Below are 55,426 nucleotides of genomic sequence, written 5' to 3'. Positions count from 1 at the left end.
CCGAGCTCGTCACCAACGCCGTGGTGCACACCGGGCGTTCGGCGGTGCTGCGGCTGGTGCTGCCGGCCGCGGTGGCCGAGGAGGCCAAGGGGACCGTCGTCCGCCTCGAGGTGGACGACGCCAGTGAGCGGGCCCCGGTGCCCCGGTGCCCCGGCGGGGAGGCGACGGGCGGCCGGGGCCTCGCCCTCGTGGACGGCCTCGCCGACCGCTGGGGCTGGAGCCGCGAGGGCACCGGCAAGCGCATCTGGTGCGAGCTGGACCGCGCCCCCGGGGGCGCCCCGCCCGCCTGCGGGAGGGGCGACGGCGCGGTGCCGTACGAGGGGCTCGCCTTCGAAGCCGTATGACGGCCGGGGCACGGCCCCGCGACGGCCGTGCGCCGGGGCGTGCTTCCGTGCGCGTCCTCGGCGAAACGGTGCACAAGTGAGGAACCCCCACGTGCCGGTTGACGGATCGTGACCGTTTCCTCACGCTTGTAGCCACGATTCGCCGCGAGGGGACGACGAGGGCTCGGTGACGGAGGGCCCTCGACGAGTGTGGGTCGTGTCGGCGGCGGTTCCCTCGGGGGCGACGGGAGCCGGGCGGGAGCGCCGGAGTCGGGTGGCGGCGCGCGATGCCGTGCTCGGGGCGGTCAGCGCCGCGCCGCCGGCCGACGAGGACTCATCCTCCACAGGCTGTGGACAACTCCGCGCGGAAGGTCCGCCGGTACCCGGTCGGGGTGACCCCGAGCACCGCCTGCAGATGCTGCCGCATCGACTGGGCCGTGCCGAACCCCGCGTCCCGGGCGACCTGGTCGACCGACAGGGCGGTGGACTCCAGCAGGTGCCGGGCCCGTTCCACCCGCTGCCGGGTGAGCCACTGGCCGGGGCTGACCCCGACCTCCTCGCGGAAGCGGCGGGTGAAGGTGCGGACCGACATCGACTCCTGGGCGGCCATGTCCCGCAACTGGATCGGCTCGTGCAGGCGTCCGAGCGCCCAGGCGCGGGCCCGCGTCGTGGACGACTGCTGCGGATCGGGCACCGGCCGCTCGATGAACTGCGCCTGCCCGCCGTCCCGGTGGGGCGGTACGACGGTGCGGCGGGCCACTTCGTTGGCGACGGCGGTGCCGTGGTCGCGGCGCACGATGTGCACGCACAGGTCGATCCCGGCCGCGACCCCGGCCGAGGTGAGCACGTCCCCGTCGTCCACGAACAGCACGTCGGCGTCGACCCGCACCTTCGGGAACAGCCGCTGGAAGTGCTCGGCCGAGGCCCAGTGCGTGGTCGCCGGGCGGCCGTCCAGGTATCCGGCGGCGGCCAGCACGAAGCCGCCCGTGCAGATCGCGACGAGCCGGGTGCCGGGCCGTACGAAGGCCAGCGCGGCGGCCAGCTCCCCGGTCAGCACGCCCTGGTCGTACACCGGGCCCAGCTCGTAGGAGGCCGGGACGACGACCGTGTCCGCGGTGGCCAGCGCCTCGGGGCCGTTCTCGACCATGATCGCGAAGTCCGCGTCCGTGTCGACGGGGCCCGGCGGCCGGACCGAGCAGGTGATCACCTCGTACAGCGGACGCCGCCGCTCGTCGCGGGCGAGGCCGAAGATGCGCGGCGCGATGCCAAGTTCGAAGGGGAGCAGGCCGTCGAGGGCGAGCACGACGACGCGGTGCGGGCGCGGGGAGGTGTCGGTGCGCTCGGAGGTCATGGCCCGATCCTAGCGAACGCTGTCCTCCGGGCCACTCGCCCGGGCGTCGGCCCCTGCGCAGACTCGACGACGTGACCCAGACAACCGACGCCACCGCAGTGTCCGAGGACCGGCGGGCGCCGGCCCCCCGCCGTCGGCGCGTGCACCGCGCCTGGTGGGTCGCCGGCGTCACCTTCGTGACGATCATCGGGGCCGCCGCCTTCCGCTCCCTGCCCGGCATCCTCATCGACCCGCTCCACCAGGAGTTCGGCTGGTCGCGCGGCACGATCGGCGCCGCCGTCTCCGTCAACCTCGCCCTCTACGGGCTGACCGCGCCCTTCGCCGCCGCGCTGATGGACCGCTTCGGCATCCGGCGGGTCGTCGCCGTCGCCCTGATGGTGATCGCGCTCGGCTCCGGCCTGACCGTGTGGATGAACTCCGCCTGGCAGCTCATCCTGTGCTGGGGCCTGCTGGTCGGCCTCGGCTCCGGCTCGATGGCCCTGGCCTTCGCCGCCACCGTCACCAACCGCTGGTTCACCGAGCGGCGCGGCCTGGTCACCGGCGTCCTCACCGCCGCCTCCGCCTCCGGTCAGCTGATCTTCCTGCCGCTGCTGTCCTGGATCGTCGAGACGTACGACTGGCGCCCGGCGGCCGTCACCGTCGCCCTCGCCGCCCTGGCCGTCGTCCCCTTCGTCTGGCTCCTCCTGCACGACCACCCGGCCGACCTCGGTCAGAAGCCGTACGGCGCCCAGGAGTTCGTGCCCAAGCCCGCCCCCGTCCGGGGCGCCGCCCGCCGCACCCTGACGGTCCTGTTCTCCGCCCTGCGCACCGGCCCCTTCTGGCTCCTGGCCGGCACCTTCGCGATCTGCGGCGCCTCCACCAACGGCCTGATCCAGACCCACTTCGTGCCCGCCGCCCACGACCACGGCATGCCGCTGACGGCCGCCGCCTCGCTGCTCGCCGTCATCGGGGTGTTCGACGTGGCCGGCACGATCGCCTCCGGCTGGTTCACCGACCGCTTCGAGGCGCGCCGCCTGCTGGCCGTGTACTACGCCCTGCGCGGCGTCTCGCTCCTCTTCCTCCCCATGCTGCTCGCGCCGAGCGTCCACCCGCCGATGGTCTTCTTCATCGTCTTCTACGGCCTCGACTGGGTCGCCACCGTCCCGCCGACCCTCGCCCTGTGCCGCGAGCACTACGGCGAGGACAGCGCGATCGTCTTCGGCTGGGTGCTCGCCTCCCACCAGGTGGGCGCCGCCCTCGTCGCCTTCCTCGGCGGCGTGGCCCGCGACCGCTTCGGCTCGTACGACGTGGTGTGGATCGCCTCCGGGGCGCTGTGCGCGGCGGCGGCGCTGATGGCGCTGGTGATCCGGCGGGCGCCGGCCGCGAGGGCGGCACTGTCATGAGCGGGTCGTAGGCTGCGGGGACGGGGCGGGGGAGGGCCGGGACACCCGGTGGCCGGCAGGACGACGCAGGGAACCGCGCGATCGCGCTGTGCGCGGGACAGGCGCCGCTGGTGTGGCCGGCCGGTGGTTCACCATGGTGGCGGGCGGGGACGACTACGGCTACGGGGGCGGCGGCTCACCGGGAACCGGCGCGGTGCGCACGGGAGTTCGCTGCGGCTCTCGCCGGGCGGCCGGGCCGAGCTGACCCGCCTGCCGGCCCACGGCGGCGTCGACGAGGAGGGCGACTTCGCCCTGTGCGACGGAACCGGCACGTGGACCTGCGAACAGGGCGGCGACTTCCCGGACACCGACCGCGACGGCGTCCTCGTGCGCCCCGGCGGCGGGTGCGGCCAGGAGACGTACTGGACGGTCGGCGGCACCGAGCAGGACCCCGAACTCTTCGTGCTCTTCGGCGACCCGGACGCCGGTGACCTGCGCATCCTCACCCGTGACTAGCCCGGCAGCCGCGACACCCTCCCCGCCTGCCTCTTCGCCACCGCCCCCGCGATCCGCCCGGCGTCGATCGCCAGCTCCCGCAGCATCCCGCTGATCGGATTGGTGAACCCGGTGAAGTACAGGCCGGGCGCGCCGGCCGGGGAGCGGCCCCCGTGGGCGACCGGGCGCCCGGTGCCGTCCAGGACGCCGAGGTGGCCCACCAGTCCCTCCAGACCCCGCCGGTACCCCGTGGCCGCGATCACCGCGTCCGGGGCGATGCGGCTGCCGTCGGCGAGGACCGCCTTGCCGTCCTCGAAGGCGTCCACGGCGGCCACGACCTCCACCCGGCCGGCGCGGACCGCGTCGATCAGGCCGACGTCCTGCACCGGGATCGCGCCCTGGGCGGCGCGGGTGAGCAGGCCGGCCTCCGGGCGGGGCAGGCCGTGGGCGGACAGGTCGGGCGTGCTGATCCTGGCCAGCGGGCGGGCCAGCCGGTCGGCGAGCGGGGCCGGCAGGCGCCGGACCAGGACGCCGCTGTACTGCGCGGCCCACCCCGCCGTCGAGCGCCGGACGATGTGCGGCGGCGTGCGCACCGCGAGCCGCACCCGGGCGGCCCCGCCCTCCACCAGGTCGACGGCGATCTCGGCGCCCGTGTTGCCCACCCCGACCACCAGGACGTCCCGGCCGGCGTACGGGGCGGGGGAGCGGTACTCGGCGGCGTGCCGCAACTCGCCGGTGTAGGTGTCCCGGCCCGGCCAGTCCGGGAGCCGCGGGGTGTGGTTGTGGCCGGTCGCCACCACCACCGCGGCGCCGGTCAGCTCCCGCCCCCCGGAGGCGTGCAGCAGCCAGCCGTCCCCGTCACGGGCGCGCTCGACGCGGAAGACCTCCACACCGGTGACGATCTCCAAGTGGTGGTGCTCGGCGTACTTCTCCAGGTAGCGCACCACGTCGTCGCGGGCCACCCAGCGCCCGAAGCGGCGCGGCATCGGCAGGCCGGGCAGCGCCGAGAGACGGCGGGTGGTGTGCAGCCGCAGCCGGTCGTAGTGGCGCCGCCAGGAGGAGCCGACGTGGTCGGCGCGCTCCAGCACCACGGCCCGCAGACCGCGGGCGCGCAGGGCGTGGGCGACGGCGAGACCGCCGGGACCGGCGCCTATGACGTACACGGGGCGGTCCGCGGGATGGGCGGGCCCTTGCGGTGCAGCGGACGCGGTGGAGTCGGCCATGCGGCGAGCGTAATCGCGCCCTCGCTTGATGGGTCTCGGTCAAGACCGGAATCGGTTGCGGATGGGTCACGACCGGTCCCGGTGGGCTTGAATGGCCGGATGGCCGATACACGCGTATACCCACTCGACCCCTCCCGCTCCCGTCCCGGGCTCCGTGGACACGGCCTGTGCCTGCGCGCCTGGGACGCCGGCTCGGACGCCGACGCCGAGGCGTGGCTGCGGGGCCACCTGGACCCCGACTTCCAGCGCTGGAACACGCCGCTCAAGCTGTGGACCGACCTCGCCGGGGCCCGCGAGTCGCTGCGCGGACGGGCCCGGGACGAGGCGGAGGGCAGGTCGGCGTCGTTCCGGATCACGGACGAGGCGAGCGGTACGACGCTGGGGCACATCGGCGTCGGCGAGATCAGCACGCGGATGAAGGTGGCCCGGATCGGCTACTGGGTGCTCCCCGAGGCCCGGGGCCGGGGCGTCGCCACCCGGGCGCTGCTGCTCGCCTCCCGCTGGGCCTACGCGGAACTCGGCCTGCACCGTCTGGAACTGGGCCACGCGCTGGGCCACGACGCCTCCTGCCGGGTCGCCGAACGCGCCGGCTACCGCGCCGAGGGGACCCTGCGCGGGGCGATGTTCGAGGCCGGCCGGCACGACGCGTTCCGGGACGTCCACCTGCACGCCCGCCTGGCGACGGACGAGGAGCCCACGCCGCCCGCCGCGCGGTGAGCGCGGTTCACGGCCACAGCAGCCGGCGGTCCCAGCCCTCCCGCGTCCGCCGGTAGGCCAGCCGTACGTGGCGCCGACGGGCCTCGCCCTGGAAGAACTCCACCTCGTCGGGGCGCAGCCGGTACAGCGTCCAGGACGGGACCGGCGCGTCCGGCTCCCGCTCGGCCCGCTCCCAGGCCGCCTCGGAGGCCCGGGCCAGCTCCTCCGCGGAGCCCAGCTCGGCGCTCTGCCGGCCGGTGAGGGCCGCGGCCAGCGCCCCGGTGGAGCGCGCGTGCAGGTCCTCCCGTGCCTCGTGGGCCGGGGCGACGGCGACCGGGCCGCGCAGCCGCACCTGGCGGCCCAGCACCGGCCAGTAGAAGACGAGCGCCGCGTACGGGCGGGCGGCGAGGTGGCGGCCCTTGCGGCTGTCGGCGTGGGTGGCGAAGGCCCAGCCGTCCGCGTCGGCGCCGTGCAGCATCACGACGCGGACGTCCGGCAGGCCCTCGGCGTCGGCCGTCGCCAGCGACACCGTGTGCGGCTCGCGTTCACCGGCCGCCGCCGCCTCGGCGAACCAGCGGGTGAACAGCTCCAGCGGGTCGCCGGGCGCGGCGTCCGGGTCGAGGGGCGGCAGCTCGGTGACGGCGGGGTCCCACACCCGCAGCGACCTCAGCAGCTCGTGAAGATCGGTTCCCATGCCCCCATGGTCCTGTGCCGCGCTCGTCCGGCGCTCGGTCCGCCCGGCGCTCACACCGAGCCGAGGTCGGAGGAGACCCAGTGCTCGGGCCGCATCCGCAGGAGGACCTGCTCGCCGTGCTCGGCCGAGGCGAAGGCGACGTAGCCCTCGACCTTCTCGGCCGGGAGGTAGCGCGCGGACATCTCCCGCAGGTGCCTCTCGGTCCCGGTGACCGTCTCGACGACCGGTCCCTCCACCGACACGTAGCGGATGGTGGGCTCCAGCCGGTCGACCATCAGGGAGAACCGGCCCGCCCTGGAGATCAGTTCGTTCTTGCGGCTGTCGCGGCCGGTCAGGACCCACACCGTGCCGCCGGGCTCGTACTGGTACCAGATCGGCACGGTCAGCGGGGCGCGGCCCGCTCCCGCGTCGACCGCGAGCGCGGCGATGTGCGGCTCGGCCAGGAACGTCTCACGCTCTTCGCGGGTCAGGGCCACGACGGTCTCCTCCAGCGGATGCGGGTACGGGTGCTGCTCTCAACGACGGCCGGACGGGCTGCTGTTCCCGTCCGGGGCCACCGGTGGCCGAACTGCGAGGCGCTGGACACGGTGCCGGCGCGGCCGGAGGGCCGGGGCACGGTCGCCGAGTTCGGGCGGGCGGCCGGCGGGGCGGCGAAGGGGGCCGCGGGTGCGGCGGAATGCCGGAGTGCGAGGGCGGCGACGCGGCGGAACGGAGATGACAGGCTGCCGCGCGGTTCCTACTTGGAGGGCTTCTTGCCGGTGATGCCGAGATACGTCAACAGAGCGAGATGCGGCTTGAGTTCGGCCTGTTTCACGCCCCAGGAGGAGAACGACTTCTGGTGCGAGGCGGCCGCGGCGAGCATGACGACGAGTGACCCGGCGATCGCCGCGGGGTTCACGTCCTTGTCGACCTTGCCCTTTGCCTGGAGATCCGCGACGGAATCCGTGAGGGAGGAATTCACCGAATTCAGGATCTTCATGCGGATTTTGGCGAACCGCTTGTCGCCCTCCGCCGCACCGAGATCCACAACGCGCAGAATCGCGTCGTTCTTCCGCCAGAACTCCAGGAATCCGTCGACGAGTTCCTGTGCCGTCTGCCAGCCCGCCTTGCCGACCCACGAGCGGCCCGCGGTCAGCTCGCCGAGCGAGGAACTCTCCGCGGCCATGCGTTCGGCGATCTCCAGGACGGCGCCTTCGACGTCCGGAAAGTACTGGTAGAAGGTCGCGGGCGAGGTGCCCGCCCGGCGGGCGACATCGATGACTTTGACATCGCGATAGGGGGAGGAGCTGAGCATTTCGCTGAGGCAGTCGAGCAGTTTCTGCCGGGTCGCCTGCCCACGTCGGCCGGCCACGCGGCCGTCGACGGTACGCACTTGTCCTGTCATGCCGTCAGCTTACCGACGGGCGATCCGAGCGCGATTCGGCCGACTGCAAATGGGGTGCGGGAGCGAAGGAAGGCGGGTGCGCCCGGTCTGCGGGGCGCGGTCGGCACGGTTACTTTGACGGCATGGCCGAAAACGGGGCATTCGAGAAGAGGACGTCTCAGTCGTCGGATTCGGCGGACGGCGCGCCCGCCCGCCGGGAGGGCGACCCCTGCTGGGTGGACGCACAGCTCTCCGACGTCGAGGCGGGCAAGCGTTTCTACGGCGAGCTGTTCGGCTGGACCTTCCAGGACCCGGAGGAGCCGGAGGCGGAGGGGGAGTCCGTACGGGCGTGCCTGGACGGCGAGCCGGTCGCCGCGCTGGTCCGCAAGACGGACGGCCGGATGCCCACCGTGTGGTCCGTGTACTTCCACACCCCGGACGCCGCCGCCCTGGCCGCGCGGATCCGGGCGGGCGGCGGGCAGCTCGTCACCCCGCCCCATCCGGTCGGCGGCCTGGGCACCGCCGCCCTCGCCGCCGACCCCGACGGCGCGGTCTTCGGGCTCTGGCAGCCGGGCCGCCGTACCGGCTTCGCACGCCGGCGCGCACCGGGCGCCTTCGCCTGGGCCGAGCTGTACACCCGGGACACCGAGGCCGCCAACGCCTTCTACGGCGACCTCTTCCGCGACGCGCTCTTCGGCCCGGACGCCTCCCCCGACTTCGGGCGCGCCCGGGTCTCGGACGTCTTCCCCGCCGAGATGCCGCCGCACTTCCTCGTCCACTTCCGGGTCGAGGACGTGGCCGCCGGAATCGCGGCGGTGGCCCGGCTCGGCGGACGGGTGCGCGTCCCGCCCTTCGAGACGTCGTACGGGCGGGTGGCCGTGGTCTCCGACGGGCAGGGGGCGTCCTTCGCGCTGCTGCAGCGCTGACGGGGCCGGAGCGGCGCGGACGGCGGGTGTCGCGACCCCCACCGTTTGCCCGTAATCGGGCAGGACACCCCGATTGTCGCCAGGTTCGCCACCAGCGCTTCGGACAGGAAGAATCGGGGTGCGTGGCGCCACGGAGGTGCGGTGGTGAGACGCTGCACTTCGGTCGCGCACATATGTGGGTGGCGCGGCCCGTACGGGGAGGTGGCAGGCAAGTGGTGGATCAGCTGACGCAGCACGATCCGCGGCGGATCGGGCCGTTCGAGGTGCTGGGGCGGCTGGGCGCCGGCGGCATGGGGCTGGTCTATCTCGCGCGCTCGGCGTCCGGGCGGCGCGTGGCGATCAAGACGGTGCGCACGGAACTGGCCGAGGACCAGCTCTTCCGGGTCCGCTTCACCCGCGAGGTGGAGGCGGCCCGCGCGGTCTCCGGCTTCTACACGGCGGCCGTGGTCGACGCCGACCCGCGCGCCGCGGTGCCCTGGCTGGCCACGGCCTACGTGCCCGCACCCTCCCTCGAGGAGATAGTGAACGAGTGCGGGCCGCTGCCGGCCCAGGCGGTGCGCTGGCTGGCGGCGGGCGTCGCGGAGGCCCTCCAGTCGATCCACGGCGCGGGCCTGGTCCACCGCGACCTGAAGCCCTCCAACGTCCTCGTCGTCGAGGACGGCCCCCGCGTGATCGACTTCGGTATCGCATCCGGTGTCTCGAACACCCGTCTGACCATGACGAACGTCGCTGTCGGCACCCCCGCCTACATGTCCCCGGAGCAGGCGAAGGACTCCCGCAGCGTCACCGGCGCCAGCGACGTGTTCTCGCTCGGCTCCATGCTGGTCTTCGCGGCCACCGGGCACCCGCCCTTCCACGGCGCCAACCCGGTCGAGACGGTCTTCATGCTGCTGCGCGAGGGTCCCGACCTGGAGGGCCTGCCCGACGAGCTGCGCCCGCTCATCGAGTCCTGCATGCAGATGGAGGCCACCGCCCGCCCCAACCCGGCCGACCTCCAGGCCCAGCTCGCCCCGCACCTCTTCGGCTCCGGGTCCGACGACAGCGGTACGGCCTCGGCGTGGCTGCCCGAGCGGGCCGTGAGCCTGATCGAGGGCCGCCGGGGCGGCCGTCCCGCGGTCAGACCCGCCACCACGGGCGGCGGCCGCGGCGGCGGGCCGTCCGGCGCCCGGGCCCCCGTCCAGGCACCCCCGCTGCCGCCCCCGCCCGCGCACGATCCCGTCGTACCGGCGCCGCCCGCGCACGGCCCGGCCGTGCCCGCCCCCGACGGCGGGCCGGTCCGGCTGCCCGGCGCGCCGGTGCCCATCGGCCCCGGGCCGCGCGTCGCCGACATGCGCGCCGCCGCCGTCGCCGCGCCCCCGCCGGAGTCCGCCCTCGCCGCGTCCTGGTCCCGCCCGCGCCCCGGCGTCAACGGTGCCGAGCCCGCCGTACCGGCCCCGGCGCCCGCGCCGGCCCCCTCCCCGGAGGCCTCGCCGGCCGGATGGCGGCCCTGGCGGTTCCGCATGTCCAACGACGTCTGGGGCACGCCCCGGGTCGCCGAGGAACTGGTCTACGTCACCTCCTTCGAGGTGCACGCCCTGGACGTGGGCACCGGACGGCGCCGGTTCAAGACCCGGGACGTCGCCTGGTCGATGGCGGTCGCGGACGGCCGCGTGCACGCCTCCGACGGGCCCACCCTCTTCGCCCTCGACGCCCGCGAGGGCGCCGACCTGTGGCGCGTGCAGACGGACGCCTGGGTGTACTCGCTGCAGGCCGACCGCGGCACCGTCCTCACCGCCACGCGCGGCGGCGGCGTCCAGGCCTGGGAGGCCTCGGCCGGCCAGAAGCTGTGGGAGATCACCGGCGCCCAGACCGACTTCGAGTCCCCCGAGGCCGGGGCCGCCCTCCACGACGGCACGGCGTACGTCTGGCAGGACGCCCGCCTGCGCGCCCTGGACGCCCGCACCGGCGACGAGAGATGGTCGTACCCGATCGGCGACGCGGCCTCCTGCGGCGGGGTCCCGGTCCGCCTCACCCAGGCGCCCGACGGCTACGTCTACGTCGCGGCCGGCACCCGGGTCCTGGCCCTGGAGGTCGCCTCGGGCCACGTCCGCTGGCACTTCGAGGCCCCGGCGGTCTTCCTGGCCCCGCCCGCCTTCGTGCCGGGCCCGGCTGTCACCGGCGGCGGCGTCTACCTCGCGGACTACCTGGGCACCGTCTACGCCCTCGACGCCACCGACGGCCGCGACCGCTGGCGGATCGCGACCGAGGCCCGCTCCTCGACCGACCCGGTCCTGGTCGCCGCCGGCCACGTCCACGTGGGCAGCGGCAAGGGCCTGTACACGCTGGACGCGGTCACCGGCACCCCCAAGTGGCGCTTCCAGGCGGGCGGCGACATCGTGGGCGCCCCCGCGGTCGCCGAGGGCCGCATCCACTTCGGCTCGACGGACCACCTGCTCTACACGCTGAAGGCCGACGACGGCCGCCTGCGCTGGAAGCTCGCCACCGGCGGCGAGATCACCGGTTCCCCGGTCGTCCGCGACGGCATCGTGTACGCGTGCAGCAAGGACCGCTGCGTGTACGCGCTGGACGCGGAGAAGGGCACGGGGACGGCCCGTACGACGTGAGGGGCCGTGCCCGAGCGGTGACGTGTCCGTGACATGCGGGCCCTAGCGTGATCGTCATGACGACACGGGGGCGCGCACTCAGGTACACGGCGATCTCGGCACTGGTGGTCCTCAGCCTGACCGGCTTCTCGACCGGCCGCCACGGCCACGGTCACGGGGGCGACGGGGGCGGCGGCTGCAGCAGTTCCGGCCAGGACCACGACACGTCGTCGTCCACGTCGGGCGGCGGCGACGCCTACAAGGACGACGACGACACCTACGGCGGCGGAGGCAGCGGCTACCACGACCACGACGACGACACCCACGACGACGGCACGGGGGGCACCGGCGGCACCGACGCCGTCGAGGCCGCCACCGTGACCCTCGTCAGCTGTGCCGGGGAGGGCGAGCCGTGGGCCACCGTCGAGGTCACCAACCCGAACGCCGGCGAGTACACGTTCCCCGTCACGGTCCTCTTCAAGGACGCGAACGGCACGACACTCACCGAAGGCTCCGAGGAGGTCACCGTCCCGGCGGAGGGGGTGACCGCGGTCCGCGTCCCCTACGACGGCTCGGCCGACCCGGACCACTGCGAACTGGAGCATTCCGTGACGGCTCCGCTGTGACCTCGGCGGACACCGGCCCGCGCATCGACGCCCGGCTGGTCGGGCGGCTGGTCGACGCCAGTTCCCGCAGTGGTCCGCCCTCGCGCTGAGCGGGGGCGCGGCTGGGCCCTGGCCAGCGGCCCGAACGCCCACGTCGCGTACGCCGCCGCCGACCCCCGGGGCGCCGCGCAGACCACCCGGCAGATCACCCAGGCACTCCTCGGCCGACGCCGGACACACGTGGGCCGCGGCGGCTCCCCTCCGCGCCGCCGCGGCCCGTCCCCGTGCGGAGGAAGGTCTACTTGCCGTCGCCGTCCCGGTCCAGGGCGGGCGGGGCCGGCATGTGGTTGTCCATCGTGGTGATCGTGTCCTTCGCCGGCTCGCTCGGCATGTGGTTGTCGAGCGTCGTGACGGGCTCCTCCGTCGCCGGCGGCGCGGGCATGTGGTTGTCCTGCGGTGTGGCGTCCGCGTCCTTCATCTTGTCGCTCATGGACTTCGCTCCTCATGGGTCGTGACGAGGTAGCAACGCCCGTCCGACGGCTCCCCCGTGGGCCGCCGGACGGGCGTGCGGAGCCGCACACTAACGGGTGGGCTCGGTTCGTCATCCGTCTGCCCCCCGACGCGACGGTCTGACGGAGATGACAGTGCCAGGCGCGGATAAACGAACGCTGAACGCCCCCGGCCGCGCCGGACCGGGACCCGGGTCAGCGCGCCGCGGTGCGGGCCAGCAGCGCGCGTACCTCGCCGGCCTCCTGGGCGTCGTGCTGCTCGTAGAGGCTCAGCGCCTCGCGCCAGCACGCTCGCGCGCGGTCCGCCTGGCCCAGGGCCGACAGGGCCCGCCCCAGCAGGGCCAGGACGCTGCCGCGCATCCGGTCGCCCCCGATGCACCCGAGGGCGAGCGCCTGCTCGGCGTACTGGGCCGCGGCCGAGGGACGTCCGGCGTCCAGGTGCACCTCGGCGAGGCGGAAGTTGGTGGCCCCCTGCCACAGGCGCTGCCGGTGGTCGCCGAAGATGTCCAGCGCCTCGGCGAACTCGCCCAGCGCCTCCTCGTGGCGGCCCGCCCGGGTCAGCGCGACCCCCACGGCGAAGTGCCCGTTGGCCAGGCGCATGGTCCGGCCCAGCTCCGCGTAGACCGCGAGCCCCTGCCGGGCGATGTCCACGGCCGCCGCGACGTTGCCCATGCCGAGCTGGGCGCGGGAGAGGTTCGACAGCGCGGACGCCTCGCCCGCACGGTTGTCCGTCGTCCTGAAGCCCGTGATGGCCCGGTCGAAGAAGTCCTTGCCCTCGGCGAAGCGGCGCTGGTGCAGCCGGACCAGGCCCCGGTTGTTGGCCACCCAGCTCACGGCGGCCGAGTCGCCCACCGAACCGGCCAGCCGCATGGCCAGCCGCGCCTCCTCCTCCGCGTCCCGGATGCGGCCGGACACCAGGAGCACGTCGCTGAGGACGGTGCGGGCCCGGCCCTCGGCGCGGGTGTCCGCCGCGGCGGCGGTGGCCTCGCACATCGCCCTGGCCGTCGTCTCGTACTGGTGGGAGTTGGCCCCGGACTCCGTCAGGTCCTTGGCCGCCCACAGCAGGTCCACCGCCCGCCGCAGCCTCGACGTCCCGGCGGACTGCCGCACGCACGCCAGCAACGGGGCCGCCTCGGTGTACAGCCAGTCCAGCGCCGCCGAGCCCTCGGTGAACGCCAGCCCCGGGTACTCCGTCGGCTCCAGACCGTCCACCAGCCGGTCCCCGGGCCGCTCGATCGCGTACACCTGCGCCGCCGTGGCCAGGTAGAAGTCCAGCAGCCGCGACAGCGCCGCCGCCCGCTCGCCCGGGGGCTGCTCGTCGCGTTCCGCGCAGGCACGCGCGTAGAGGCGGACCAGGTCGTGGAAGCGGTAGCGGCCCGGCGCCGCCGATTCGAGCAGCGACGTGTCCACCAGGCACTCCAGGAGGTCCTCCGTGTCCTGCGCCGGGAGGTCCAGGACCGCCGCCGCGGCCGCGAGGGAGATGTCCGGGCCGTCGGCCAGGCCCAGCAGCCGGAAGGCACGGGCCTGGGCCGGTTCGAGCTGGCCGTAGCCCAGTTCGAAGGTGGCCTCGACCGCCAGGTCACCGGCCTGCAGCTCGTCCAGCCGGCGCCGCTCGTCGGCGAGCTTCGCGGCCAGCACCGACACGGTCCACGTACGGCGGGCCGCCAGCCGGGACGCGGCGATGCGGATCGCCAGCGGCAGGAAGCCGCACGCGCCGACCACGTCGAGCGCCGCCTCCCGCTCCGAGGCGACCCGCTCCTCGCCCACGATCCTCGTGAAGAGGGCCAGCGCCTCCTCGGGCGCCATCACGTCCAGGTCGACCAGGTGCGCCCCGGCCAGGTCCACCATCCGCACCCGCGCCGTCACCAGCGCGGCGCAGCCCTCCGTGCCCGGCAGCAGGGGCCGCACCTGCGCGGCGTCGCGGGCGTTGTCGAGGAGGACGAGGACACGGCGGCCGTCCAGGACCGAGCGGTACAGGGCGGCCCGCTCCTCCAGCGAGTCGGGGACGGCCGAGTCGGCGGTGCCCAGGGCGCGCAGGAAGGAGCCCAGCACCGTCTCCGGCTCGGCGGGCCGCGCTCCGGCGCCCTGGAGGTCGACGTAGAGCTGCCCGTCGGGGAAGGCGGCCCGCGCCTGGTGGGCGACGTGCACCGCGAGGGTGGTCTTGCCGACGCCGCCGATGCCGGCCAGGGCGGAGACGGCCATCACGCGGCCCGTCGCCGCGCCCTCGGACGCCGAGGACAGGACGTCGCTCAGCTCGCGGACGAAGGACGCGCGTCCGGTGAAGTCGGGGACGGAGGCCGGAAGCTGCGCCGGGCGCACCCTGGGCGTCACGGTCTGCTCGGCCGGTGCCGGGGGCTCGGCCAGCTCCGGGTCGGCCCGCAGGACGCGCTGCTGGAGTTCCTGGAGGCCGGGGCGGGGGTCGACGCCCAGCTCGTCGGCGAGCAGGCGGCGCGTGTCCGCGTAGACGGCGAGGGCCTCCGCCTGGCGGCCGCTGCGGTACAGGGCGAGCATCAGCAGCTCGCGCAGGCGTTCCCGCAGCGGGTGGGCCGCCGTGAGCGCCGTCAACTCCGAGACGGACTCGGCGTGGCAGCCCTGTTCGAGGTCCATGTCGAGGCGCGTCTCCAGGAGTTGGAGCCGCCATTCGCCCAGGCGGGCGCGCTGCGTGCCGGCGTACGGCCCCGGCACGCCGGCCAGTGCCTCGCCGTCCCACAGGGCCAGCGCGCGGCGCAGCAGGTCACGGGCGTGGCACAGGTCCCCGGAGCTCCTGGCCTTCTCGGCCTCGGCGGCCAGGTCCTGGGCCCGCGCCAGGTCCAACGCCCCCTCGGCCAGGCCCCGTACGGCGTACCCGCCCGACTCGCTGGCCAGCACGCCGGGATCGAGGACCTTGCGCAGCCGGGACGCGTACGTCCGTACCGCCGCCAGGGCCTGCGAGGGCGGCCGGTCGCCCCACAGGGCGTCGATCAGCTCGGCCGCGGTCGCCGTACGGCCCTCGCGCAGCAACAGGGCGGCCAGAAGGGCGCGTTGCTGGGGCGAGCCGGTGGCCAGCGCCTCCTCGCCCCGCCAGGCGCGCACCGGCCCGAGCACGCCGAAGCGAAGCGCGGCCGACCCGTCCGGTTCCGCCGGGTGTCCGGGACGCCGCTGCTGCGGAACCCGCGGTCCACCGTCCATGCCGTCCCCCTAGACATCCTGAGCAACCAGGCCAGTTTGCCTTGTGCATGGCGACCGCGTCAGCCGTGGGAGACGCCGATCACAGGTTCTCCATCAGCTTTTCGTCCCGGGCCCCTCCAGCTCCACCCGTACCGTCAGCAGACCCGTCCCCACGCCCATCGCCCGTACCGCGAGGCTGTTGTAGCGGGGGAGGCGGCGCAGACGGGCGAGCGGGTCGTCGTCGGGCAGGAGGTGGGCCGTGCCCGGGTACCAGCGGCCCCGCAGCCGGACCCGGACCCGCGGGTCGGCCTTGATGTTGCGCACGTACTGGGAGCGTTCGCCGAACTCCGACACCAGCCAGAAGGAGTCGCCGGTGCGGCGGCCGCCCACCGGGGTGCGGCGGGGCCGGCCGGAGACGCGGCCGGTGGTCTCCAGCAGGGTCTGGCCGGGCAGCCGCCGCACGAGTGCGTTCAGCCGCCGCTGGAAGGCCGTGACGGCGCGGTACTTGGTCTCGGAGTAGGACGAGGATGACATCGGTCGGTCACGCTCCTGTCTCGGTTGCCTCCATGGTCCCCGGAAAACCCCGCGGGGGAGGGGAGAACGGGGCCGGGAGGCGGGCGGTGGCGCGGGCGGGCCCCCGCCGTCGCTAGCGTCCCAGGAACACCGGGTTGGTGAACGCCGCCAGAGCCCCCGGCAGCGGGCCCGCCGCCGTCTCGTGCCGCACCTCCGCCCGGACGTAGGCCGCGTACGAGGCGGTGGTGCGCCACTCCACGGTGCCCGCGCCCGACACCGGCAGGGGGTCGCCGGTGAACAGCACGCCCTGGTCGGTGACGAACCGGACCGTGCAGCGCGGGGCGCCGGTGACCTCCAGGCGGACGGTGACCGGGGTGTCGCGGTCCACGCGCAGCCGCTCGCCGATGCCCGCGTGCTCGCCCCGGCCGCCGGACGCCGTGAGGGACAGGGCCACCTTCGCGGACTCGGCGACGTACGACCGCCCGGCCCGGATGCCCTCCTGGATCGCCTCCCGGGTCAGGTCGTCGGCGAGGACGACGGTCTGCGGGCGGCCGATCACGTCGGGGGAGCGGTGGGAGTCGCTGCTGCCCATCGCCGGGAGCCAGTCCCGCCCGCCGTCGCGCACCGAGGCGACCAGCATGCCGTCCCAGTCGGCCAGCGCCACCTCGTCGTCGGGCGTGTAGGCGCCGTTCCACACCTCGACCGCGTCGGCCTCGCCGAAGCCGAACTTCCAGTTGCAGCCGATGCAGGTGGCGTGCGGGTGGGCCGGGACGACCAGGCCGCCGGCGCGGCGGATCTGCCGGGCGAAGCGGCCGAAGCGGTTGTCGCGGGCCCGGTAGCGCCAGTCGACGAAGGTGCCGGGCTCGGTGCCGAGGGCGACGACGTGGCCGTTGCGGGTCGTCACCTCCTCGCCGAGCAGGATCAGCAGGTCGTCCCCGGCCAGACCGGCCCAGTGCGCGTGCGCCGAGTGCGTGTTGTGCTCCGAGGAGTTGATGAAGTCCAGGCCCGCCGCCCGCGCCAGCTCCGCGATCTCCGCGAGGGTGTAGCGGCCGTCGGAGTACTCGGAGTGGAGGTGGCAGTCGCCCCGGTACCAGGCGCGGCCCCGCCCCCGGGCCCGCTCCGGCGGGTACACGGGCCGCGGGACCGCGTCCTGCTCGCCGTAGGTCAGGGTGACCGTGATCTCGTACGACAGCCCCTGCGGCGCCACCGTGTACGGGCCGAGCGCGATGTGCCAGGTGCCCGGCCGCACCGGCCCCGGGACGTAGCCCGGGGTGGCGTCGTCCGCGCGGACGAAGAACTCGGTGCGCGCCCCGCCCGACCAGCCCCGGAAGCCCCGGCCGCCCAGGTCGGTGCCGCGCTCGTCGAAGAGGCCGATGTCGAGCGCGTTGCCCTGGGTGCCGGCCGGGACGGCGGGGCGGTCGTAGGTGTAGGCGACGTGGATCTCGCGCACGCCCCGGGGGACTTCGACCGGGAGATACACGAAGTCGGGGGCGCCGGGCGGCAGGGTGCCGCGCACGGTTCTGGTGCGCCGTTCCCGGGGTGCCGCCGAGGCGAAGCTCACGCTTCCCAAGGTAAGCGCGGCGGCGGCTCCCGTCACGAACACCGCGCGCCTGCCGATTCCGGTGGGGTCGTGCCCGTGGTCGTCCTCGCACATGCTGCTGCTCCCAGTGTCGTCAGTGACATGACGTCGGTGGTGCGGGGGTGGTGCGTGCAACCCTCGTATTGAGCCGTGAACTCCCGGGCAAGGAAAGGGGGTCGGCACATGGCGGCGGCAGGAAGCCGGCAGGGAGGGCCGGAAACCGCCCGGGGGGCGGCCGGGAGGGAACCCCCGCGCTGATCACGCCGCTCGTATGCTCGAAGGATGACGACTTCCGCGACCTCCGGAACCGGACCCGCCGACCCCGCCGGCCCCACCGAGAACTCCCTGCGTCGCGCCCTCAAACGCGCCCGGGACGGCGTCGCCCTCGACGTGGCGGAGGCCGCCGTGCTGCTCCAGGCGCGCGGCGAGCACCTCGACGCCCTCACGGCGTCCGCCGCCCGGGTCCGGGACGCGGGCCTGGAGGCCGCCGGACGGCCCGGCGTCATCACGTACTCCAAGAGCGTCTTCGTCCCGCTGACCCGGCTGTGCCGGGACAAGTGCCACTACTGCACCTTCGTCACCGTCCCCGGCAAGCTGCGCCGGGCGGGCCACGGCATGTTCATGTCGCCGGACGAGGTGCTCGACATCGCGCGCAAGGGCGCCGCCCTCGGCTGCAAGGAAGCCCTCATCACCCTCGGCGACAAGCCCGAGGAACGCTGGCCCGAGGCCCGGGAATGGCTGGACGCGCACGGGTACGACGACACGATCGCCTACGTCCGCGCCGTCTCGATCCGCATCCTGGAGGAGACGGGCCTCCTCCCGCACCTCAACCCCGGCGTCATGACCTGGACGGACTTCCAGCGCCTCAAGCCCGTCGCGCCGTCCATGGGCATGATGCTGGAGACCACCGCGACCCGCCTGTGGTCCGAGCCCGGCGGCCCGCACCACGGCTCCCCGGACAAGGAACCCGCCGTACGGCTGCGCGTCCTGGAGGACGCCGGGCGCTCGTCGGTCCCCTTCACCTCCGGCATCCTCATCGGCATCGGCGAGACCTACGAGGAGCGGGCCGAGTCCCTCTTCGCGCTGCGCCGCGTCTCCCGCGCCTACCACGGCATCCAGGAACTGATCATCCAGAACTTCCGCGCCAAGCCGGACACCGCGATGCGCGGCATGCCGGACGCGGAGCTGGACGAGCTGGTCGCCACGGTCGCCGTCGCCCGGCACATCATGGGCCCGTCCGCCTGCCTCCAGGCCCCGCCGAACCTGGTGGACGCGGAGTACGAGCGGCTGATCGGCGCGGGCATCGACGACTGGGGCGGCGTCTCCCCGCTCACCATCGACCACGTCAACCCCGAGCGCCCCTGGCCGCAGATCGACGAACTCGCCGCCACGTCCCGGGCGGCCGGCTTCGAGCTGCGCGAACGCCTCTGCGTCTACCCGGAGTTCGTGCGGCGCGGCGAGCCCTGGCTGGACCCGCGGCTGCGCCCGCACGTGGCCGCGCTCGCCGACCCGCAGACCGGTCTGGCGCGCGAGGACGCGGTGGTCGAGGGCCACGCCTGGCAGGAGCCGGACGAGGCGTTCACCGCGAGCGGCCGCACCGACCTGCACGCCACCATCGACACCGAGGGACGCACCTCGGACCGCCGCGACGACTTCGACGAGGTGTACGGCGACTGGGGCGCCCTGCGCGAGGCCGCCGCCCCCGGCATGGCCCCCGAGCGCATCGACACCGACGTGCGCGCCGCGCTGGCCACGGCGGCCGACGACCCGACGCGGCTGACGGACGCCGAGGCGCTCGCCCTGCTGCACGCCGACGGCCCGGCCCTGGACGCCCTGTGCGGCGTCGCGGACGACGTCCGCAAGAGCGTCGTCGGCGACGACGTGACGTACATCGTCACCCGCAACATCAACTTCACCAACGTCTGCTACACCGGCTGCCGCTTCTGCGCCTTCGCCCAGCGCCGCACCGACGCGGACGCCTACACGCTCTCCCTCGACCAGGTCGCCGACCGCGCCCAGCAGGCGTGGGAGGTGGGCGCGGTGGAGGTCTGCATGCAGGGCGGCATCCACCCGGACCTGCCCGGCACCGCGTACTTCGACATCGCCCAGGCGGTCAAGACCCGCGTCCCCGGCATGCACGTGCACGCCTTCTCGCCGATGGAGGTCGTCAACGGCGCGACCCGCACCGGCATGTCGATCCGCGAGTGGCTGACCGCCGCCAAGGAGGCGGGACTCGACTCGGTCCCCGGCACGGCGGCGGAGATCCTCGACGACGAGGTCCGCTGGATCCTGACCAAGGGCAAGCTGCCGGCGGCCACCTGGACCGAGGTGATCGAGACGGCGCACGACCTGGGCATCCGGTCCAGCTCGACGATGATGTACGGCCACGTCGACCAGCCCCGCCACTGGCTGGGCCACCTGCGCACCCTCGCCGGGATCCAGCAGCGCACGGGCGGCTTCACGGAGTTCGTGACGCTCCCCTTCATCCACACCAACGCGCCGGTCTACCTGGCGGGCATCGCCCGGCCCGGCCCCACCTTGCGGGACAACCGCGCGGTGACGGCGATGGCCCGGCTCCTCCTGCACCCGCACATCCCCAACATCCAGACGAGCTGGGTCAAACTGGGCACGGAGGGCGCGGCGGAGATGCTCCGCTCCGGCGCCAACGACCTGGGCGGCACCCTCATGGAGGAGACGATCTCCCGCATGGCGGGCTCGTCGTACGGGTCGTACAAGTCGGTCAAGGACCTGATCGCCGTCGCGGAAGCGGCGGGCCGCCCGGCCAAGCCGCGCACCACCCTGTACGGACCGGTCCCCGAGGAGCGGCAGCGGGCGGCGCGGGAGTCGGACGGGCACCTGCCGAAGCTGCTGCCGGTCCTGGACCGGTGAGGCGCGGGCGCGCGCTTCGGGAGCGCGGCGGGCGCGCAGTACGATGATCGGGCCCCCGGTGTGTCGGGGTTCTCGTAGCTGAGGAGATGCGTGCCCGTGCCAGCCCGACTTCCCTCCTGGGCGTGGGTCTCCGGCCTGACCGTGGGGGCGATCGCGGCGGTGACCGTCCTGGCCGTGCAGGCCGACCAGGGACCCCACCCCACCGCCGCGGCGGTGAAGCCGCGCCCGTCGGCGTCGGCGGACGCGCACCCCACGCCCAAGGAGACCGCGCCGGCCCCGGTGCCGGAGGGCTCCGGCACCGGGCGGCGCGTCGTCTACTCGGTGGGCCAGGACCGGGTGTGGCTGGTCGACGCCAGCGACGCCACCCGGCGGTCCTTCAAGGTGTGGCCGGGAACGGTCGACCCCGCCCCCGGCAAGTACAGCGTCGGCACCCGCCGGCAGGACCCGACGACGGGCTCCGACGGGGTCAGGATCGAGCAGATCATGTACTTCACCCAGGCCGACGGCGTCTGGGTCGCCTTCTCCAACGCGGTGGACGGTGCCTCGCCCCCGCCGGCCGCCGCCGGTGCCAAGACCGGCGGCATACGGCTGCCCAAGGCGGACGGGGACGCGCTCTGGGAGTTCGGCACGTCCGGCACGACGGTCACTGTGGTCGCCTAGCCTCCGCATCCCCGGACGGCAGGTGCGCCACGATCAGCACGACGCCGCTGAACAGCAGCACCCGCGTCGCGGCGTCCAGCCCGTTCCAGTCCTCCGACTGCCACATCGCGAACCACTCCCCGCCGATCGCGAGGAACCCGGCGCCGAACAGCAGCATCAGCATGAGCGTGCCGTACGTGGTGAAGCGCCGCGCGGGCGCCTGCTGCCCGCGTATCCACAGCCAGGTCGCCCATATCAGCACGAGCGCCGCCGCGGTCTCCCAGACGATGATCGCCACGTAGGCGGTGTCCTGGAGACCCTTGCTCGTGATCGCCCGCCACATGAGGTCGTCGTCCTTGAACGTGGTGTCCATGGCGAGGACGTGGTGCACGTACTGCTGGTTGTTGTCGAAGTCCGTGATGTTCCCGAGGGCCACGAGGGCGATGTACAGGGCGAGGACCGCGGTGAGCACGGTGGAGGCGAGTAACACGGTGTTGCGGGGAATCTTGGTCATGGCAGCACTATTCCGAAGCCGTGTACGCCGCGAGCACGTAGGGTCCCCGCACGGCCGGGCCCGGCCCGCACCTCGCGGTGCGCGCCGGGCCCGTGACGTCCGCCGCCCCGCGGACGGCCGCTACTCGCACACGGCCGTGTCCACCAGGTCGAAGACGTGCTGGTGGGCCGCCGTCATGCCGGCCGGGTCGGCGGCCACCGAGCTGGACAGCGCCGTCGTCGCCACCGTGGCCGCGCGGCCGTCCTGCGTGGCGCCGCCGTAGGTCTCGTAGCCGTGGATGGAGCCGCCGTGGCCCCACAGCTCGACGCCGCAGGACAGGGGGGTGCGGAAGAGACCCAGGCCGTAACCGGTGCCGGGCGCGGGGGCGTTCTCGGTCACCGGGACCGTGGTCTTCATCTCCTTCAGTTCGGCGGCGCCGAGGACCTCGCCGCCGAGCAGGGCCGAGAAGAAGCGGTTGAGGTCGCGCGGGGTGGTGACGAGCTGTCCGGCGGACCAGGCCTGGGACGGATCGAGGCGGGTGATGTCCTCCAGGGGAGCACCGGGGGTGGCGGCGGCGTAGCCCTTGGGGTGGGCGCCCCGGATGCCGCGCTCGCCGGCGCTCGGCCAGTAGGTGTCCTTCAGGCCGAGGGGACGGATGATCCGGCGGGTGAGCTCCTCGCCGAAGGGGCGGCCCGTGACCTTCTCCACGAGCAGACCCGCCAGGACGTAGTTGGTGTTGCTGTACTGCCACTTCGCGCCGGGCTCGAACGCCGCCTCCCGGCTGAGGGCCAGGTCGACCAGGTCACGCGGGCCGTAGTAGGTGTCGCGGACCTCGAAGGGGTCCGTGCCCAGCGCCGGCACGTAGTCGGGCAGGCCGCTGGTGTGCTGGAGCAGGTTCCGCACGGTGATCCGGCTGCCGTCCACGCCGTCGCCGTGCACCAGGCCCGGCAGGTACGTCCCGATCGGCTCGTCCAGCTCCACCTTGCCCTCGCCGACCAGTTGGAGCACCACCGCCGCGGTGAGGGCCTTCGTGTTGCTGCCCGCCCTGACCTGGCCGTTGACCGGCACGGACGCGCCGGTCTCCAGGTCGCCGCTGCCGGCGGTGTAGTCGCGGGTACGCCCGTCACGGCCCTCGACGGCGGCCAGCGCGGCGGGGAAACCGTCCTCGCGCACCAGGTCCTTCGCCCCCTGGCGCACGGCGTCGCGGTGACCGGGGCGGTCCGGGGCGCCGTAGGCCAGGGAGCCGGTCACGGCGAGACCGCCGCCCAGGACCGCGAGCGCGGCGACGGCCGACAGCACGCGCCCGCGCTGCTTCTTCGGCTGGGACGGGGTGGCGGCGGGACGAGCGGACACGGTGTTTCCTCTCCACGGGGCTTCTCTCGGAACGCCCCGAGCCTCTCGTGGACCGGCCGCCCGCTCGATGGGCCCAGACGGTGGAAGCGAGGTGTACCTTCCACCACCGCCGGTCGTGAACGTTTCCACACCGATCCCGCCCGCCCGGCCCCTGAACCGACCGTCCCCGTTCGCATACAGTGCTGGGCGTCGTACGTACGCACAGTGCCGAGGGGAGGTCCGGGTGGGTGGGACGACCGGTGCCGTCTGGGGGCGCGCCGAGCAGCAGGACTTCCGCAGCCGGGTGCGCGGGACGCTGCTCGGCGTGGCCGTCGGGGACGCCCTGGGCGCCCCCGTCGACTCCCTCGCCCTCGACGCGATCCGGACGGCCCACGGCGCCGACGGGCTGTCCGACCTGGCCCCCGCCTACGGCCGGCGCGGTGCCGTCACCCACCTCACCCAGCTCACCCTCTTCTCCGTGGACGGGCTGATCCGCGCCCAGGTACGGCGCGACACCGGTGCCTGGCATCCGCCGACCGATCTGCACCGGGCCTACCTGCGCTGGGCCGCCACCCAGCGCGACTGGGGTCCCGACCTGCGACGCAAGGACGACGGCTGGCTGGCCCACGAGGAGTGGCTGTACGTGCGCCGGGGCGCCCCGCGCGCCCTGCTGCTCGGGCTCGGCGACGAGACGATGGGCACCCCCGAGGCGCCCAAGAACCCCGACGAGCGCGGCCCCGAGGCCGCCGCCCGTTCGGCGCCGTTCGGGCTCCTGGTGGGCTGGGAGCCCCAGTTGGTCGCCCAGCTCGCCGTGGAGTGCGCGGCCCAGACCCACGGCCACCCCACCGGCTGCCTCGCGGCGGGCGCGTACGCCGTGATCGTGCACGGGCTGGCCCGCGGGGAGAGCCTGGACGCCGCCGTGCAGCGGGCCCTGGCGCTGCTCGTGCCCCGGCCCGGGCACGAACCCGTGGCGGCCGCCCTGCAGCAGGCCCTCGGCACGGTGCGGCAGGGGCTGCCGAACCCGGCCCGGGTGACGGAGCTGATCGGCGCGGGTACGGCGGAGGGCCTGGTCGCCGCCGCCGTGTACTGCGCCCTGGTCGGCGAGGACGTACGGCACGGGCTGCGCCTGGCGGTCAACCACGACGGCCCCTCGGCCGCGACCGGCGCCCTGGCCGGCGGCCTGCTCGGCGCCCTGCACGGCGAGACGGCGCTGCCCCCGGCCTGGCTGGCCGAACTGGAGGGCCGCCCGACCCTCCTGGAACTGGCCGACGACTTCGCCATGGAGATGACCCAGGGCCCCGCCCTGCACGGCCCGGCGGGCTCGTCCCCCGGGTGGCTGACGCGCTACCCGCGGGCGTAGCCCCGTACGTCCGGGCGGCTCACGGGGGAACGCGTCAGATTTCGAGAAGCGGCGTCCCGGGCGCCGCGGCTAGCGTGGCTGCCATGGACATCAGCATTCACACCACCGTTCTCCCGCACGACGACCCGGACGCGTCCCTGGCCTTCTACCGGGACGTCCTCGGCTTCGAGGTCCGCCAGGACGTCGGGAACGGCAAGATGCGCTGGATCACGGTCGGACCGGCCGGCCAGCCCGACGTCTCGCTGCTGCTCGCGCCGCCCGCCGTGGACCCCGGCATCACCGACACCGAGCGGCGCACCATCGCCGAGATGATGGCCAAGGGCACCTACGGCTGGCTCCTGCTGGCCACCAAGGACCTCGACGGCACCTTCGAGAAGGTGCGCGCCGGCCGCGCCGAGATCGTCCAGGAACCGACGGAGCAGCCGTACGGCGTCCGGGACTGCGCCTTCCGGGACCCGGCCGGCAACCAGATCCGCATCCAGGAACTGCGCTGAGCGGCCCGGCCGGTGCCCACACGCCGTGGCCACCGGCCGGGAGCCGTCCGGGCGGGCCTCAGTCGCCCACCCGGCTGCGCCCCACCGCGCCGTCCACCCCGCCCGCCGGGGCCGGGACCGCGGCCGCCGCACCGGAGGCGTCGTCGCCGTCGCCGTCCGTGTTGACGCGCTCGATGACCGCGAGCCGCTCCGGGGTGTCCTCCGGCCTGAGGCGGCCGACCAGGACGTACAGGACCAGGGAGACCGCCAGGGGGACGGAGACCTGGTACTCGAGCGGGACCCCGCCGTCCACGCTCCAGTTGATCGGATAGTTGACCAGCCAGAAGGCGACCAGGCCCAGCGCCCAGCTGGTGAGCGCCGCCGTCGGGCCCGAGCGGCGGAAGGGCCGCAGCAGTCCGAGCATCATCGGGATCGCGATCGGGCCCATCAGCCCGGCGACCCACTTGATGACCACGGTGATGATGTCCTTGAACGTCGGCGAGTCGACCTGCGTCGCCACCGCCATGGACAGGCCGAGGAAGACCACCGTCGTCAGCCGTGCCGCCAGCAGCCCCGAACGCTGCCCCCAGCCCCGCGCCCGCTTCGACAGCACCGGCGCCACGTCACGGGTGAACACCGCCGCGATGGCGTTGGCGTCCGAGGAGCACATGGCCATGGTGTGCGAGAAGAAGCCGACGACGACCAGTCCGAGCAGCCCGTGCGGCAGCAGTTGCTCGGTCATCAGCGCGTAGGAGTCGGAACCGTCCGCCTTCTGCGACTCCACCAGCAGCGGCGACATCCACATCGGGAAGAAGAGCACCAGGGGCCAGACCAGCCACAGCACCGCCGACAGCCGCGCCGACCGGGTGGCCTCGCGGGCGTTGGCCGTGGCCATGTAGCGCTGGGCCTGGTTGAGCATGCCGCCGTTGTACTCGAAGAGCTTGATGAAGAGGAACGCCAGCAGGAACACCGTCCCGTACGGGCCGACCAGCGGTTTTCCGTGCCCCTGGAGGGCGGGCTCGTCCCAGACGCCGAAGAAGCCGCCGTGGTCGCCGAGCTTCATGGCGACGGCCACGAACATCGCGACGCCGGCCAGCAGCTGGATGATGAACTGCCCCAGCTCGGTCAGCGCGTCCGCCCACAGGCCGCCGATCGTGCAGTAGATGCCCGTGATCACGCCGGTGATCAGGATGCCCTGGTTGAGGGTGATGCCGGTGAAGACGGACAGCAGCGTGGCGATGGCCGCCCACTTCGCGGCCACGTCCACGATCTTCAGCAGCATGCCGGACCAGGCCAGCGCCTGCTGGGTGGGCAGGTTGTACCGGTTCTTGAGGTACTCGAGCGGCGAGGCCACGTGCAGCCGCGAGCGCAGCCGGTTGATGCGCGGCGCGAACAGCTTGGAGCCGATGGCGATGCCGAGCGCGATGGGGAACGACCACGTCACGAAGGACGTGACGCCGTAGGTGTAGGCGATGCCGGCGTAGCCGGTGAACATCACCGCGCTGTAGCCGGACATGTGGTGCGAGATGCCCGACAGCCACCAGGGCATCTTGCCGCCGGCCGTGAAGAAGTCGCTGACGTCGCCCACCCGTTTGTGCGACCAGACGCCGATCGCCACCATCACCGCGAAGTAGCCGATGAGCACGGACCAGTCGAGACCGTTCATGTGCCCCCCTTCCGGGGTCCGCCTTGTGAACTCCGCCCAGCCGGTTGGCACTTCGCTTGAGCGGGGTAGGGGCGTGGCAGGCCGCGAAGTGCCCGCTCATCGTGAGTTCGTCGACGCGGGCACGACAAGAAAGCGGAAGGTCAAGAGCGGGTAAAAAGGTTCGGCTTGCTGACCTGTGTTCACCTACATGAACGCCTTCGGGCGGCCCCCGAAGAGGCCGCCCGGTGCGCTACTTCAGCTCGTCGGGGCACGGCGTGCCCCGCTTCAGCCCGTACGGCGCCGACAGCCGGTACGTACCCGCCTCGGGGGCGACGAGCGTCGTCCACACGTCGCCGTCGGCGGTCTCCTCGGTCTCCGTCAGGCAGCCGTTGACGTTGTCGTACGTCTTCGGCGTGCCCTCCGGGGCGTTCTTGGAGGCGTCCGTCTCCTGGGGCGGCTTGAGCTTGTTGCCCTCCTCGTCGACGAGGCTCAGCCACGGCGAGTACGGCATCCGCACCAGGACGCGGCCGGGTTCCTGCACGTCGATGACCCACTCGTCCTGCTCGGCCCGCCGGACGACCGCGTGGGGCTCCGCCAGCGGCGTCGGATCGGTCACCTGGAAGAGCTGCCAGTTGGCGTCGCCCCAGATCTGCTTCAGGTACGGCAGCCCCCGCTGCAGCAGCTCCCGCTCGCGCTTGCCCCCGTCGCCGTCCGGCTCGCCCTTGGGCAGCACCACGTAGTGCACCGCCCAGCGCTTGAGCCAGTCGTGGTAGTTCGCCGAGTTGAGCGTGTCGTCGTAGAAGATCGGGTTGCGCTCCATGTCGGCCTGGCGGGTCCAGCCGCGGGCCAGGTTCACGTACGGCGCCAGCGCCGAGGCCTCCCGGTGCGAGCGGGCGGGCACGGCCTCCACCCGGCCCTGCTCCGCGCCGACCTTCTGCAGCTCGTTGACGAGGGGGGCCAGCTCGCGCGCCCAGGAGGCGGCGGGCGTGGTGTGGATGGCGTCGTCGGCGGACTTGAAACCGATCCAGACCACGAAGCCGGTGAGCGAGGCCACCAGCGCGTACCACTTGCGCGACTTCGGCACCGTGAACGGCAGCGCCGCCACCAGCGCCACCCCGGCGAAGAGCATCGCGAGCCGCGTCACGTTGGAGCCGATCTGCGAGCTGATCAGCCACACCAGCAGCACGGCCAGCCCGTAGACCGCCGACGTGATCCGCACCGTCTTCCAGGTGGGCGGCACCGCCCAGTACACCAGGGCGGAGAACAGCACCGGCAGCACCACCGAGCCGAAGCCCATCGGCTGCGTGCCGGAGAAGGGGAACAGCACCGCCGACAGCGCGACGACCACGCTCGGCGCCACGCCCAGCGCCCAGGCACCCGGACGGCGCTTCTGCAGGAACAGGGCCACCGCCACCAGACCCACGAACAGCCCGGAGACCGGCGAGGCCATCGTCGACAGGGCGGCGAGCGGCGCCGCGCACAGCCCCTTGGCCCAGCGCTCGTGGCGCCAGCGGTGGGGCCAGCAGAACACGGCCGCGACCGCGCCGAGCCCGAACATCATGCCGAGCCCGAACGTCACCCGGCCCGACACCGCGTTGGCCAGCAGCCCGAACAGGCCCGCGAGCGAGGCCCACAGCGGATTGCGGACCACCCGGCTGCGGATCAGGATCATCGTCAGCAGCCCGGCCGACACCGTCCCCGCGATCATCATCGTCGTGCGCACGCCGAACACCGACATCAGGTACGGCGAGATCACGCTGTACGACACCGGGTGCATGCCGCCGTACCAGGCGAGGTTGTAGGCCGAGTCCGGGTGGCGGCCGACGAACTCGGCCCACGCGTCCTGCGCCGCGAGGTCGCCGCCGCTGTTCGCGAACGTGAAGAACCAGACGATGTGGAGCGCCCCGGCCAGGGCGGTCACGGACAGCACGGGGTGGCGCAGCATGCGCTCGCGGAGGGCCATGAGGGCGGTGTTCACGGCCGACGGCGCCTTCGGCTCGACGGGTTCGGGCCGGGCGGGCGGCGACCCGGACGGGCGGGAGCCGGACGGGCGGGGCTCATCGTCGTCCCTGCGGGGTTCGGGTACGCGTGGTCGCGGACCGGCTCCCGGGCTCGCATCGGCGTCGTCGGCGCGTGTCGGCTCCGCAGTGGCCACCTGAAGGCACTCCCCGTGTCCCGTCTTCTTCTTTGGGCCGTGTCCCGTTCCCACGACCGGCGACTGCCCCGTTTCGTGACGCTAGCACGCGGCCCCGCACCGTTGCCTCCCGCGTTTCCGGGACCCTCCCGGCCCCCGCACGACGCGGACGCCCCCGCGACCGGATGGCCGCGGGGGCGCGGGCGTCGCTTCGGCCCGGGGGCGGGCCGGGCGTCAGCCCAGGCGGGTCAGCTTGTCCGTGAACCCGGGCTCGACGAGGTCGTCCCGCAGCGCCACCGGCACCTTCACCGCGCCGCTGGTGCCGCCGTCGCCGACCGTGAGGGTGCCGACCTTGGTGCCGGCCTTCGCCGTGTGCGGCAGCTCGTCCGCGTCGAAGGTCAGCTTCACGGTCAGACCGCCCCAGCCGACGGCCTTGACGTCCTTGGTGGCGACGACCGGCGTACGGCCGCCGAGGCCGTCGTCGACGTACCCGACGACGCTCCCCTTCTTCAGGATCGTCGACGACTTCAGGGTGTCCTGGGCGGCCCGGATCAGCTTGTCGCTGGAGTCCAGCGCGGCGGCGAGGATGCCGCCGCCGACGTCCGGCTGGCGCACCACGGCCCCGACGATGGTCCGGGTCTCGCCGCCGATCTCCTTCTTCGCCGCGAAGACGAGGTTGCCGAGCGCCGAGGTGGTGGTGCCGGTCTTGATGCCGACGACGTCGTTGTGCCCGACGAGCTGGTTCCAGTTGGGGTGGTTCTCGCCCTTGTAGTCGTTGTACGACATCATCGCCGCGACCTCGCGGAAGGCGGGCTCCTTCATCGCCGCCTTGGCCAGCTTCACCTGGTCCACGGCCGTGCTCACCGTCGTGTTGTTCAGCCCCGACGGGTCGGTGTACGTCGTGTTGGTCATGCCGAGGTCCTTCGCGGCGGCGTTCATCTTCTCCACGAACGCCTTCTCCGAGCCCGCGTCCCAGCGGGCCAGCAGCCGCGCCACGTTGTTCGCGGACGCGATCAGGACGGCACTCAGGGCCTCGCGCTGGGAGATCGAGTCACCGGCGTAGACGTGCACGGTGGACTCGTCGCCCGCCTCCGACTGCTCCTCCGCCGCCTGGTCGATCTTGATCTTCGGGCCCTCGGCGCCGCTCTTGAGCGGGTGGTCGCGCAGGATCAGGTACGCGGTCATGACCTTGGCCACGCTCGCGATCGGCACCGGCTTCTGGTCGCCGGACGAGCCGAACGAGCCGATGCCCTGCACGTCGAGCGCGGCCTGCCCGCTGGCGGGCCACGGGATCTGCGGCTTGCCGCCGTCGAAGGTGAAGCTGTCCTGCGCCGTGAGGTCGAGGGTGGGCGCGGGCAGCGGCCGCATGGACTGCACGACGCCGAGGACGATCACCAGCAGGACGACCAGCGGCGTCCAGATCTTGACCCGGCGCACCGTCGTGCGCAGCGGGGTCTCCGGGGGCGGCGGGGTGTTCGTCAGCTCCGCCAGCAGGTCCAGCGGAGGCTTGGGCGGCAGCGGCTGCTGCGTGGTCCGGTCCGGCCCGACGTGCGACCGGGCGGCGGTGACACCGGTACGGGGCTTGGGCGTCTCCGGGGCCCGGGGCGCCTGCGGGGGCTTGCGGTTCGCCGGGTCGTCCGGATTCCGCAGCGCGACGAACTTGCTGGTCCGCTCGGCGTCCCCCTCGGCCGCGGAGGCGGCGCCGCCCAGCTTCAGCATGGTCGTCGGCTGATCGACGGCGGGCTTGTCCAGCCGCGGCGCCTTGAACACGGCCGTGGGCTGATCGACCTGCGGCGCGTCGTCGTCGGAACCGGCGTCGTCGCTGCCGCCGTCGCCGTCGCTGCCGCCGTCGCCGTCGCTGCCGCCGTCGCCGTCGCTGCCGCCGTCGGGGTCGGCATCGCGGTCCTGCGCGGGCGTCGGCTTGGTGCCGGGGGCGGGCTTGGTGCCGGCGGTGGGCGTCGCGCCGGAGCCGGGCTGCGCGTCGGTCCCGGGCGTCGCGCCGGAGCCGGGCTTGGCGTCGGAGCCGGGCTTGGCGTCCGGCCCGGACTTGGTGTCCGATCCGGTCCGCGCGTCCGCGCCGGGCTTCGACTGCGGGTCGGGCTTCGTGCCGGAGTCCGGCCTCGCGTCCGACGTGGGCCGGGTGTCGGCCCCCGGTCCGGCATCGGAGCCGGACGTGGCCAGGGCCGCGGGCTTCGCGCCGGGGCCGGGCTGCGCGTCCGAGCCGGACGTGGCCCGGGACCCAGGCTCGGCGTCGGGCGTGGCGTCGGTGTCCGGCTCGGCGGCCGGTCCCGGCTTCGATTCAGGCGCCGTACCCGCGTCCGCGCCGGAGCCCGAGCCGGAGCCCGAGCCGGTGCCGGAGACCGCGGCCGGACCGGCGTCTGCGGCAGGCTCCTCGGACGCGTCCGGCGCGGAGGGCGCACCCCCCTCGGACGCGGACTCCGCGTCCGGGCCGGCGGCGGCCGATTCCTCGTCCCCCTCGGACACGGAGCCCGCGACGGAGGCGGAGCCGGACAGCGGGCCCGTGCCCGAGTCGCCGTCGGCCTCCCCTGCGTCGTCCCGTGCGTCGGCCTTCCGGTCGCCGTCGGGGGCGGAGTCCTCCGCCTCGAGCTGCGCGTTGGCGGCGGCGCGCTCCTCCGCGGTGGCCACCCAGGCCGCGACCGCGTCCCTCAGCCGGCCGTTCGTCCCGGCGGCGGGCGCCGCGTCCTCGCCGGCGGCCGCCGCGGACGTGTCCGACGGCGTGCCGGGCGCCGCGGGGTCCTCGTCCTCCTCCTCGCCGGAGGCGTCCGGCTCCGTGTCACGGACCGACAGCACCCGGGTCGCCGTGTCCACGCCCCCGCGGGACCCGCCATCGGACCCCGCGGAACGCTTCGCTTCCTCCCGCGCCACCGTCAGCCGCGGATCACGCGGTTCGCTCGAACCGGTCCTGGCTTCGGGAACCGGACCCGCGCTCCCCGACGTCGGTTCTTCCGACGACTCGCGCTGCTTCGACCTGTCGGGGGACTCGCCCGCCACCGATGCCTCCTCCATGCGTCGCACGTCCCGTGCGCGCTACCGAACCCGTACCGAAACCATTTACCAGTGTCCTGTGTACGGGTGGAACCCACGCGGAAGACGAGAACGACATACCTACTGGTTCCACTACGAAGCGGTCACGCACCCTCGACAGACCAATGTGAGAGGGGTCACCCTGTCTGTCATCCACGCGGGGAGGCATGGATGGGCAGGAGCCGCAGAACACTTCCGGAGGAGCTTCTGCTGCTGGCGCTGGACCCGACCACGGGTACCACCGCACAGCCGCAGTCGCTCGACCTCGGTCTGGCCGGAGCACAGCTTGTGGAGCTGGCGCTGGCCGGACGGATAGCCCCAGACGGGGATCGTATCGCCGTGGTGGCCCCACGGCCGACAGGAGATCCAACACTGGACTGCGCGTTGGAGTTGCTGCGAAGGCGCGGCGCTCCGGTCCGGGCGGTCAACTGGATTGGCGGACCCCGGCTGGGGCTGCGCCAGACCTATCTCTCGCATCTGGAGCGCTGCGGCATGGTGCATGCCGTGGAGGGCCAGATGTGCGGGGTGCTGCCGACGACTCGCTACCAGGCGACGGACACGGCGATCAGCAGGGAGATCAAGGCCCGGCTGGACTCGGCGATCCGCACCGGCGTACCGCCGGACCCGCGGACCGCGGCGCTCGCCGCGCTGGCCCACGCGGTCGGACTCGGCAAGCACCTCTACCCGGGCAACGAAGGACGTTCGTCGCGGTCCCGGCTGCGGGACCTCATCCGGCACGACCCCATGGGCGGCCTGGTGGCGCACGCGGTGATGGACGTCCAGAACGGCGCTGCGGCACAGCCACGCCGCAGTCCGGCCCCGGCCGGCCGCCAGGCCCCGGGACCGGGGGCGAGGTCCGCCCCGGAACCCGCCCGCGGTGTTCCGGCGCAGCCGCGCCACGGATCCATGGCGCGAGCGGCGGCCCACTAGCCCGCGAGCGCACCGCACGACCGCACGACCGCACCACAGCAACGCCGCACCGCCAGTCCCCAGACCCGGTCACGGGAGCCGCAGGTCCGCGCGGGGCGGCGGAACCGACCGCACGTCCGGCACGCCGGACCGAGGAAAGGTTCCGCCGCCCCGCGCGGCCACATGGTGGGGGCGGCGTACCGAACCGGCTCGTACGCGGCGCATATCGACCGTTTCCCAGCGGTAGAACGCACCTTGGTGGCAATCTGCTCAACAGCAGATACACATAGTGGCAGGCAAGAGTCACCCAGCCGGAGGTGCACGTCCCGTGGCGTCGAGTGTCAATCCCACCGTAAGGCGGCGTCGGCTGGGCCAGGAGCTGCGCCGGCTCCGCGAGCAGAAGGGCATGACGGCCGAGGAGGTCGCCGAGCGGCTGCTGGTGTCCCAGTCGAAGATCAGCCGCCTGGAGAACGGGCGGCGCAGCATCAGCCAGCGGGACGTCCGCGACCTGTGCGGGGTGTACGAGGTCGAGGACCAGCGCATCGTCGACTCGCTGATGCAGATGGCCAAGGACTCGCGCCAGCAGGGCTGGTGGCACGCCTTCGGGGACATCCCGTACAGCGTCTACATCGGCCTGGAGACCGACGCGGAGTCGCTGCGCACCTACGAACCCCAGATCATCACGGGCCTGTTGCAGACCCGGCCCTACGCGGAGGCGCTCATCCAGGGCGCGTTGCCCGAGACGTCCGTCGCCGACGTCGAGAAGAGGGTGCAGGTCCGCATACGGCGGCAGGAGCGCATCTCCGCCGAGCACAACCCGCTGCGGCTGTGGGTGGTCCTCGACGAGGCCAGCCTGCACCGGGTGGTGGGCAGCAGGCAGGTGATGCGGGAGCAGTTGGAGCACGTCGCCGAGATGTCGCAGCTGCCGCACATCACCGTGCAGGTGCTGCCGTTCGACGTCGGCGCGCACCCCGGCATCAACGGCCAGTACTCCATCCTGGAGTTCGCCGACACGGCCGACTCCAGCGTGGTGTACATCGAGGGCGTGACCAGCGACCTGTACCTGGAGAAGGCGCCGGACGTGCAGAAGTACACGGTGATGTACGAGCACTTGCGGGCGCAGGCCCTGAACGTCGAGCAGTCCCGGCAGCGCATCGAGGACGTGGCGAAGGAGTACGCACGCTGAACGGGGCGGCATAGTACACGGCTGCCCCGATGTAAAGGAAGACTCGCCTGGAATATGCCATCCGGTCGAGTGAATGGCCGCTCCGTCCGGAGAGGCCAGCGAGTAGCGTCGATCACGCCAAAGATCACACGTCATTGGCGTAAACCACACCCGCGACTCGCCATCGGAGCAGACATGGCAATTCTTCAGGGCGCCCAGGAATCGTGGACCAAGTCCTCCTACTCCGGAGGAAACGGCGCGTGCGTCGAGGTCAGGTCACCGCTCGTGGCGGCGCTCGCCGTCCGCGACTCCAAGGTGACCGACGGCCCGGTCCTCGCCTTCCCCGCCGACGCGTGGAACGCCTTCGTGACCTCGGTCAAGGAGTAGCCGCCACGCCTCGCCCGCCCATACCGCCGGCGGTGCCCTCTCGACCAGTTCGCCGACCTTGCCGAGAGGGCACCCGTCGCCTCGCCTCGTCACGTCACCTCACAGGGAACGCCACGTCGCACACCGGGTCCTCCGGGCCCGCCGCCTCCCAGTCGGCGAAGTACACCTCGCGGCACGGTCCCGTCACCGTCAGGCCCTGCGCGGCGATCCACTCCTCCACCGCCCCGAAGGCGGCCAGGATCTGCGGGAACGCCACCTGGGCCTTGGTGATCCGGGTGTAGGCCAGCCGCCCGGCCGGCTCCACCCGCACCCGCGTCCGCCGGGTCCGTCCCCGCTCCTCGCTCCACGCCCGCGCCGCCGCCTCGTCGGCGACCGGCACGCAGGACTCGGCGGGACCGTCGCTCTCCGCCGACACGTCCGCGTGGTAGACGACGAACGACGCCGCCGCCACACCCCCGCAGTCCCGGGCGGCCTCCTCCAGCCGCCCCAGTGAGGCGGCGATCCACGTCGGCAGCTCGTCCGCCAGCACGTGCCGGCTCTCGCTGAGCACCACCTGCTCGGGCACGTCCACCGTCTCGACCGCGAACTTTCCGTACACGTCGGAATCCCTTCCCGTCAGCCGTCCACGGAGGTACTCGGCGAGCGTGCGCTGCCCGGCCACCCGGGCCTCCACGTCCGCCCAGTAGGCGTCGAGCAGACCGGCGGCCCGGTCGCCGCCCGCGTGGGCCACCTCGGCGATCCGGGCGAGCGGCATGTCCAGCCGGCGCAACAGGGCCACGAGCCGGGCGCGTTCGACCTGCCCGGCGCGGTAGTACCGGTGGCCTCGTCCACGTGGGCGGGTGCCAGCAGGCCCAGCCGGTCGTACAGCCGCAGTGCCTTGGCCGACAGCCGGGCCCGCGCGGCGAACGCGCCGATGGTCAGCAACGTGTCGTCGTGCGTCACGTTCGCACGGTCGTCCATGCCGCCGCCCCGTCGTTCCCGCCGTTCACGTCGTCGTCCTCCGCCGCCGGGCGGCCGTTCCGCCCGGCGACGCAGACACTCGGGCTTGACCCAGGGGCAAGGTCAACCGGCGAGGTGCGACTCGACCGCCGCGACGACCTCGGCCGCCTCCGGCCCGGTCTGCGGGGAGAACCGGGCGGCGACCTTTCCGTCCCGCCCGATCAGGAACTTCTCGAAGTTCCAGCGGATGTCCCCGCTGTGCCCCTCGGCGTCCGCGAACCCGGTCAGCCGTTCGTACAGCGGGTGCCGCCCCTCCCCGTTCACCTCGACCTTCTCGGTCATCGGGAAGGTGACGCCGTACGTCGCCGAGCAGAACTCGGCGATCTCGTCGGCGCTGCCCGGCTCCTGGCCCATGAACTGGTTGCAGGGCACGCCCAGCACGGTGAAGCCCCGCTCCGCGTACCGCTCGTGCAGCCGCTCCAGGCCGGAGTACTGCGGGGTGAGCCCGCACTTGGAGGCCACGTTGACCACCAGCACGACCCGGCCCGCGTACTGGGCGAGGTCCGCGGCCCCGCCCTGGAGGGCGCCGATCTCGACGTCGAGGGGCAGGCTGTCGTCGTTCCGCGTGTTCGATGAGGTCGTCATGGACCGGATGCTAGTCCCGCGACCCGGCGCGCCCACCGCCGCCCGCCTCCACGAGCACCTCCCCGGCCGGCGTCCGCGAGTACAGCACCGAGCGGCCCGCGCGCCGCCGCTCCACCAGGCCCGCGTCCAGCAGCACCCGCAGGTGCCGGCCGACCGAGCCGAGGCCCTGGCCGGTCACGCCGACCAGGTGGCTGGTGCTCATCGGGGCGCCGAGCAGCGTCAGCACGGTCGCGCGGGCCGGGCCGAGCAGCGCGCCGAGGGCGGCGGGCACGCGCCGGGCGCCGTCGTCCGCGAGGGCGCCCGCGCACGGGTAGACCACCGCGTACCGCTCGGGCTCCTCCCACGCCACCCAGCCGTGCCGCTGCGGAGTGATCGGCACGAGGATCAGCTCGGCCCCGGACAACTCGCGCGGCGGATACGGGTTCAGGTTGATCTGGAGCCGGCTGTCGCCCAGCCAGCGGGTGCCCGGCCGCAGCGCGTCCAGGACCGTCGCCCAGCCTCCCCGGCTCACCTGCGCGGTCCGCGCGACGACGTCCGCCTCCAGGATCCGGCGGCGCCGCTCCCAGTCCGGCCGTACCGCCTGCGCCCAGACCTCCTCCAGGAGCCCGGCGGCGCGCTCCGGCAGGTCGTCGCGGTCCAGGGCGGCCGGCAGCGGACCCCCGACGGAGACGGCCAGGTCGGCGCGGGCCTCGTCGGGGCTCGTCGCCCGGATCCGCGCGACGCCCTCCTCGAAGCTCAGGCCCTCGACCGGGGTGGGGGTGAGGAAGTCGGCGTTCCACTCCCGGCCGAGCCCCGCCCCGACGAGCAGCGCGGCCACCGGGTCGGCCGCCATCCGGCGCAGATGGGCGGGGCGGTGGGCGTCGAGCCAGGCCCGTTCACCGGGATGCCCGGCCACCCCGCAGTGCAGCAGCTTCAGACAGGCGAGGGCCTCGTCGAGCGGCGAGACCACGAAACGGCTGCGGGCGAGGGTGTCCGCGTTGATCTCCCACCAGCCCATGCGCTCTCCCCTCCCTCCGGCCTTTCGCGTCCGCGCGAAACATTAACGGCCGCCCCGACGCCCGCCCCACACTCCCCGCATGCCCGACACGAGCCGCAGAAGCTACGCGGACCTCTTCCGCACCCCGGAGTTCAGCCCGCTCTTCCTCTCCTCCGCCGCCCACCTCGCCGCGCAGACGGTGAGCGGCCTCGCGCTCGGCACGCTGGTGTTCCGGGCGACCGACTCGCCGCTGCTGTCCGCGCTGAGCATGTTCGGCCCGGCGCTCGCCCAGGTGCTGGGCGCCACGTTCTTCCTCTCCGGCGCCGACCGGCTGCCGCCGCGCGCGACACTGGCGGGCCTCTCCCTGGCCTTCGCCGCCGCCACCGCGGCCCTCGCGCTGCCCGGCCTGCCGGTGTGGGGGATGCTCGCCATCGTCTTCGTGGAGGGCCTCATCGCCTCCCTCGGCGGCGGGGTCCGCTGGGGCCTGCTGACCGAGATCCTCTCCAAGGACGGCTACCTGTCCGGGCGTTCGCTCTTCAACATGATGAACGGCGTCCTGCAGATCGCCGGTTACGCGGCCGGCGGCGTCCTGGTGACCGTGCTCTCCCCGCGCCTGTGCCTGCTGCTCGCGGCCGGTCTGTACGCCACGGCGGCCGGCGTCGCCCTGCGGCTGTCCCGTCGCCCGCCCCGCACCGCGGGCCGCCCCTCCGTACGGGCCACCTGGCGCGCCAACGCCCGGCTGTGGTCCGCCCGTCCGCGCCGCCACCTCTACCTGGCCCTGTGGATCCCCAACGGCCTCGTCGTCGGCTGCGAGTCCCTGTACGTCTCCTACGACCCCCGTGCCGCCGGCACGCTCTTCGCCTGCGCCGCGCTGGGCATGCTGGCCGGGGACGTGACGGTGGGCCGGCTGCTCCCGGCCCGGCTGCGCCCGCGCCTCGGCGTGCCGCTGCTGGTGCTGCTGGCGACGCCGTACCTCGTCCTGTTCCTGCGCCCGCCGCTGCCGCTCACGGCCGTACTGGTCGCGCTGGCCTCGGTGGGCTTCGGCGCGACCCTGGTGCAGCAGGAGCGCCTGCTCGCCCTGACCCCCGACGAACTCTCCGGGCACGCCCTCGGACTGCACTCCGCCGGGATGCTCACCCTGCAGGGCGTCTCCGCGACCCTGGCCGGGACGGTGGCCCAGCTCACCTCGCCGGCGACGGCCATGACCGTGATGGCTCTCGCCTCCCTCGCGGTGACGCTCACCCTGACGGTGGCCAGCCGGCGCGACGCACCCGACGGCGGACTGCTGCCGGTCCGGGTGGTCAGCGGACCTCACGGCGCCGGGAGTTGACGCGCGCTGCCCGGCGCGTCAGGTGGTCGCGCTCGGCGAGGTCGGACGCCTTGTGGGCCGCCTCGGCGTACAGCCGCGCCGCCGTGTCCAGGTCGCCGTCGCGCTCGTGCAGGTACGCCGCCACCGCCGCGTAACGCGGCAGCGTGTCGTCCAGCGCGGCGAGCGCCGCGAGACCCGCGCGCGGACCGTCGGCCTCCCCGACGGCCACCGCGCGGTTGAGCCGGACCACGGGGTTGCCGGTCAGCCGCGCCAGCTCGTCGTACCACTCCACGATCTGCACCCAGTCGGTCTCCGCGGCGGTGGGTGCGTCGGCGTGCAGGGCGGCGATCGCGGCCTGCGCCTGGAACTCGCCCAGCCGGTCCCGGGCGAGCGCCGCCCGGAGGATCCGCACCCCCTCGGCGATGGCCGCGGTGTCCCACCGTCCGCGGTCCTGCTCGGCGAGCGGCACCAGGCTGCCGTCGGGGGCGGTCCGGGCCGCGCGGCGCGCGTGGTGGAGCAGCATCAGCGCGAGCAGGCCCGCCACCTCGGGATGGTCGACGGAGGCCGCGAGCTGCCGGGTGAGCCGGATGGCCTCGGCGGCCAGGTCGACGTCGCCGGAGTACCCCTCGTTGAAGACCAGGTAGAGCACCCGCAGCACGGTGCCGACGTCGCCGGGCCGGTCGAAGCGCACGCCGGAGACCGTGCGCTTGGCCCGGCTGATCCGCTGGGCCATCGTCGCCTCGGGCACCAGGTACGCCCGGGCGATCTGCCGGGTGGTCAGCCCGCCGACGGCGCGCAGGGTGAGCGCGACGGCCGAGGACGGCGACAGCGAGGGGTGCGCGCACAGGAAGTAGAGCTGGAGCGTGTCGTCCACGTCCGGGGCGGGGCCGGGCCCCGGTTCCTCCTCGACCCGGTCCTCGCGCCGTCTGCGGGCGGTGTCGGCGCGGGCCGCGTCGAGGAAGCGCCGCCAGGCCACGGTGACCAGCCACCCCTTCGGGTCCTTCGGCGGGTCGTCGGGCCACCGGCGGACCGCCTCGACCAGCGCGTCCTGGACCGCGTCCTCGGCCGCCGCGAAGTCGGCTCCGCGGCGGACGAGAACGCTCAGCACGCTCGGCGTGAGGCTCCTGACCAGGGTCTCGTCCATGGGGTCCCCGGGGGCCGCGGCCATCGGCGAGGTCACTCCGTGACGGTCGGGTGCTCGCCCAGGAAGGGACGCAGCTCCAGCCACTCGTGGATCGGCCTCCCGCCCGCTCCCGGCGCGGCGGACAGCTCCCCGGCCAGCTCGACGGCGCGCTCGTAGCCGTCGACGTCGATCACCATCCAGCCGGCGATGAGGTCCTTGGTCTCGGCGAACGGCCCGTCGGTGACCGGGGGCCGCCCCTCACCGTCGTACCGCACCCACGTCCCCTCGGGGGCGAGCGCCTGCCCGTCGACGAACTCGCCGGTCTTCTCCAGGCGGGCGGCGAAGTCGTTCATGTACTGGATGTGCGCCGAGATCTCGTCCGGCGTCCACTGGTCCATGGGCACGTCGTTGGCCGGTGCCGGGGCGCCTCGGTAGTGCTTGAGCAGCAGGTACTTGGCCATGGTCCGTCGTCTCCTCGGTGCTGGTGCGGCCCATTGTGGCCGCCTTCACCCCTGGGACGGAGCCGGACGCGCGTTCTCGACACGGCGGGAGGGTCAGGCGGAAGTTTTTTCCGTGACGTCCCTCAACAGCCCCTCCACACCGTGCAGGAAGGTCTCGGACACCAGGTCCGGGTCGAAGAGGCACCCGGCCGCCATCGCACCGTCGCGGAGCATGACGAGGTGCCGTCCGGCGGCCTCGGCGGGCGCGTCGCCCTCGCCGGCCCGGGTCAACAGCTCCGTGACGGTGCGCAGGAACCACTCCCGGTGGGCCAGGACGGCCCGGTGCACCGGGTGGGCCGGATCGGAGTACTCGGCGACGGCGTTGAGGAAGGCGCAGCCGCGGAACCCGGGCGACCGGATCCCGTCGACGACGGACCGCGCGACCGCCCGGACCTGCCCGGCGGCCGAGGGCGTACCGTCCACCGCCGCGGCCACCTGCTCCCGGATCCCCCGGTCGGCCTGGTCGAGGTAGGCGAGGACGAGGTCCTCCTTGCCCGCGAAGTGCCGGTACAGCGTGGCCCGGGTGACCTGCGCCTCCGCGGTGATCCGGTCGATGCCGACGGAGTGGATCCCCTCGGCGTAGAAGATCCTCGTGGCCGTACCGAGCAGCCGTGTGCGCGCTGCGGAGGGGGTGCGGGCGGCTTCTGTGCGCGGGCTCATGCGCCCACCGTACCAAGGCGCCGAGGGAGAACGTTCGGTCTTGACACTGGGCGCGGGAAGCCTTTGACTGCTCCACGAAGAGACCGAACGTTCTCCCTCTCTCTGCTGTCGCCCCACCCTTCCCGCCTCACCGAAAGGCCCTCCCATGGACACCGCCGTCGTACCGGCGCCCACCAGCGTCCCCGTCACCCTCCGGAAGCTGTACTTCCTCCGCTTCGCCTTCGCCGCCGTGTGGGCCGCCCTGCTCTTCACCACCGCCGACGCGCTGGGCCCGCTGAGCACGACCCTGCTGCTGGTCTATCCGCTGTTCGACGTGGCGGCCGCGGTCGTCGACCTCCGGTCGGCCAGGGAGAACGGCGGCCCGACCACGCCCTTGTACGCCAACGTCGTGATCAGCACCCTGACCGTCCTGGCCCTCGCCCTGGCCATGACCTCGGGCCTCCCCGCCGTCCTGCGGGTCTGGGGCGCGTGGGCCGTCGCCGCGGGCCTCACCCAGCTCGTCGCGGGCGCCGTCCGGCGCGGGACGGGCGGTCAGTGGCCGATGATCGTCAGCGGCGCGATCTCCACCCTGGCCGGCATCTCGTTCGTCACGCAGGCGGGCGCCGACGACCCGTCCCTGGGGGGCCTCGCGGGGTACGCCTTCCTCGGCGGGGTCTTCTTCCTGGTCTCGGCGGTGCGCCTGACCCGGAGGACACGCGGACGGGTCTGACCGGGGGTGCGCCTGATCCGGACGGCACGCGAACTGTCCTGACCGGGGGCGCGCCTGACCCGGAGGACCGCGGACGGGCCTGGCCGGGGGTGTGACCGCGAGCCGTACGAGCACCCGTGGGGTACCGGGGGAGTCGCGAGCGACGGAAGGAGCCGACCGTGCCGCACCACTCACCCGACCCCGAGAACCCCGAGAACCCCGAGAACCCGGAGAACCCGGAGAACCCGGAGAACCCGGAGAACCCGCCGGAGACGGGAAGGCCGGGATCCCCGCCCGAGGGCGCCGCGGACCTCCAGTTCATCGGCAACGCCACCCTGCTCATCCGCTACGGCGACCTGACGCTCCTGACGGACCCCAACTTCCTCCACCGCGGACAGCGGGCCCACCTCGGCTACGGACTGGTCTCGCGCAGGGTCACCGAACCGGCCCTCGACGTGACGGAACTGCCGCACGCGGACCTGGACGCCGTGGTCCTCTCGCACCTCCACGGCGACCACTTCGACCGGGTGGCCCGCCGCGGCCTGGACCGCGGCCTGCCGTTCGTCACCACCCCGCACGGCGCCCGCCTCCTGAAGGGCCTGTACGGCTTCCGGCGCGCCACCGGTCTGCACACCTGGCAGACCCGCACCCTACGGCACGGCGACTCCACTGTCCGCATCACCTCGCTCCCCGGCCGCCACGCACCCGGCCCCGCCCGCTTCCTGCTGCCGCCGGTGATGGGCAGCCTGCTCGAGTTCGGCGACGGCACCGGTGAGACCAGGCTGGTCCTCTACGTCTCCGGCGACACCCTCATGTACGACGGACTGCGCGAGATCGCCGTACGCCACCCCGAGATCCACCTGGCCGTCCTGCACCTCGGCGGCACGACCCTGCCCGGCGGCCTCGTGGTCACCATGGACGCCGGGCAGGGCGCCGACCTGCTCGACCTGCTGCGCCCCCGCCGGGCCATGCCCGTCCACTACGACGACTACACGGTCTTCCGCTCCCCGCTGGACGACTTCCTCGCGGAGGCCGGCCGCCGGGGCCACACCGCCCGCCTGCTGCGGTGCGCCCCGGGCGAGCACGTGACCGTGGGCGCGGAGCCGGGAACCTGAGACGAAGCAGGGCGGGCGGACAGGGAAGGGAGGACCGGGTCTTGCCCGAGCCCTGGCCACCCCGGGAAGATCGTCGTCCGTGCACCTCGACGAACTCAGCGCGGACGAACGCCGGTTGTGGGACGCCTACCCGCAGGGCCGCCCCGTCGCGCTCCCGGCGGACCCAACGCCCTCGGCCGACCCGCAGGACCCAACGCCCTCGGCCGACCCGGCGGACCCGCCGGACCCGCAGGACCCGCCGGACCCGCCGGACCCGCCGGATCCGGCGCCCCCGGACCAGGTGATCCGCGCCGAGGTGGTCGCCGCACTGCTGCTGGGCGCCCACACCGCAAACGCGCCGGGCGACCGCCCCGCACTGCGCCTGACCGGTGCGCGGATCACGGGCCGCCTGGACCTCGGCTTCACGGACATCACGGCACCGGTCCACCTGACCGACTGCCGCTTCGACGAGACACCGCTGCTGCGGGCCGCCCGGACCCGGGAGCTGTCCCTCACGGGCTGCGCCCTGCCCGGCCTCGTCGCGGACACGGCACAGATCGACGCGGGCCTGACCCTCACCCACTGCCGCCTCACCGGCCCCCTGGTCCTCGACCGCGCGCAGATCAACGGAGACCTCGACCTGCGCGACACCGCGATCACCCACCCCGGCGGCGAGGCCATATCGGCCGTCCACGCCCAGGTGTCCGGCAACGCCCTGTGTGCCGACCTCGCCGTCGAGGGGACCTTCCGCCTCTCCGGTGCCTGCGTGGACGGCGAGTTCGACCTGGAGGGCGCCCGGCTCCGCGCCCCCGGCCGCCACGCCCTGGACGCCTACCACGTGCGGGTCGGCGAGGACTTCACCTGCCACCCCGGCTTCAGCGCCGAGGGCCGGCTCATCCTCTCCGGCGCCACGGTCGGGGCGGCGATCGGCTTCTGCGGGGCCCGGCTGAGCAACCCCGGGGACATCGCCCTGGAGGCGGTGGACGTCACCGTCGCCCGCAACTTCGACCTGGGCCTCGGTCTCACGGTCGACGGCGCGGTGAAACTCGACGGCACCCACGTCGGCACCGAACTCAGCTTCCGCGCCGCCGAACTGACCCACCCGGGCGGCATCGCCCTGTCCCTGCGCGCGACCCGGGCACGGGACACGGACCTGCGCACCCGGCGGCCGGTCGAGGGCACGGTCGACGCCCGCAACGCCCACCTCGGCACCCTGCACGACAACCCGGTCACCTGGCCCGCCGACCTCCGCCTGGCCGACACGACGTACGACGGCCTGGCCTTCCCCCTGCCGGCCACCGAACGCATCGGCTGGCTCCGCCGCCCACCCGGCGGTTACCTCCCCCAGCCGTACGAGCAACTGGCCGCGACCTACCGGCGCCTGGGCCACGAGGACGAAGCCCGCACGGTCCTCCTGGCCAAGCAACGCCACCGCCGCACCGGGCTCCCCGCGCACACCCGCCTGTGGGGCCACGTCCAGGACTTCTCCGTCGGCTACGGCTACCGCCCCCTCCGCGCCGGCCTGTGGCTCCTGGCCCTCCTCGCCTGCGGCACCCTGTACTTCGCCCTGCACACCCCCGCCGCCCTCGAACCCGGCAAGGCCCCGCCCTTCAACGCCGTCTTCTACACCCTCGACCTCCTCGTCCCGATCATCACCTTCGGCCAGGAACCGGCCTTCGCCCCCCGGGGCACCGGCCAGTGGCTCTCCTACGCCCTGATCGCGGCCGGCTGGATCCTGGCCACGACGGTCACGGCGGGCATCACACGGGCGCTGAGCCGACAGTGACCCGGCGGGGTCTCCCGCCCCGCGGCTCCCTCGCGTCCGGGGCGGCACGTCTGAGTACCCGTGCTCATGCGCGGCGCTTGCCCCGGCACCATGCTGAACGGCATGCGAGCGAAGCGGGCACGGTGGTCGTGGTGAGCCCCCGGCGCGAGCCGTCGACCGGCGAGCAGGTGGGGGTCGCCGTGGCGCTGCTCGTCATCGACCTGATGGTCATCGCCTGGCTGGTGGTCATCCAGTACGGCATGGCGGTGTGGGCGGACAGCTACGACGGAGGGAATCCGCCCGGCGCGCCCAAGCAAGCGCTGCGGGGAGCATGGCTCCTGGCGGGCGGCGCGGTCGTCACGGGCGGCGGCCTTCTCGCGCTGGGGTGGCGTCTTCCCGGCATTGCGCAACTGGTCGTCCTGGGAGCCGGAGCAGCGCTGCTCGCCTCCTTCGCCGCCCGCTGAACCCACGCGGACGGCACGGGCGACGAGCCCGGCGGAGCCGCCAGGGGCGCCCGGCATGCTGCCGGGCGCCCCGGGGCACGGGCGGCCGCATGACGGTCCACGCCGCGGACGAACCGCTGACGGTGACCGGCCTCAGGAGCAACCGGCCGAAGCCGGCGCGGACGCGGCCGAGGGGTCCGTCACGCCGCCGTCAGCGCCGCCAGAGCGCGGTCCATGGCGGCGTTGAACTCCTCCGGCGCCAGCGGCAGCCGGGACTTGACGTCCCGGCTCCACTGGTCGGCGAGAACCTCGGCGGAGCCCGCCTCGACACCGTCGAGCGCCGCATCGGCCAGGTCCGACGGCGCGATCTTGTCCACGGGCCAGCCCGCGGCCATGTCGGTGTCGGCCAGCCCGAGGTGCACCGCCGTCACGAGCGTGCCCTGCTCGGCGAGCTCCAGGCGGACGCCGTTGGTCATGGCCCAGGCGGCGGCCTTGGTCAGGTGGTAGGCGTTCGCGCCCTTGCCCCCGAACCAGGACATGGCGGAGAGGACGTTGACGATCGCGCCCCCGCCGTTCCCGGCCAGCGCCGGTGCGAACTCCCGGATCATTCCCAGGTGGCCGAACACGTTGGTCTCCAGCTCCTGCCGCACCGCGTCCGGCGAACCGGTCAGCAGGTCGGTCCCCGTCTGGATCCCCGCGTTGTTGATGAGCAGCGAGACGTCCGGGGCGGCCTCGGCGGCGGCCCTCACAGACGCCGGATCGGCGATGTCGAGGCGGAGCACCTCGACCCCCGGCAGGTCCACGGTCTCGGGGCGGCGAGCCGTCGCGTAGACCTTGCGTGCGCCCCGTTCGATCAGGCGCTGGGCGAAGGCGCGGCCCAGACCGCGGTTGGCTCCGGTGACAAGGGCAACTGAGTTGTTGACGTCCATGTCCGCTACGCTAAAACCTGACGTTGACGTCAGAGGCAAGTGCTGGTCGTCAGAACGGCCGGGCGAGAGGAGCCACCATGCCCGTCACCGAGGCCGCGACCCCGGCCGAGCGGCTGATACGCATCGGCGAGGTGGCCCGGGGCGCCGGCGTCTCGGTACGCGCCGTGCGCTACTACGAGCAGCAGGGACTGCTCCGCGCCGAACGGAGCCCGTCCGGCCAGCGTCTCTACCGGCAGGACGCCATCCCCCTGGTCCGCTTCTTCCAGCAGATGTACGCCGCCGGCCTGACCAGCCGAAGGATCGCCGAACTGCTTCCGTGCTGGGACTCCGGACACACCGACGCCGAGCAACGAGCCATGCTCCACGCCGAGCGCGCCCGCATCCAAGCCAAGGTCGACGACCTGCAGGCCGCCCTGGACCGCCTCGACGAGGTCATCGCGACCACGAACACCCACCCGTAGCCACGGCAGACCGGACGGCAAAGGGCACCCACTGAACCCAGCGGCTGCCCTGCCGTCGAGACGCTTGGTTCGGCTCATGCCGCCTGTGTCGGGCGGTCCGCTCCCGCGTCGCTCACGCGCTGCCGGTTACTGAGCGGCGCGTGGTCAGACCTGCCCGAAGTCGATCTCCACGAGGAAGGGGGCCGCTGCCTTGAGGATGCCGGTGAACACGTCTCCGTCCCGGTAGGTCTTCGTCGCGGGGTCGAGAACGTAGGTGTACACCAGAGGGACGCCTGTCGCGGCCTGCTCGATCCGCCAGTAGAAGCCGATGCCTGCCTTGGCGTACTGGTCGACCTTAACGATCCGGTCGGTGGTCTCCGAGCCGGGCGGCACCACCTCCGCGACCAGCAGCACGTGCTCGGGGCGGGTGGGGGTGATGTCGATCGTGTCTGCGCGGTACACGACGACGTTCGGGCGGCGATTGGTGAGCGGGACGTCCTGAAGCCGGACGTCGAAGTCAGTGTCGGCGTTCCACTCCGGGCCCGCGGCGGCGTCCAGGGCGTTCGCCAGAATCCGGGCCAGCCGGTTGTGCCGCTTGGACGCACTCGGACTCACCACGACCATCCCGTCCACGATCTCGACGCCGGCGCACTGCTCCTCGGACCAGGACTCGTACTCCTCCGCCGTGATCTGCTCATGCATCCACGCCGGGGCCACCATCTCGGCCGCCATGAAGCACCTCCCGGACGCTGTGCAGCGGGCCCGATCCCGCTGGATTCAGCGTACTGCCTGCCGCCCGCCGGCCCGCCGATCGCACTCACGTCCCTCTCGTCCGCCGGCATCGGCGCAGCAGCCGGGGCCACTGCACGGGCGCTCATCGATCTGGTGCGCCCCTGGCGCGCGCCTGGTGCATCACGTGGGCCCTCCGCACACTCTGCCCTGGTCCCCTGACAACTGCTTCTCTGGAGCGGCTGATTCGCACGGATCAGAAGCAGATCAAAGTGCTGCGGAGAAGGAGAGGAACGCTCTTGACGCCGCAGTCCCCATCCCAGGGCCCGGAAAAGTGGCCCGCCCGCAGCTTCCTCGGTGGCACGCCATCCACAAGGCCTTCGCCGAACTGCGCAGGGACGAACTCATCACCACCGGCTACCGCCGCACCACCGTCCTCGACCTGAATCGGCTGCGGGCAATCGCCCAGCTTCCCGCAGCCGTTCCGTAACAGGGGCGTCGCCCGCCCCGTCTGCCGAGAACCGTATTTCTACGACCCACTCGGTGTTCCCCTTATCCGGGCGCACAGTTGACGCCCGACCTCGTTCGACCACGGCAGACGGGTGACCGATTCCATGACATCGCAATCGCGCTGCCGTCGCGAGTCTGCGACGTCAGATGAGGACGCAGACGACAGTGACCGCCCGGGTGGATGTCAGGCGTGGTTGTCAGGAGGGGACCGCCGCCGGAAATCCGGAGGCGGTCCCCTCCTGAACTGGTGCCCCCGGCTGTGACCTGCGGAAATGTCGGCCGTGGGGTGCCTGGCCCGGGAAAACACCCCTCCGCGGTTCTCATGTGTTCGCAAGGTTTCCCGGCCTCATGTGTGCTGGATCCGTTCCGGGCCGGTTGCGGGGGACCTCTTGCCGCGGATCGTGGGCGCGGGGCGCGGCCAGGGGGAGACGTAGGCCGTGCAGGGCCGCTAAGGGTTGTGCTATGCAATTGAACGCATATACCGTTGATTGCATGACGGAGCGGTGGGAGATCGAGATCGAACCCGAGGTGCGGGATTGGTTGGAGCTGCTTCCGTTTCGCCTCTACCGGCGGGTGGAGGACAAGACGGACCGTCTGCTGGACGAGCCGACGACGCTCGGTGAGCCGTACTCGCGGCACCTGGGCGGCAAGCTGCGTGAGCTGCGCTTCGAGCTGGACGGCGAGGCCGTGCGCATCCCGTACTGGCTCGCTCCCGGGCAGCGGATCGTTCTGCTGACGGTGTTCCGCAAGACGAGGATGCGTGAGGCGGCGGAAGTCGAGCGTGCACACCAGGCGCAGAAGCTCTGCGAGGCCGAGCATGGTCATGCCCAGTACACCTACGAGCGGCGCAAGGAGAGCTGATGAATCACAGCACGTGGAGGACGCGCCGGGCCCGGCAGCTTGCGGGTGAGGCGGTGGAGTACGACCAGGAGTACGTCGATGCTCGGCTGGCCGGCGATCTCGGGCAGGCGGTCTACGACCGTCGAATCGAGCTCGGCCTGTCCCAGACCGAGCTGGCCGAGCGGGCCGGGATGACGCAGCCTCAGGTGTCCCGGATGGAGGGTGGAGACACCGTGCCCACTCTCCCGCTGCTGCGACGCCTGGCCAAGGCTCTGGACGGCACCCTGAACCTGGCCATCGACGAGGGCGACTCCCGCGTCACCTTCACCCCGCACGCCGCCTGAAACCGAACCCACAAAAGGCCCCGGACCATGATCGGTCCGGGGCCTTTTGGCTGGTGCCCCCGGCAGGATTCGAACCTGCGACACCCGCTTTAGGAGAGCGGTGCTCTATCCCCTGAGCTACGAAGGCGGGGCTTGATCGAAACCTTGCACGGAACTCGGTGAAGTGTCCGTGGCCAGGTCTGTCTGTCAAGCCCTGAGCGTCCTGGAGGCGACCGCTGTGGCGTGGACAGGCTGGGCCTGTTGACATGCCGCAGCGCCCGCCGAGGCGCTCGATCCACAGGGTACCGGATCGGGGCTCGGGCGGGCGCTGGTGTTGGTGGGTCGGCGGTGGGGTGCTCAGGCGGTGGGGCTCAGCAAGGGTGACGCCTCTTCGTGGAGGGCCCGGCTCGTTGAGTTCTGTGCGAGGACGAAACCGAGGGTGAGGAGCTTCTGGGCCTCGACGCCGTAGGAGATCAGGCGCCCGTTCCACAGTGAGGCGTCGAGCTGGGAGTGGCCCGACTCGGCGTCGCTGCGGTATGGGTAGACGAGCTGGTGGGTGCGGGTGTACTCGGGGATCTGCTGGAGGTGCTCGGCGCGGTGGAATCCGCGTTCCTCGTCGCTTTCGCCGGCCGGGCGTTCACCGGCACGGCTAGTGGTGGCGACGGCGACGCGGTGGATATGGGCCCCGTGGCGGCAGGGAATTTCCAGGACGTGGTACCAGCGGTAGGTGCGGGTGCCTCGTCTTTCCAGTCTTCTGATCGGCACCGGGACCAGTTCCGTCGTACCGTCGGCGAAGGGGACCTTTTCGGCGATGCGTCCGTTAGCGGCCCACAATTCATGGATGCAGCGTCCTGGCCGGAGCGTCTCGTAGAATTGCGGTTCGTTTCCTTTGTGCTGTTTGTTGATTACGAGGCCGCCGCGCCGGGCGATGGCGTCTCGGTGGGTGCCGCGGAAGGCGCCGTCGTAGAGGACGCCCATGCATCCGGGGGCTCTGTCCATAATGTCGAGGACGCCATCGACGGCGATGGCGGCTTCCCCACCCGGGTGCTGATGGGGCACGTAGCGGGAGTCAAGGAAGACCCGGGAGAGATAGTTTTCGTCTTTCCGTGCGGAGAAGAATACGTATTTGGGGCCGTATGCTTCGTTTCCACCTCCCTCTCGCTGTGGGGCAGATGCGGGGTCGATGCGGTGGTAGCGGATTTCTCCGGTTTTCATGTCGATGCTGCGGTGGGCCCGGGCGAGGGTCGGGGATTTGAGTACCGTTCCGTCGGCGGCTATGAGCTGGTGGCGCCCTGGGTTGCTCCAAGAGCGGGTTTCGTCTCCTGGGAAGATTCCCTGCTCGAGCGCCTGGTCCAGTGCGAGCATGCGGTACAGGTCCCACAGGTCGTCCGCGTGGTCCCGCAGTCGGCGCTGGGCGTGGAGCCACTGGGAGCGGGTTGGTCCGGTCTCCGGGAGGAGCAGGGCGGCTTCGGCACCGAGTTCGCTGCGTACTCCTGATCGGAAGATCTTCCATATCTCGGGGTCTTCGAGGTGTGCGGCGGTGCGGCGCGCGGAGGCGAGGACGCTGCGGGCGGCGAGGAAGAAGAGGAACGCAACATCGGGGTAGCCGCGGCGCCGGCCGACCCTGCCGGGTGGCGGGAGGGCTTCGGCAAGGTCAAAGAGGTCGGGGTTGTGGGCGCAGTCGGTGAGGCGCTCGTGGAGGGTGCGGCGGTCCCGTTCGGTGAAAGTGCGCTTGCGCGGTGTGCGCTGGCCGGGCGGGAGGGCGTCCTGGAAGATGTCGTCAGGCACGCTCGGCTCCCGCATCCGGCACAGGGGTCGTCCAGTCGAGGCCGATCAGATCGGCGGCGCGGTCGAGGGAGCGGAGCCCGAGCCGGCGGGCAACGTCCTCGATGTTCCGGTTCTCGTCGTAGAGGCGCACCGCCGCGTACGCGGTCAAGGAGGCTGGCTTGACGTGCGGGTCGGCATTCAGGCCGATTCGGCGGATGAGGTCGGCCAGGGCGACGCAGGCCCTTGCCTGCAACTGTTCGTCCGGTGCCGGAGCCGAGGAGACGGCGAGCCGGGCGTCCGGTGCTCCTTCGGTGCGCAGCTGCTGCCGGGTGACGAAGGCGGATCTGGCCTTCAGGACGCGCAGGGCCCAGGGATCGAGAGGGCACCAGCGGGGGTCGGTTCGTGTGGAGCCGTGCATCCAGACGGCGGCAGCCTGTTCGTCGAGGTCGCGGACGCGGATGTGGCCGATCTCCCCTGTGTGTCCGCCGGACAGCGCCAAGGCGGCGGCTGCTGCGTGCCGGCTGGGCCTGGTGACGTACTCCGCGGCCTGGCGCAGGACGATGGCCTCGTCCTCGTCCAGAGGGCGGACGCGGGTGCGGGTGCGTTCGGGGAGGCGGATGCCACGGGTGGGGTCGGCATTGCTGAGGCCGAGGTCGTACAGGGTGCGGTAGAAGGAGCGCAGGACGGCGCGGCGTTGGTGGAGGGTGGCGTTGGCGGAATCGCCGATCCGGCCGTGGCGGGTGCGACCCTGGGCGTAGATGAAGTCCTCCACGATGTCGGCTGTCACCTCGGCGAGGAGGGTGACACCGCGGTTTTGGCTGTAGCGCGCGTATCGCTCCAGCAGTTGCCGGAAGGCGCGATGGGTCTGGGGGGACATCTGTCCCTGGAAAGTCATCTCGTTCCAATGGGTGACGGCCTGCGCGACGGCATGCTCCAGCGTCGCCTCCGCAGCGGGGCATGCGGGCGGGCGGGTGCCGTCGGGCAGGGCTCGGTCAGGTAGTGGCGCGCGCGGCACGGGCATGGCGAACTCTCCCAAGTGGTGCAAGTTCACACCACTGTGGGGAGGTGGAGATGCCTGTGCAAGCGTTGGCGCGCAAAGAGGTGACGTCGGCGGTCAGCCGCCGACGCGGAAACCCCGTGGTCAGGCCCGCTGGCGGGACAGGACGTCGTAGATCGTGGCGAGCGATCGCATGACCGCGCCGTAGTCCTCCGCGTTCAGTTGTTCCAACTGGTTCATACTCAACGGCAGCACCAGGCCGAACTGCGGGCCGGGTTCGGTGGCGGCGCTGGGCCCTGGCGGTGCAGGGTCGATCGGACGTGAGTGGCGGGTGTCCCTGTCCACCGTGCTGGACAGGGACAGAGTTCCGTCGTCGGCCCGCTCCATGTAGCGGGCGAGTTCCAGCCAGTCCACCAAGTGGACCCATGGGGTCAGCCGGGACGTGGGGTAGGGCCGCATCGCCTTGGCGACATCCTCGGTGCTGAGCGAGGTCTCCGCGGGGACGGAGGCGACCAGCAACTGATAAACCCAGGAGTCGCGCCAGACTTCCCCGAACAGGGTGCGTGCCGCCTCCCGGTCGGTGGGCCATGTCCGGCCGACGCGGGCACCGGCAACGGTCGGGGTCCAGCCGGCCGGGCCGGAGGTCAGCAGCCCGGTGTTGGTCAGGAAACGCAGAGACGCAGTGACATCGCGGTTGAGACCAGTCTCGCGGACAAGGTCGCGGATCTTGGCGGCGGACCGCCCTGTCGCGCAGGTGGTGACGGCGGCGGCGAGGAGATCCATCTGCCGGTCGGCGGAGATGGTGACGGGCGGCATGCGGTAGGAGACCGTCTTGCCACCCGTGCTGGACGCCGTGTCGGTCGTGGCGTACTGGGAGGTGTCCTGGTGACGGGAGCGTCCGGCCACGCCGGACGAGGAGGCTTTCATTTCGTGGTTCCTTGGTCCGTTCGTCGCCGAAGGGATCGGCGGTTTCCGGAAGGGCTCACGCTGAACGGACCGCATGGCCTAAGCTGGCCACCGGTGCGTGAGCCCTTATCTGCAGGGATGCGCCAACGGCCGCCGTGGGCTCGACACTTGCGGCGGCCGATCTGCTTGCGTGAGTCCTTATTCGTCTCTGGTGGCCTCCGTTCCCGCAGCAGCGAGCCAGTACCGGGACTGGCTGTCGCGAACCACGGTGCCTTCCTTGTGCAGCTTGGTCAGCCGGGCGCGGATGCTGGACGCGGAACTCGTCACGCCCATGGCCTCCGCCTTCCGCGTGATCTCCAGCGGGAGCAGACCTCCCCGTCCGCGCAGGACGTGGAGGATGCACTCCTCGATCGTCAGGCTGCTCTGGTCCGGTGCAGACGCAGCCGTACGGGCTTGCTCCTCGCCGTTGCGTGTCCCGTCGGCCTCGCCGGCGTAAGCCTGCATGGCGCGCAGAGTCGCGGTGTTCTCCGCCAGACGCATCTCGAGCGTCGCGATCCGCGCCGCAATCTCGTCGCGTTCACGACGAGCGGCTTCGATCTCGCGCTTCAGCTCTTCCGTGCTGCTGCTCAGGTCGGACAGGAAGCTACGGGTGGACGCGCTGATGTCGTGCACTGCGTCTCCCCCATGTCGCATACCGGCTGGCGCGGTCCTCATGATCCGCGGCGACAGCATAGACAACAACAACTCGCGCTGTCTCCAACATGGTTGAAGCGCCTGAGGTCATGAGGTGCGCGGTTACCCGCTGTGGTGCCCGTAGGTAGCGACTCACCTGGGGGAATGGGGAAGGCGGCCCGCCCAGAGGAGCGCCTGCCGTGGATCGGGGAGCGCAGCGCTCAGCGACCCAAGCGAGCTTCCCATTGACCGTGCGCTCTGCTGAGTGAGCTCACCGCCGCCGGCATCTCCATGCTCCAGCGGGTTGCACTGGGTCCGCTTTCACCGGAGTTCAGCGCAACCCGCGACGGAGCGCGATGGCCAAAGTTGCCGATGAGTACAAGCACTGGTCATCTCACCCGGGACGTAGACCAGGCTTCGTAGGAGCCCCTTGCACGCCGGGCTGGGCTGCTGCCACGCCACCCTGCTCCGGACCGAATGATCAGGACTTCTGCAAGTTGCCGTGGGCCGCTGCTGTCACAGAGGAGGAACTGTAGGAGGAAGCGGCTCAGCGGTTCCTCTTTGCTGATCGTCTCCGGGGCTGCGTCACAGGGGAGCTTCGGTGTGCCACGGGAGGAACCAGTCCAGGGAGGCCCAGTACAACACGGCGAATACCGGACGGTCACCGAGCGGTCCGGAGGCGCGCTCGGGCTGCTTCTATACCGTCGTGGAGCCTGTGGCTCGCCGGGCGGAGGCGGGGCAAGCGGTGGAGTGCGGCCAACGCCTCTGGAGGCTGCCGGTTCGCCCGCCGTGCTCCCGTCCTCGGCTCCCTCCGTCTCCTCCGCAGGGAGCGACTACAGGGCTCGGATCGGATCCGTCTCCATGAGATCGACCCACTCCACCCGGGCACCGGCCCGAGGGCCCGGGACCGGCCGGCCGGCGTCCAGCACGCGCGGCTCAGCGGTTAGGCCAGCGAACCGTCGTGAAACTGCGAATTTCTCTCACAGATGACGTTCCGCACCATACTCACGGAGGAAGCAGCCGGTCGACCCGGTGCCTGCCTTGTTCTTCCATCAGTCATGATGCTCGTATGGGTACCATCCAGTCAGCAGCAGAGATCGAGCCTCTGCTGGAACCCCTCACGGGGCAGAAGATCGCCGCACTCCAGGTGCTCGGCATCAACTCGCTGAAGACGCTTTCGCCACCTCTAGAGGCGCTAGCGGGGGAGGTGGTGACAGCGGCAGATGTCGTCGATCGCACCCTTCGCGTCGACACGACGAGCCATGTCATCTCGTTCGATCTGCAGCGCACCGGTCGGGTGATCCTGCTTGAGTCCGCGGAGCCCTATCGGTTCGTCGCCGGGGCTAATCGCCCTACCGTCCGTCTTCTGATGGTGGATGGGACGGGCCTGGACTTGATCGAACCGGCCAAGACCAAGCGGATCACGGTGACGATCACGACCAGGCCCGCCTGACCCCAGCCGCACCAAAATGATCTACTTCCCAGGGCCGCCTCGATGCAGCTACTCTCGACGCAGAGATATGGGCAAGTCATGGGAGTGGCGATGGGCCAGCAGACGCACCGGAAGGATGACCTCCTGGTCTCCTCCAACTTCATTCGAGCGATCCGGGAGTCGGGCTACGTCAGCCTCTCGACCGCTCTCGCAGAACTCATCGACAACTCCCTCCAGGCCGCAGCGACCGAGGTCGCGATCACGGTCGTGCGGACCAAAGCAGACGATGATCCGGAGATCTCTGTCGAGGACAACGGTCACGGGATGTCGCGTTCCGAGATTGAGGCGTGCCTCCGCTTCGGTGGTTCGTCACGCTTCGACGAGCGGCAATCGTTCGGTCGCTTTGGCATGGGACTGCCTGCCGCCTCGCTCAGCCAGGCTCGACGGATCGAGGTGATCTCCTGGCAGAACGGCCGGAGCGCGCACCAGGTCTCTTTGGACGTTGATGCTGTCGCTGCCGGGGCCCCAGTTGACCTTCGTGCGCGCCGCCAACCTGGCCGTACTGCAGGCTCGGGGTGCCGGGTGGTCTGGCGAAACTGCGACCGCATCGAGTATCGCCGCCTCGCCTGGCTCGAGCGGGCCCTGCGTCGTGACCTCGGACGCCTGTACCGGCGCTTCCTGAGCAGCGGCGAACTTGTCTTGACCATCAACGGGAAGCAAGTCGACTCAGTCGATCCCATGCTCCTCACAACCAGGATCGAGGGCCGTAGTGCACGGCTGGCCTTCGAGCCGATCCGCTATGAACTCGCCACCTCATCGGGCAAGACCGCCTTCGTCACGGTCCGGTTCGCGATGCTGCCGGTTCAGCACTGGCATCACCTGGACAATGTGACCAAACGACGCATGGGCATCGTCGGCGGAGCCGGCGTCTCCATCCTGCGTGCCGGCCGTGAGATCGCGAGTGGCTGGCATCTCATGGGAGCGAAGCGCAAGGAAAATTATGACGACTGGTGGCGATGTGAGATCGACTTCGATCCCATCCTTGATGAGCACTTCGGGATCACTGTGAACAAGCAGGGCATCCGGCCGTCTCAGGAACTTCAGGAGGCTCTTGGGCCGGAGCTGGAGTCGATCGCTCGGCTGCTGAACTTGCGCGTACGCCAAGCCTTTGAGGAGGTCAAGTTCCAAGCGGCAACAGAGACGTCATGCCGTATAGCGGAGGCCGCGGACGCCGACCTGCCCGTTATCCGGTCGACCAGAAAGGGGTCGGGCGCCCTGAGTTACCGAATCGGGTCCGAACAACTGCCGATTGATACGATGTTCACCTCAGCCCTGAAGCGGCGCACGCTCGATGTCACACTGAACGTTGATCATCCAGCCTTCGCAGCGTTGTACCGGCCCCTGCAGGCACTGAGCGACGAGGCGGGGAGAGACCTACGCACTGCACTCGAACTGTTCCTTCTATCCTTCGCCCGTACCACGACCCTCCTGGGCAGCGACGGTCACAACTGTGACGACCTCCTGCGACTATGGAGCAAAACCTACGGACGGATGCTCCAGAAGTCATGAAAGAAGAGGCCAAGCCCGTTACCCTCAGGCTCCCTGCCGACGCTTCCCGTCGGGAGAGGCAGGCGTTCGCTCGTCTCTGCGCCCTGCTGGCAAGTGCTCCGCTCGGATCCACAGATGTGAACAGTCACGATCACTGGATTCAGGCAGCCAAGATCAAGAACCTGTATGAGCAGCCGCTGCTCGCGGCAGCTGCTCACACCGCCATAGATCTGGTAGATCAGGGCTGGACGATCCAGGCCGATAAGTCCGGGCACGTCTTCACTCCCCCGTTGGCGAGTGGTGACCGAGAGAAGGAGAAAGCCCGGATCCGACGCCAGGAGCATCTGCGTCGG

General features: G+C 72.6%; 51 protein-coding genes, 1 tRNA gene and 2 pseudogenes (2 of these 54 cut by a window edge). 27 read left to right on the top strand and 27 right to left on the bottom strand.

The annotated features are described in order from the left end of the window. A protein-coding gene (locus tag Sdi02f_RS14155) for an ATP-binding protein (protein WP_030399304.1) crosses the window boundary here: on the top strand, nucleotides 1-344 show its 3' portion. The gene continues 127 nt to the left of window position 1, outside the view; the window shows 344 of its 471 coding nt (coding positions 128-471); its start codon lies off the left edge, out of view; it ends in the stop codon at nucleotides 342-344. Between the two features lie 313 nt (nucleotides 345-657). On the opposite strand, the gene Sdi02f_RS14150 is transcribed toward Sdi02f_RS14155, so the two are convergent. Continuing rightward, nucleotides 658-1,674, bottom strand: coding sequence for a GlxA family transcriptional regulator (locus tag Sdi02f_RS14150; protein WP_030399303.1), 1,017 nt, complete (start codon nucleotides 1,672-1,674; stop codon nucleotides 658-660). A gap of 71 nt (nucleotides 1,675-1,745) precedes the next feature. Between Sdi02f_RS14150 and Sdi02f_RS14145 the strand changes: the two genes are divergently transcribed. Both Sdi02f_RS14145 and Sdi02f_RS14140 read left to right on the top strand, forming a co-directional pair. Then, complete coding sequence (locus tag Sdi02f_RS14145; RefSeq protein WP_053664369.1) at nucleotides 1,746-3,056, top strand: MFS transporter; 1,311 nt, start codon at nucleotides 1,746-1,748, stop codon at nucleotides 3,054-3,056. A 123-nt stretch (nucleotides 3,057-3,179) separates the two neighbouring features. After that, on the top strand, nucleotides 3,180-3,551 hold the full coding sequence (locus Sdi02f_RS14140) for a hypothetical protein (RefSeq protein WP_108933352.1): 372 nt from the start codon (nucleotides 3,180-3,182) through the stop codon (nucleotides 3,549-3,551). Here the strand turns inward: Sdi02f_RS14140 and Sdi02f_RS14135 are convergent. Continuing rightward, nucleotides 3,548-4,753 (bottom strand): flavin-containing monooxygenase, encoded by a 1,206-nt coding sequence (locus Sdi02f_RS14135; protein WP_108933351.1) that lies wholly within the window; start codon nucleotides 4,751-4,753, stop codon nucleotides 3,548-3,550. The two genes, Sdi02f_RS14140 and Sdi02f_RS14135, sit on opposite strands and share 4 nt — an antisense overlap. Nucleotides 4,754-4,852: 99 nt before the next feature. Here Sdi02f_RS14135 and Sdi02f_RS14130 point away from each other — a divergent pair, with 99 nt between their 5' ends. Then, entirely contained in the window at nucleotides 4,853-5,470 is a 618-nt protein-coding gene (locus Sdi02f_RS14130; protein WP_031083524.1) for a GNAT family N-acetyltransferase, read from the top strand. 7 nt (nucleotides 5,471-5,477) lie between these two features. Here Sdi02f_RS14130 and Sdi02f_RS14125 read toward each other — a convergent pair whose 3' ends face one another. The 3 genes from Sdi02f_RS14125 to Sdi02f_RS14115 form a co-directional block, all read right to left on the bottom strand. Then, nucleotides 5,478-6,143 carry a pyridoxine/pyridoxamine 5'-phosphate oxidase gene (locus tag Sdi02f_RS14125; protein WP_030399298.1) on the bottom strand — a complete coding sequence of 222 codons (666 nt, stop codon included), beginning with the start codon at nucleotides 6,141-6,143 and terminating at the stop codon, nucleotides 5,478-5,480. Nucleotides 6,144-6,193: 50 nt separating this feature from the next. After that, the gene (locus Sdi02f_RS14120; RefSeq protein ID WP_053637619.1) at nucleotides 6,194-6,619 is read right to left on the bottom strand and encodes a pyridoxamine 5'-phosphate oxidase family protein; all 426 of its coding nucleotides are present in this window, start codon (nucleotides 6,617-6,619) and stop codon (nucleotides 6,194-6,196) included. A 260-nt stretch (nucleotides 6,620-6,879) separates the two neighbouring features. Beyond that, complete coding sequence (locus tag Sdi02f_RS14115) at nucleotides 6,880-7,527, bottom strand: TetR/AcrR family transcriptional regulator (protein WP_063788264.1); 648 nt, start codon at nucleotides 7,525-7,527, stop codon at nucleotides 6,880-6,882. A gap of 122 nt (nucleotides 7,528-7,649) precedes the next feature. On the opposite strand from Sdi02f_RS14115, the gene kbpA reads away from it, so the two are divergent. The 4 genes and pseudogenes from kbpA to Sdi02f_RS36390 all read left to right on the top strand — a co-directional run. Then, on the top strand, nucleotides 7,650-8,432 hold the full coding sequence (gene kbpA / locus Sdi02f_RS14110; RefSeq protein ID WP_063788263.1) for an AfsK-binding protein KbpA: 783 nt from the start codon (nucleotides 7,650-7,652) through the stop codon (nucleotides 8,430-8,432). A gap of 212 nt (nucleotides 8,433-8,644) precedes the next feature. Beyond that, nucleotides 8,645-11,035: a protein serine/threonine kinase AfsK gene (gene afsK / locus Sdi02f_RS14105; protein WP_030399294.1), complete on the top strand. Its 2,391-nt coding sequence runs from the start codon at nucleotides 8,645-8,647 to the stop codon at nucleotides 11,033-11,035. A gap of 56 nt (nucleotides 11,036-11,091) precedes the next feature. Further along, complete coding sequence (locus tag Sdi02f_RS14100) at nucleotides 11,092-11,640, top strand: hypothetical protein (RefSeq protein WP_108933426.1); 549 nt, start codon at nucleotides 11,092-11,094, stop codon at nucleotides 11,638-11,640. Nucleotides 11,641-11,730: 90 nt separating this feature from the next. Next, nucleotides 11,731-11,844: pseudogene (locus Sdi02f_RS36390) on the top strand (phosphotransferase); the annotation flags it as partial. Nucleotides 11,845-11,917: 73 nt separating this feature from the next. Here the strand turns inward: Sdi02f_RS36390 and afsS are convergent. The 4 genes from afsS to Sdi02f_RS14075 form a co-directional block, all read right to left on the bottom strand. Further along, complete coding sequence (gene afsS / locus Sdi02f_RS14090; RefSeq protein ID WP_030399292.1) at nucleotides 11,918-12,109, bottom strand: regulatory protein AfsS; 192 nt, start codon at nucleotides 12,107-12,109, stop codon at nucleotides 11,918-11,920. 214 nt (nucleotides 12,110-12,323) lie between these two features. Continuing rightward, nucleotides 12,324-15,296 (bottom strand): SARP-family global regulator AfsR, encoded by a 2,973-nt coding sequence (gene afsR, locus Sdi02f_RS14085; RefSeq protein WP_108933350.1) that lies wholly within the window; start codon nucleotides 15,294-15,296, stop codon nucleotides 12,324-12,326. A gap of 93 nt (nucleotides 15,297-15,389) precedes the next feature. Beyond that, on the bottom strand, nucleotides 15,390-15,809 hold the full coding sequence (locus Sdi02f_RS14080; protein ID WP_030399290.1) for a nitroreductase family deazaflavin-dependent oxidoreductase: 420 nt from the start codon (nucleotides 15,807-15,809) through the stop codon (nucleotides 15,390-15,392). Between the two features lie 112 nt (nucleotides 15,810-15,921). Next, a complete protein-coding gene (locus Sdi02f_RS14075; protein ID WP_053664359.1) occupies nucleotides 15,922-17,442 on the bottom strand; it encodes a CehA/McbA family metallohydrolase in 1,521 nt (506 codons plus the stop codon). 207 nt (nucleotides 17,443-17,649) lie between these two features. Here Sdi02f_RS14075 and Sdi02f_RS14070 point away from each other — a divergent pair, with 207 nt between their 5' ends. Both Sdi02f_RS14070 and Sdi02f_RS14065 read left to right on the top strand, forming a co-directional pair. After that, complete coding sequence (locus tag Sdi02f_RS14070) at nucleotides 17,650-20,256, top strand: bifunctional FO biosynthesis protein CofGH (RefSeq protein ID WP_108933349.1); 2,607 nt, start codon at nucleotides 17,650-17,652, stop codon at nucleotides 20,254-20,256. 96 nt (nucleotides 20,257-20,352) lie between these two features. Continuing rightward, a complete protein-coding gene (locus tag Sdi02f_RS14065) occupies nucleotides 20,353-20,916 on the top strand; it encodes a hypothetical protein (RefSeq protein ID WP_030399287.1) in 564 nt (187 codons plus the stop codon). Here Sdi02f_RS14065 and Sdi02f_RS14060 read toward each other — a convergent pair. Beyond that, complete coding sequence (locus tag Sdi02f_RS14060) at nucleotides 20,900-21,409, bottom strand: DUF2165 domain-containing protein (protein WP_030399286.1); 510 nt, start codon at nucleotides 21,407-21,409, stop codon at nucleotides 20,900-20,902. The two genes, Sdi02f_RS14065 and Sdi02f_RS14060, sit on opposite strands and share 17 nt — an antisense overlap. A 120-nt stretch (nucleotides 21,410-21,529) precedes the next feature. Beyond that, nucleotides 21,530-22,741, bottom strand: a complete 1,212-nt coding sequence (locus Sdi02f_RS14055; RefSeq protein WP_245962189.1) for a serine hydrolase domain-containing protein — start codon at nucleotides 22,739-22,741, stop codon at nucleotides 21,530-21,532. A gap of 223 nt (nucleotides 22,742-22,964) precedes the next feature. Between Sdi02f_RS14055 and Sdi02f_RS14050 the strand changes: the two genes are divergently transcribed. Both Sdi02f_RS14050 and Sdi02f_RS14045 read left to right on the top strand, forming a co-directional pair. Continuing rightward, nucleotides 22,965-24,080 carry an ADP-ribosylglycohydrolase family protein gene (locus Sdi02f_RS14050; protein ID WP_030399284.1) on the top strand — a complete coding sequence of 372 codons (1,116 nt, stop codon included), beginning with the start codon at nucleotides 22,965-22,967 and terminating at the stop codon, nucleotides 24,078-24,080. 83 nt (nucleotides 24,081-24,163) lie between these two features. Beyond that, on the top strand, nucleotides 24,164-24,574 hold the full coding sequence (locus tag Sdi02f_RS14045; protein WP_030399283.1) for a VOC family protein: 411 nt from the start codon (nucleotides 24,164-24,166) through the stop codon (nucleotides 24,572-24,574). 58 nt (nucleotides 24,575-24,632) lie between these two features. On the opposite strand, the gene Sdi02f_RS14040 is transcribed toward Sdi02f_RS14045, so the two are convergent. From Sdi02f_RS14040 to Sdi02f_RS36995, 3 genes are all read right to left on the bottom strand, one after another. Continuing rightward, entirely contained in the window at nucleotides 24,633-26,219 is a 1,587-nt protein-coding gene (locus Sdi02f_RS14040; protein WP_030399282.1) for a sodium:solute symporter family protein, read from the bottom strand. A gap of 229 nt (nucleotides 26,220-26,448) precedes the next feature. Continuing rightward, a complete protein-coding gene (locus tag Sdi02f_RS14035; protein WP_108933348.1) occupies nucleotides 26,449-28,353 on the bottom strand; it encodes a DUF8823 domain-containing protein in 1,905 nt (634 codons plus the stop codon). 213 nt (nucleotides 28,354-28,566) lie between these two features. Then, complete coding sequence (locus Sdi02f_RS36995) at nucleotides 28,567-31,161, bottom strand: D-alanyl-D-alanine carboxypeptidase (RefSeq protein ID WP_438363743.1); 2,595 nt, start codon at nucleotides 31,159-31,161, stop codon at nucleotides 28,567-28,569. A 387-nt stretch (nucleotides 31,162-31,548) separates the two neighbouring features. On the opposite strand from Sdi02f_RS36995, the gene Sdi02f_RS14025 reads away from it, so the two are divergent. From Sdi02f_RS14025 to Sdi02f_RS14015, 3 genes are all read left to right on the top strand, one after another. Then, nucleotides 31,549-32,307: a GOLPH3/VPS74 family protein gene (locus Sdi02f_RS14025; RefSeq protein WP_030399279.1), complete on the top strand. Its 759-nt coding sequence runs from the start codon at nucleotides 31,549-31,551 to the stop codon at nucleotides 32,305-32,307. 307 nt (nucleotides 32,308-32,614) lie between these two features. Further along, nucleotides 32,615-33,472 carry a helix-turn-helix domain-containing protein gene (locus tag Sdi02f_RS14020; protein WP_030399278.1) on the top strand — a complete coding sequence of 286 codons (858 nt, stop codon included), beginning with the start codon at nucleotides 32,615-32,617 and terminating at the stop codon, nucleotides 33,470-33,472. A 174-nt stretch (nucleotides 33,473-33,646) separates the two neighbouring features. After that, on the top strand, nucleotides 33,647-33,838 hold the full coding sequence (locus Sdi02f_RS14015) for a DUF397 domain-containing protein (RefSeq protein WP_030399277.1): 192 nt from the start codon (nucleotides 33,647-33,649) through the stop codon (nucleotides 33,836-33,838). Nucleotides 33,839-33,932: 94 nt separating this feature from the next. Here Sdi02f_RS14015 and Sdi02f_RS14010 read toward each other — a convergent pair. The 3 genes and pseudogenes from Sdi02f_RS14010 to Sdi02f_RS14000 all read right to left on the bottom strand — a co-directional run bounded on the left by Sdi02f_RS14010 (nucleotide 33,933) and on the right by Sdi02f_RS14000 (nucleotide 36,419). Continuing rightward, nucleotides 33,933-34,798: pseudogene (locus Sdi02f_RS14010) on the bottom strand (MerR family transcriptional regulator). 102 nt (nucleotides 34,799-34,900) lie between these two features. Further along, on the bottom strand, nucleotides 34,901-35,422 hold the full coding sequence (locus Sdi02f_RS14005; protein ID WP_031083511.1) for a glutathione peroxidase: 522 nt from the start codon (nucleotides 35,420-35,422) through the stop codon (nucleotides 34,901-34,903). A gap of 10 nt (nucleotides 35,423-35,432) precedes the next feature. Then, on the bottom strand, nucleotides 35,433-36,419 hold the full coding sequence (locus Sdi02f_RS14000) for an ArsR/SmtB family transcription factor (protein ID WP_108933347.1): 987 nt from the start codon (nucleotides 36,417-36,419) through the stop codon (nucleotides 35,433-35,435). A gap of 79 nt (nucleotides 36,420-36,498) precedes the next feature. On the opposite strand from Sdi02f_RS14000, the gene Sdi02f_RS13995 reads away from it, so the two are divergent. Beyond that, nucleotides 36,499-37,728, top strand: a complete 1,230-nt coding sequence (locus tag Sdi02f_RS13995) for an MFS transporter (RefSeq protein ID WP_031083509.1) — start codon at nucleotides 36,499-36,501, stop codon at nucleotides 37,726-37,728. On the opposite strand, the gene Sdi02f_RS13990 is transcribed toward Sdi02f_RS13995, so the two are convergent. The 3 genes from Sdi02f_RS13990 to Sdi02f_RS13980 all read right to left on the bottom strand — a co-directional run bounded on the left by Sdi02f_RS13990 (nucleotide 37,700) and on the right by Sdi02f_RS13980 (nucleotide 39,990). Beyond that, nucleotides 37,700-38,851, bottom strand: a complete 1,152-nt coding sequence (locus Sdi02f_RS13990; RefSeq protein ID WP_031083507.1) for an RNA polymerase sigma factor — start codon at nucleotides 38,849-38,851, stop codon at nucleotides 37,700-37,702. The two genes, Sdi02f_RS13995 and Sdi02f_RS13990, sit on opposite strands and share 29 nt — an antisense overlap. A gap of 32 nt (nucleotides 38,852-38,883) precedes the next feature. Then, on the bottom strand, nucleotides 38,884-39,291 hold the full coding sequence (locus tag Sdi02f_RS13985; protein ID WP_030399271.1) for a YciI family protein: 408 nt from the start codon (nucleotides 39,289-39,291) through the stop codon (nucleotides 38,884-38,886). 93 nt (nucleotides 39,292-39,384) lie between these two features. Then, on the bottom strand, nucleotides 39,385-39,990 hold the full coding sequence (locus Sdi02f_RS13980; protein WP_108933346.1) for a TetR/AcrR family transcriptional regulator: 606 nt from the start codon (nucleotides 39,988-39,990) through the stop codon (nucleotides 39,385-39,387). Nucleotides 39,991-40,135: 145 nt separating this feature from the next. Between Sdi02f_RS13980 and Sdi02f_RS13975 the strand changes: the two genes are divergently transcribed. From Sdi02f_RS13975 to Sdi02f_RS13960, 4 genes are all read left to right on the top strand, one after another. Continuing rightward, a complete protein-coding gene (locus tag Sdi02f_RS13975) occupies nucleotides 40,136-40,699 on the top strand; it encodes a hypothetical protein (RefSeq protein WP_030399269.1) in 564 nt (187 codons plus the stop codon). A 299-nt stretch (nucleotides 40,700-40,998) separates the two neighbouring features. Beyond that, entirely contained in the window at nucleotides 40,999-41,793 is a 795-nt protein-coding gene (locus Sdi02f_RS13970) for an MBL fold metallo-hydrolase (protein WP_037800577.1), read from the top strand. Nucleotides 41,794-41,872: 79 nt separating this feature from the next. Next, nucleotides 41,873-43,558, top strand: a complete 1,686-nt coding sequence (locus Sdi02f_RS13965) for an oxidoreductase (protein WP_108933345.1) — start codon at nucleotides 41,873-41,875, stop codon at nucleotides 43,556-43,558. A 131-nt stretch (nucleotides 43,559-43,689) separates the two neighbouring features. Then, nucleotides 43,690-44,001, top strand: a complete 312-nt coding sequence (locus tag Sdi02f_RS13960; protein WP_031186092.1) for a hypothetical protein — start codon at nucleotides 43,690-43,692, stop codon at nucleotides 43,999-44,001. 179 nt (nucleotides 44,002-44,180) lie between these two features. Here Sdi02f_RS13960 and Sdi02f_RS13955 read toward each other — a convergent pair whose 3' ends face one another. Then, the gene (locus Sdi02f_RS13955; protein ID WP_030399265.1) at nucleotides 44,181-44,909 is read right to left on the bottom strand and encodes an SDR family oxidoreductase; all 729 of its coding nucleotides are present in this window, start codon (nucleotides 44,907-44,909) and stop codon (nucleotides 44,181-44,183) included. A 77-nt stretch (nucleotides 44,910-44,986) separates the two neighbouring features. Here Sdi02f_RS13955 and Sdi02f_RS13950 point away from each other — a divergent pair, with 77 nt between their 5' ends. Continuing rightward, the gene (locus Sdi02f_RS13950; RefSeq protein ID WP_030399264.1) at nucleotides 44,987-45,370 is read left to right on the top strand and encodes a MerR family DNA-binding transcriptional regulator; all 384 of its coding nucleotides are present in this window, start codon (nucleotides 44,987-44,989) and stop codon (nucleotides 45,368-45,370) included. 144 nt (nucleotides 45,371-45,514) lie between these two features. Here the strand turns inward: Sdi02f_RS13950 and Sdi02f_RS13945 are convergent, their stop codons facing one another. After that, on the bottom strand, nucleotides 45,515-46,081 hold the full coding sequence (locus Sdi02f_RS13945; RefSeq protein WP_108933344.1) for a Uma2 family endonuclease: 567 nt from the start codon (nucleotides 46,079-46,081) through the stop codon (nucleotides 45,515-45,517). A gap of 331 nt (nucleotides 46,082-46,412) precedes the next feature. Between Sdi02f_RS13945 and Sdi02f_RS13940 the strand changes: the two genes are divergently transcribed. From Sdi02f_RS13940 to Sdi02f_RS13930, 3 genes are all read left to right on the top strand, one after another. Then, nucleotides 46,413-46,568 (top strand): hypothetical protein, encoded by a 156-nt coding sequence (locus tag Sdi02f_RS13940; protein WP_174843347.1) that lies wholly within the window; start codon nucleotides 46,413-46,415, stop codon nucleotides 46,566-46,568. A 512-nt stretch (nucleotides 46,569-47,080) separates the two neighbouring features. Next, nucleotides 47,081-47,449, top strand: coding sequence for a type II toxin-antitoxin system RelE/ParE family toxin (locus Sdi02f_RS13935; protein ID WP_030399262.1), 369 nt, complete (start codon nucleotides 47,081-47,083; stop codon nucleotides 47,447-47,449). Then, nucleotides 47,449-47,772 (top strand): helix-turn-helix domain-containing protein, encoded by a 324-nt coding sequence (locus Sdi02f_RS13930; protein WP_030399261.1) that lies wholly within the window; start codon nucleotides 47,449-47,451, stop codon nucleotides 47,770-47,772. Before Sdi02f_RS13935 ends, Sdi02f_RS13930 begins: the two co-directional genes overlap by 1 nt. 51 nt (nucleotides 47,773-47,823) lie before the next feature. Here the strand turns inward: Sdi02f_RS13930 and Sdi02f_RS13925 are convergent. The 5 genes from Sdi02f_RS13925 to Sdi02f_RS13905 all read right to left on the bottom strand — a co-directional run bounded on the left by Sdi02f_RS13925 (nucleotide 47,824) and on the right by Sdi02f_RS13905 (nucleotide 52,093). Beyond that, nucleotides 47,824-47,899 (bottom strand) — tRNA-Arg (locus Sdi02f_RS13925). A 209-nt stretch (nucleotides 47,900-48,108) separates the two neighbouring features. After that, nucleotides 48,109-49,539: a hypothetical protein gene (locus tag Sdi02f_RS13920; RefSeq protein WP_142199506.1), complete on the bottom strand. Its 1,431-nt coding sequence runs from the start codon at nucleotides 49,537-49,539 to the stop codon at nucleotides 48,109-48,111. Then, nucleotides 49,532-50,554 (bottom strand): tyrosine-type recombinase/integrase, encoded by a 1,023-nt coding sequence (locus Sdi02f_RS13915; RefSeq protein WP_218030776.1) that lies wholly within the window; start codon nucleotides 50,552-50,554, stop codon nucleotides 49,532-49,534. The genes Sdi02f_RS13920 and Sdi02f_RS13915 overlap by 8 nt, the downstream gene beginning before the upstream one ends. A 105-nt stretch (nucleotides 50,555-50,659) precedes the next feature. After that, complete coding sequence (locus tag Sdi02f_RS13910) at nucleotides 50,660-51,442, bottom strand: hypothetical protein (RefSeq protein ID WP_108933341.1); 783 nt, start codon at nucleotides 51,440-51,442, stop codon at nucleotides 50,660-50,662. Nucleotides 51,443-51,619: 177 nt separating this feature from the next. Then, nucleotides 51,620-52,093, bottom strand: coding sequence for a hypothetical protein (locus Sdi02f_RS13905; RefSeq protein WP_108933340.1), 474 nt, complete (start codon nucleotides 52,091-52,093; stop codon nucleotides 51,620-51,622). A 1,069-nt stretch (nucleotides 52,094-53,162) separates the two neighbouring features. On the opposite strand from Sdi02f_RS13905, the gene Sdi02f_RS13900 reads away from it, so the two are divergent. The 3 genes from Sdi02f_RS13900 to Sdi02f_RS13890 form a co-directional block, all read left to right on the top strand. After that, nucleotides 53,163-53,546: a hypothetical protein gene (locus Sdi02f_RS13900; RefSeq protein WP_108933339.1), complete on the top strand. Its 384-nt coding sequence runs from the start codon at nucleotides 53,163-53,165 to the stop codon at nucleotides 53,544-53,546. A 90-nt stretch (nucleotides 53,547-53,636) separates the two neighbouring features. Next, complete coding sequence (locus Sdi02f_RS13895) at nucleotides 53,637-55,094, top strand: ATP-binding protein (RefSeq protein ID WP_108933423.1); 1,458 nt, start codon at nucleotides 53,637-53,639, stop codon at nucleotides 55,092-55,094. After that, on the top strand, nucleotides 55,091-55,426 hold the 5' portion of the coding sequence (locus Sdi02f_RS13890; RefSeq protein WP_108933338.1) for a Druantia anti-phage system protein DruA. Its footprint extends 1,641 nt past the window's final position; 336 of the gene's 1,977 nt are visible here — the first part of the coding sequence; it begins with the start codon at nucleotides 55,091-55,093; its stop codon lies beyond the right edge, outside the window. The genes Sdi02f_RS13895 and Sdi02f_RS13890 overlap by 4 nt, the downstream gene beginning before the upstream one ends.

The organism is Streptomyces ardesiacus, assembly GCF_003112575.1.
In the GTDB taxonomy this organism is placed as follows: domain Bacteria; phylum Actinomycetota; class Actinomycetes; order Streptomycetales; family Streptomycetaceae; genus Streptomyces; species Streptomyces ardesiacus.
Note: the sequence above shows the minus strand (reverse complement) of the source record. Positions and strands in the feature narration are given on the sequence as shown.

What these genes read in the sequence shown, in the direction of transcription:
- Sdi02f_RS14150 (WP_030399303.1), bottom strand. Translation starts at nt 1,674, where the DNA reads ATGACCTCCGAGCGCACCGACACCTCCCCGCGCCCGCACCGCGTCGTC.
- Sdi02f_RS14135 (WP_108933351.1), bottom strand. Translation starts at nt 4,753, where the DNA reads ATGGCCGACTCCACCGCGTCCGCTGCACCGCAAGGGCCCGCCCATCCC.
- Sdi02f_RS14130 (WP_031083524.1), top strand. Translation starts at nt 4,853, where the DNA reads ATGGCCGATACACGCGTATACCCACTCGACCCCTCCCGCTCCCGTCCC.
- Sdi02f_RS14125 (WP_030399298.1), bottom strand. Translation starts at nt 6,143, where the DNA reads ATGGGAACCGATCTTCACGAGCTGCTGAGGTCGCTGCGGGTGTGGGAC.
- Sdi02f_RS14115 (WP_063788264.1), bottom strand. Translation starts at nt 7,527, where the DNA reads ATGACAGGACAAGTGCGTACCGTCGACGGCCGCGTGGCCGGCCGACGT.
- kbpA (WP_063788263.1), top strand. Translation starts at nt 7,650, where the DNA reads ATGGCCGAAAACGGGGCATTCGAGAAGAGGACGTCTCAGTCGTCGGAT.
- Sdi02f_RS14100 (WP_108933426.1), top strand. Translation starts at nt 11,092, where the DNA reads ATGACGACACGGGGGCGCGCACTCAGGTACACGGCGATCTCGGCACTG.
- afsS (WP_030399292.1), bottom strand. Translation starts at nt 12,109, where the DNA reads ATGAGCGACAAGATGAAGGACGCGGACGCCACACCGCAGGACAACCAC.
- afsR (WP_108933350.1), bottom strand. Translation starts at nt 15,296, where the DNA reads ATGGACGGTGGACCGCGGGTTCCGCAGCAGCGGCGTCCCGGACACCCG.
- Sdi02f_RS14080 (WP_030399290.1), bottom strand. Translation starts at nt 15,809, where the DNA reads ATGTCATCCTCGTCCTACTCCGAGACCAAGTACCGCGCCGTCACGGCC.
- Sdi02f_RS14075 (WP_053664359.1), bottom strand. Translation starts at nt 17,442, where the DNA reads ATGTGCGAGGACGACCACGGGCACGACCCCACCGGAATCGGCAGGCGC.
- Sdi02f_RS14070 (WP_108933349.1), top strand. Translation starts at nt 17,650, where the DNA reads ATGACGACTTCCGCGACCTCCGGAACCGGACCCGCCGACCCCGCCGGC.
- Sdi02f_RS14060 (WP_030399286.1), bottom strand. Translation starts at nt 21,409, where the DNA reads ATGACCAAGATTCCCCGCAACACCGTGTTACTCGCCTCCACCGTGCTC.
- Sdi02f_RS14045 (WP_030399283.1), top strand. Translation starts at nt 24,164, where the DNA reads ATGGACATCAGCATTCACACCACCGTTCTCCCGCACGACGACCCGGAC.
- Sdi02f_RS14040 (WP_030399282.1), bottom strand. Translation starts at nt 26,219, where the DNA reads ATGAACGGTCTCGACTGGTCCGTGCTCATCGGCTACTTCGCGGTGATG.
- Sdi02f_RS14025 (WP_030399279.1), top strand. Translation starts at nt 31,549, where the DNA reads ATGGGCAGGAGCCGCAGAACACTTCCGGAGGAGCTTCTGCTGCTGGCG.
- Sdi02f_RS14015 (WP_030399277.1), top strand. Translation starts at nt 33,647, where the DNA reads ATGGCAATTCTTCAGGGCGCCCAGGAATCGTGGACCAAGTCCTCCTAC.
- Sdi02f_RS14005 (WP_031083511.1), bottom strand. Translation starts at nt 35,422, where the DNA reads ATGACGACCTCATCGAACACGCGGAACGACGACAGCCTGCCCCTCGAC.
- Sdi02f_RS14000 (WP_108933347.1), bottom strand. Translation starts at nt 36,419, where the DNA reads ATGGGCTGGTGGGAGATCAACGCGGACACCCTCGCCCGCAGCCGTTTC.
- Sdi02f_RS13995 (WP_031083509.1), top strand. Translation starts at nt 36,499, where the DNA reads ATGCCCGACACGAGCCGCAGAAGCTACGCGGACCTCTTCCGCACCCCG.
- Sdi02f_RS13990 (WP_031083507.1), bottom strand. Translation starts at nt 38,851, where the DNA reads ATGGACGAGACCCTGGTCAGGAGCCTCACGCCGAGCGTGCTGAGCGTT.
- Sdi02f_RS13985 (WP_030399271.1), bottom strand. Translation starts at nt 39,291, where the DNA reads ATGGCCAAGTACCTGCTGCTCAAGCACTACCGAGGCGCCCCGGCACCG.
- Sdi02f_RS13980 (WP_108933346.1), bottom strand. Translation starts at nt 39,990, where the DNA reads ATGAGCCCGCGCACAGAAGCCGCCCGCACCCCCTCCGCAGCGCGCACA.
- Sdi02f_RS13975 (WP_030399269.1), top strand. Translation starts at nt 40,136, where the DNA reads ATGGACACCGCCGTCGTACCGGCGCCCACCAGCGTCCCCGTCACCCTC.
- Sdi02f_RS13955 (WP_030399265.1), bottom strand. Translation starts at nt 44,909, where the DNA reads ATGGACGTCAACAACTCAGTTGCCCTTGTCACCGGAGCCAACCGCGGT.
- Sdi02f_RS13950 (WP_030399264.1), top strand. Translation starts at nt 44,987, where the DNA reads ATGCCCGTCACCGAGGCCGCGACCCCGGCCGAGCGGCTGATACGCATC.
- Sdi02f_RS13945 (WP_108933344.1), bottom strand. Translation starts at nt 46,081, where the DNA reads ATGGCGGCCGAGATGGTGGCCCCGGCGTGGATGCATGAGCAGATCACG.
- Sdi02f_RS13935 (WP_030399262.1), top strand. Translation starts at nt 47,081, where the DNA reads ATGACGGAGCGGTGGGAGATCGAGATCGAACCCGAGGTGCGGGATTGG.
- Sdi02f_RS13930 (WP_030399261.1), top strand. Translation starts at nt 47,449, where the DNA reads ATGAATCACAGCACGTGGAGGACGCGCCGGGCCCGGCAGCTTGCGGGT.
- Sdi02f_RS13910 (WP_108933341.1), bottom strand. Translation starts at nt 51,442, where the DNA reads ATGAAAGCCTCCTCGTCCGGCGTGGCCGGACGCTCCCGTCACCAGGAC.
- Sdi02f_RS13900 (WP_108933339.1), top strand. Translation starts at nt 53,163, where the DNA reads ATGGGTACCATCCAGTCAGCAGCAGAGATCGAGCCTCTGCTGGAACCC.
- Sdi02f_RS13895 (WP_108933423.1), top strand. Translation starts at nt 53,637, where the DNA reads ATGGGCCAGCAGACGCACCGGAAGGATGACCTCCTGGTCTCCTCCAAC.